We start from the raw sequence: 57,671 nt of genomic DNA, 5'->3' as shown, positions 1-57,671 counted from the left end.
TTCGAAATCATTACTTGCTAGGGGAGTTGGTTGATACGGTTTAGCTCCTAAAGGGATCGGTTTAGAAAATAGGTATCCCTGATACATTTCTATATTTAGATTTGTTAATAACTTAAAAACACTTTCGGTTTCTACACCTTCGGCAATAATAGGCAAGTTAAAATATTGTATTAACGTTACCATTGCTTGTAATGACTTTAATTTAGACAAATTAGTATCAATATCACGTACAAAAAGTCTATCAATTTTTACGTAATCAAATGGGTGATCAAATAGTCGGTCATTAACATTTTTATCGCAGCCAAAATCATCTAGAGCAATTTTTATACCTTTCACTTTTAAATAATGTAAGGTCATTCTAAAATTATCTATATTTTCTAGATCATCATTTTCTAATATTTCAATAACAACATTGATAGATTGATTTAATGTTACCAGTAAATGGATGACTGGTGTCGTTAAACTATGGCTATAGATATTTATAGAAATAAATAATCCATTGTTATTATGAGGCTTAAAGTGATCGATTAGCTGTAATAAAATGCTACTGGTTAAGTTTTCAGATAGTCGCTGGTCATCTTTTATTATCGGTATAAACTCTAAGGGTAAACGGATTTCGTGGTCTGATACAATCCAACGAGAAAGCGCTTCGAAACCAACTAAGTTTTTGTTTGTATTGACTATTGGCTGTATGAAAGGTTGTATTTTCCCTGTTGAAATGGCATCGGTTATTTGTGTTTTTGTAATTTCAATGCTGTCCATATTGTACCATTAAGATAAATGATTATTTTTGTGTTTTTTTATTAGTGACTCTAATATTTCTAGGTAGTGATTTTTTTCTGCTTCTGTTTTTCCTCTTAATAAAAAGGCAATATGATCTAACTTACTTAGGTTATGTTCATTATAGAAAAAAGTTATTTTTTTATTAGTAATCAAAGAAATATTAAAGAGTAAGTCAGCACGTGGAATTCGTGTTCCATTTTCAATGTCAATATATGATTGTCTTGATATATTTAATAAATTAGACATTTCTAGTTGTGATATTTTTAACTCGGAACGGGCTTTTTTTATTTTGTCATGCATAAATTTTAAATGTCACCACCAGTTTTTAAATTGATTATTATAGATAATTCATTAATTTTTAAATTGTATATTTCTAGGAATTGTTCGATATCCGATAAGTCATTGTTCAATATTTTCTGTTGTATGAAATTGCGCATTATTTTTATAGACATTAACGTCTTTTTATAATGTATTTCTATCATAAATCTCGCTAATGGTATCAAGTTCGATCTTGTTGATTAATAATAATAAAACATCATCAGCATTGAGGTTATTGTCAGTGATGATGGTTTCTATTTTTTTTATATACTTATCCTCAGAATGATAAAAATAACTAACTTCCATTTCTGACAATAGAGATAGTTTTTTTATAATGTCTGCTTTAGGTGAAATCTGGCCTCGTTCAATTCTAACTAACGTACTTCTTGATATTCCTAAAGCAAGGGCCATATCGTTCTGCGATAGTTTTAATGAATACCTAAGTCTAAGTATTTTTATATTCATTTAAATATGCTGGGTAGGCAGATTGTTTAGGCATTCTACAATATGGTTATGTTTTTTTTAAATGAAATAATCAAAAACTTATGCTTTTGTATTAAAAATACGACACGGGGAAAAAACATAATCCACGAAGAGTAATGCTATTTGGGTATATTTTATTTCTTGTAAGGGATAGTTATTTATATTAACTAATAAGAGCTTTTTTGATTAAACAGTCGTTTTTGCTGACTTTTTATGCTACTGGTTTTGTTTGTACTTTTTAAATTGCATCATATGATAATAAACTCTCATTCTTTATCTTTATAAATATGACAACACTGTTTCAAATGAAACATTTACTATTACTTATTTGCTCGTAATGAATGTGGAAAAATTTATAATCCGCATGTTTTTGATCTCGTCAGATCATATGTTTGGAGTTAATTATAAATGAAAAAGCTTGCACTTAAAGCCGTAGCAATTGCAGTATTAACCACTTCATTAACGGGTTGTATTGGTCAAATGGGTGCGTCAAAGGTGGTAACTAAAGCCAATTTGTCTGCTGTTGATAACCGTTATGGTCGTGCGGGATTATATGTATTGCTGAGTCCTGTGTACGGCATTGCAGCAACAGCCGATTTATTTATCTTCAATTCAATTGAATTTTGGACTGGTAAAAACCCTATTACGGGCAAATCACCAGCAGTTGCTGACATGAAATTGAATACATTTTTGAATATCAACAGTATGTTAGATCGTTCATTAACCACAGTGCCATTAGCAAGTGTACAAAACAGTGATATTGAAGCGGCTACATTTAAACAGCTTGATGATAAGACGTTAGAAATGCAAGTGTCTCACCGTAGTGGGGCAATAACGCTATTACGTGGAGAGAAAGCAGGCGATGCTGTGAATTTTTATCTCGACGGTGAGTTTATTACTGCAGTTACTGTTGTAGAACTTGGCCAGTATGCTGATCTGCAAGCGTAGTAATGGTTTTGCTTTTTAAAAAATAAATATGTAAATCCTGAATCAATATATTGAGTTTTAAACCGTATATCTCATAGAGGTGTGCGGTTTTTTCATTTTAAACAATGTGTTATGTATTATTTTACTTAGGTGGGAATTTCGTAAAACTTACATTGTCCGCTTTTGGTTATTAATTGTCGAAAGAGCTATATTATGCTAGTAAGATACTAGATATAGTAGATAGCAAGTCAAGGGAATGAAAGAAAAACGAACTACATCTTGATAACTATAATTTTTTTTGTTTTTTGATTAATTAATACTACTCTTGTCTGAGCGAGTATGCAGAATTAACTAGAATCGCAGAGGGACAATTTATGACTACATTTAACACACAACAACTAGAAAAAATGCGCACTCAGGAAGGTTTTATCGCTGCACTAGATCAAAGTGGTGGTAGTACTCCTAAGGCTTTAAAAGCTTATGGTATCGAAGAAAGTGCCTATAGCAATGATGAGCAAATGTTTGATTTAGTGCATGCCATGCGTTCTCGTATTATTACTAGCCCTGCGTTTAGTGGCGATAAAGTTATCGGCGCTATTTTATTTGAAAACACGCTAGATCGCGAAATTGAAGGTAAACCTTCTTCACTTTATCTTTGGGAAGATAAGGGGGTATTACCTTTCCTTAAAGTAGACCAAGGTCTTGAAGATAAGGTGAATGGCGTTCAACTAATGAAGCCTATTGTTGGTCTTGAAGCTCTAGTTGTTAAAGCTAAGAGCAAAGATGTATTTGGTACCAAGATGCGCTCTGTTATTTGGGATGCAAATGAAGCTGGTATCAAAGCAGTTGTGGCTCAGCAGATCGAAGTCGCTAAAATGATTATTGCAGGTGGCTTAGTACCAATTATTGAGCCAGAAGTTAGCATTGATAGTCCAGAAAAAGCACAAGCAGAAGTTATTCTACGTCGTGAGTTAATGGCACAACTTGATCAACTTAATGATGATCAATTGGTGATGCTAAAATTAACATTGCCAGAGCAAGCTAATTTATACAGTGATTTAATTGCACATAAGAATGTTGTTAAAGTCGTTGCGTTATCAGGTGGTTTCCCGTTAATGCAAGCATGTGAAAAATTAGCAGCTAATAACGGTATCATTGCTAGTTTCTCTCGTGTATTGACTGATGATTTATTTGCTGACCAAGCTCAAGCAGATTTTGATACAGCATTAGCAAAAACAATTGAGCCAATTTATCAAGCATCTCGCTCATAAGTTGCTATGTTATTTGATAATAATAATGCGTATTTACTCATTTAAATATTGTTGAATATAGTCAAACGTTACAAAATAAAATAAAAATTGATGTAGGATATAATGTACATATTTTATTAAGTATGTATATTATGTCCTGCATCTTTTTGTGCTATAAATATAATTTATGACCTAATCATTACGATATTGATTTACTATGAGATCGATGAAACAGAAATACTTCATTAAATAATGATATGCTATGAAAAGTGGTAAGAATATATAATAACAGTAGTTATAGGAGTTACTTTGAGGTTTTTAAAAAAGCTATTTTTGAGTAATTGGAGTACTGAATTTAGATGTGTTAGACCAGCAATTACTATTCAAAATGATCATTTAAAAGCTGTTTGGAATGATGAAAAAGAGAATACATTTGGTATTGAGCGGCTATTTAAATTATTTCTAGTATTATCCTCTTATGTATTTCCAGGGTTATACCTTCGTCATATATCTGGTAAATTTGGTTTGTTACCTCGTAAAATTTGTTCAGAGGTTTATGTTATATTTAAATTGATAACACCAATTATTATTTTTAGATGTAACTCAGAAGATTCAATTTTTGCAATTATTCTTATTAGTTATCTCTTGCTTGAAACATTATTGTATTTACTGGGTGTTATTTTTCTTTCTGATATATATAGTCCTCCGATATCAAAAAAACGATCTTATTTAATGCTTGTTATTAACTATATAGAAGTGTGTTTGGGATTTGCCGTACTTTATAAAGCAACAGGCGGAGTAAGTGAATTAGTTTCTAATTTTGATGCTGTTTATTTTAGTTTTATAACTGCGACAACGATTGGTTATGGTCATATGGCTCCAATAGGACATGATGCTAAAGCATTAGCTATTATTCACTCTATGTACAATTTTATCTTTATTGGACTTGTTTTAAGTAACTTTGCTTTTAATATTACTTATAAAGATGGTACTTATCGAGTAAAAGAAAACAAAAATAAATCAGAAACGGTAGATCAAAAAAAAGAATAAATATAGCCCTCAAATATGAGGGCTAATGTCGCTTAGATACTATAAAAATGGAGACAATGAAAACTAAGGTAATGTTATTTTTTCTTCAGTCGTAGTACGTGAACTACAGTCAAGAGAATCTTCCATTCTTGGACATTTACCACCAAAACGATGGTGGGTTGTCGTGATAGTCATAGTGTGGTCTGCTGAATTTATCTCTTTAATCACGTAACTAGTATCTGTACGCTCTTTAGTCAGCAGTACCTTATCATTATTGATGTTTTTTATGACTAATTTGCCATTATTAGAACCGCCACCAGGTTGCGGATAATTAGGTAATAACGGCGAATTTTCCAAATAAGCGACACGTGTATTATTAGCATAGAAATGTGCATTAGCGGGTGCTAGATAATGTTGTGTTGATGTCGCAAGTTGCTGCTTGTTATTTTGAATAATAATATCATAGCCATAATTAATGCTGCCACCACCAGCACCTGCTGGCTCCATCATTGCTTTTAATATTAGATTGTTACCATTGGGACTAAATTTATAAGGAACAAAAATAGCACCACTATTTCCTGTTCTACTTGTTGGCGCTAATGTGCCGATAATATAAGGGTGTTGATTATTAGCATCAGAGGCAACAAGTTTTAACTGCCATTTATTACAGCGGTTATTTTTGAGTATACTGCATCCTGCAAAAGTTCTTATAACAGTATTACATTGTGGGTTAACTAAAGATTTAACATAAACATACTGACTTGGAATCAGTTGCATTATATTTTTCGTTGGCTTAATGCTGATTGTAGGGCATTGCTTAATATTACTTTTTACTGTATTGGCATATTGTCGTAATGAACTATTTACGCGTCGCCATTTTTTACTGACAGTTGCTAACGCTGTAACTTCATTTTTAATATCATACAGTTGACGTTGTAAGCTAATACGGATACAACCTTTCATATATTCTAATGTGGTACATTGTTTTTTTATTTGTTCATGCCATTGATTTTGAGTATTTGTTATAACAACATTATCGACAAGACTATGGGCTTTTTTTAATTGTGTATATTGTTGCTCAACCTGCTGATTCATTTTTGTTAATTCAGGAGATGCGCAAATTGTTTTTTCGATAGCGGACGTTAACTGACTGCATTTTTGTGGCTCAGCATTTACATTAGTACTGACTATGGCTGAGGATAAAGCAATAACGACAGATAATAATTTCGAGCGAGAAGAGAATGGCATGATAATGTCCTTCATATTTTTATCAGTTATGTTATTGGCGTTATTTTTCCGTATTACTAAAAATAATCAGTTAAATATTAGAACTGATAACAGTATTTATGTGTCATCTTGTGCGTTACCGCCTGATAGTAGTACATCAACTTATAAAATAGCAACCCATTGTTTATTGGTTTTTTTTATCGATCAAAAAAAGCGCCTGTTATTATTAGAGGCGCTTAGTGGTTTAATAGCTTTGTGTAATAACGTTAATTAATGACTACGGCGAGGGCCTTTACTGACTAATTCTTTACCGTTCTCAAACACATCATCGCTAATCCAACGTCCGTAAATCAGCTGATGTTGGTTATTAAAAACAGCGACAAAGTGACGACCATCAGCATTGTTAGTTGCCATACCGATACCTTCAACCCCTTGTAGACCAAGGCCACCACTTTCAATTGAAAGTAGAAACGCTTCTAGTTCTTCAAGACTATCGATAACACTTAGTTCATTATTAATCATGTTGTACTCTTTGAGTGATTACTTGTTGCAATAGTTCATTTTAAGTAAATTCTTCTAATTAGACTAGCCTAATTATGATAACGCTATCTATAAGCGTGGCTGATTAGCTATTTACCAGTGTAGATAAAATCATAATTGTTTAGATAATATTAATGCAGCGACAATAAGGCCATCTTGCTGTTGATGACTTCCGCCAATATAGGCATCAGCAATTGAGCTAGTATTGGTAGATAACCATAGGGTGCCATCTGATTTAATAATCGCATTGGCAACGGTACCGTGGTTATCCTGTAGCCAAATTTGGTTGTTATTTTTAAGGATAGCAAAAGGAGGCTGACTACTAATTTCATTCACCCATATTTTATTATTTTGAATAACAATTACCCCTTGGTTATTGCTCAACGCTTGAGTGATTTTATTTTTATTCATTTGGTGAAATATAATGAAATTAGGTGCTTGAGTATGGTTATTTGATAACCATATTTGGTTGTTTTTGATGACGGCATTGGGGGTGATATTTTTATGATTGCTATTTAGCCAGATATTACCCTCGGCGAAGGCATTGCTAGAAAATAGTATTAGGGTCAATATTGCGATGTATATTCTTTTCATTGGGCTATTACCGTATTAGAGGTATAGATAATATACAGTATTAGTAACGAATTGTGATATGCGAATAAGAATAATCAATAACTTTTGGTTGCTAGTTTGATGGGGATATTCATGCTATACAATGAATATTCAATAACATATGGGTGACACATTGAGGGAGTAACATGTCTAGTAATAAAATAAATACTCAACTGATTACTGCTGGAAGATCAAAGAAATTTGGTCAAGGTGCGGTAAACAGTGTTATTCAACGAGCATCATCATTAGTGTTCGATTCAGTTGCAGATAAAAAGCGAGCTACAGCCAATCGTGCCAATGGTGAATTGTTTTATGGTCGTCGCGGTACATTAACGCATTTCTCATTACAGCAAGCGATGGTTGAAATAGAAGGTGGGGCAGGGTGCTACCTTTATCCTTGTGGTGCAGCCGCGGTTGCTAACTCTATTTTAGCGTTTGTGGGCGCTGGTGATCATCTCTTAATGACTGGGGCGGCTTATGAGCCAACGCAAGAATTTTGCAATGTAGTGTTAAAAGGACTCAATGTTGACACAACGTATTATGATCCGTTGATTGGTGCTGATATTGCTGACAAAGTGCAACCTAATACAAAAGTTGTATTTTTAGAATCACCAAGTTCGATCACGATGGAAGTACAAGATATTCCTTCTATTGTTAAAGCAGTCAGAGCAATAAATCCAGAAGTAGTGATCATTGTTGATAATACTTGGGCTGCTGGGGTGCTATTTAAAGCGTTAGATCATGATGTGGATATTTCGGTTCAAGCAGGCACAAAATATATTGTCGGTCATTCTGATGCAATGTTAGGGACTGCTGTTGCAAATAGTCGCTGTTGGAATCAGTTGCAAGAGCGATCATATTTAATGGGGCAGATGGTTGATGCCGATACCGCTTATGTTGCTGCTAGAGGTTTACGTACGATGGGAATACGTTTAAAGCAACATCATGAAAGTAGTATCAAAATTGCTGAATGGTTAGCACAACACCCTCAAGTTGAACGCGTCAATCACCCTGCTTTACCTAGCTGTAAGGGGCATGAATTCTTTATGCGAGATTTTAGTGGGAGCTGTGGGCTATTTTCTTTTGTACTCAAAAAGCGTTTAGATAGCCAACAAATAGCTAACTTTCTCGATAACTTTAAACATTTTAGTATGGCTTATTCATGGGGAGGCTATGAGTCTCTTATTTTAGCTAATCAACCTGAAGAACTTAATCGTATTCGTCCTGCTGGTAAGGTTGATTTTAGCGGTACCTTGGTACGGGTTCATATTGGTTTAGAAGATTGTGATGATTTGTTAGATGATCTTGAACAAGGTCTATCACGGATTGCTTAATTTTATAAACGTCTTAACATTGGTGTGTTAAGACGTTTTATTGATTGGTTTTGGCTATTGCAATAATAGTTGTAAATATTACGTTACACATTATGTTTCCTTCTCGATTTAAAATTAAAAATATCATTACAATACAATAGGTTAATTTTAACTGAAAAATCAAGATATAACTTATAGACCTCTTTTTGTCTTAATTTGGGTATTTTGTGGCTTATATTATTTTATCAGTCAGTATTGCTATGAAAACAGGAGAGTGATATCTTTATTGACATAGGCAATAATGATTATCAATAAGATTAAGGTGTTTAAGAAACACGCTAATGATGCAATGTTCTTATTGAAGTATATAAATTATTGATAGCTAAAATTATCATTTCATATTTATTTGAGTATTAATTCTCAGTCACTTTTTTATTGGAATGATTATGAATAAAACTATTATTAATAAATTTATATATTTTCCTGAAATTTATTAGCGCCGTTCTAAATATCAAAATATAATATAGAGGTTGCTATGAAAAATACTCGAATTGTTTTAATCCGTCATGGTCAAAGTCAATGGAATAAAGAAAATCGCTTTACCGGCTGGGCAAACGTACCATTAACTGAGCAAGGCGAAACTGAAGCACACTCTGCAGGTCAAAAACTAAAAGAAAATAATTTCAATTTTGACTTTTGTTATACATCAATGCTGAATCGCGCTATTAAAACGCTTGCAATTGTACTTGAAGAACTTGATTTACTTTGGTTACCTGTTGATCACTGCTGGCAGTTAAATGAACGTCATTATGGTAATTTACAAGGTTTGAATAAAGCAGAAACAGCAGAAAAATTTGGTGATGATCAAGTATTCATTTGGCGTAGAAGCTATGATACGCCACCACCAGCTGTTGATACTTCAAGCCCTTATTATCCAGGTAATGATAAACGTTATGCGAATCTAACTGTTGATGAGTTACCTGTTGGCGAATCATTAAAAGATACTTATGAGCGTGTTATTCCATTCTGGAACGAAGAAATTGTACCTAAAATCAATAGTGGTGCAGATATTCTGATTGCAGCGCATGGTAATAGCTTACGTGCATTAATGAAGCATCTTAGTGATATCGCTGATGATGAAATAACTCAGGTGGAAATTCCTACTGGAGTACCGCTAGTCTATGAATTAGACAGCAATTTGAAAGCAATAAAATATTATTATTTATAAGAGTACTTAAGTACTTAAGAGTTAATGTCAAAGATAAAGCCTCAGTTAATACTGAGGCTTTTTTATATGAGAAAGAGAGTCGTTATGATGAACAACTGATCTCAAGATGTTTACCCCAATTCGGTGGTAATTGAGCTAATACTTCAGCGTCTTTATGCTCATCAAAAGGGTGCGCTAGAATGGTAATTAACTGTTCAATCAGCTGAAAATCACCTTGTTCTGCTTCTTCAATTGCTTGCTGTGCAAGGTAATTACGCAGAATATATTTTGGATTATGCTGTAGCATTATAGTTAAGCGTTGGCTGGTGTTAGGTTCGAGCAGCAATCGTTGTTGGTAACCTATTAACCATGTTTTAAGCCTTGAGGTGCATGAGAATAGTGAGGTAAATAGGTGCTCACTGTGGGGCAGTTCATCCATGGCTATATAGGATAATGTTCTAAAGAATAACGTGTAATCAACGTGATGTTGTTTCAGTAATTGAAATAGATCTGAAAATAATACGGTATCAGTATCGTCTGCAATGGTTAATCCCAATTTTTGGCGCATATTATGGCTATATTGCTGCTGTAGTTCGGTTTGATAATGTTCTAAACCATGATCTATATCGGTTTTATCAAGTAATGGCGTAAGAGCGTAACCTAAAGCTGATAAGTTCCATAAGGCGATTGCAGGTTGTTGGTCAAAGGCATAACGTCCAGAGTAATCTGAATGATTACAAATATAACTCGGTTCATAATCGTCAATAAATCCAAACGGCCCATAATCAAATGTTAGCCCTAAGATCGACATGTTATCGGTATTCATGACGCCATGTGCAAACCCAACGGCTTGCCAAGCCGCTATCATTGTTGCTGTCCGCTGACATATTTGTTTAAACATCGCGGCGTAAGGGGCGGCTTCTGTCAGTAATGCAGGAAAATGATGTTCAATGACATAGTCAGCTAATTGCTGTAATTCATCATGTTGGCCAGTATAAAAAAGGTACTCAAAATGGCCAAAGCGGATATGGCTTTCAGCAACGCGAATTAGCGTGGCAGCGGTTTCTATTTTTTCTCGTACAACAGGTGTTTGGCTGCCAATGATCGCTAATGCATGAGTTGTCGCTATACCGAGACCTTCCATGGCAGCACTCGCAAGATATTCACGAATAGAGGAGCGTAATACCGCTCGTCCATCTCCCATTCTTGAATAAGGCGTTTTACCTGAGCCTTTTAAATGCAAGTCCCACTTTTTACCATTACTGGTAAGTACTTCTCCTAGTAGTAGCCCTCGGCCATCACCAAGATCTGGATTATATTGTCCAAATTGATGACCACAATATTTCATCGCTAATGGCGACAATCCAGCTAAGGTTGCATTACCACTAAAGATATTGATAAAGCTTGGGTCTAGCGCAGTAGTGGAATCTAGCTCAAGTTTTTCGGCAACAAGTGGATTAAAATGTATAAGAAAAGGGTTATCTAAAGGTTGGGCTGCAACCTGAGTACCTAATGATGTAGGAAGGTCACTATAGCTATTAGCAAACGTCAGTGTTGAAAGTGTTTTCATGGGCATACCTATAGCCTAAAAAAGGTGCTATTTAAGCTTATCGAGTTATGACAAATAAACAAGGGATGAAAAGTAAGGTTATTAGACAAAGTAATTATTAATCAAACTATTTTAAAAGATAAAAAATAAAGCAATAGCTACCAATAAATATAAAACAGCCGTTATTCATAAACTATTCATAGAGTATGTTTTATAAAGAAAGAAAAATATTCATCTCAATTAATATATAGGATGTTATTTAACCTAATTAGGTTTTATTTTATTTGTTATATTTTCTTTTTTGTAAATTTAGATTTAAAATATGCATGTAATAATTTGTTAAATCTTATTTTTCAACAATTAAAGTTGTCGCTGGCCTTATTTAAAGGCAATTTGTCATACTTATTGGTCATATAAGGAATGATAACGATGACAAATGAAACTTTTTTCCAAAACCTATTATCTCATGCTGATGTAATTATTAATGGCTCTCGACCTTGGGATCTGCAAGTTCATGACGAACGTTTATATGAACGAGTATTAAAAGACGGTTCATTAGGCTTTGGCGAAAGTTATATGGATGGCTGGTGGAGTTGTGATGCGATTGATGAAATGATTAATCGTATATTACATGCTCGTATTGATGAAAAACTTGATTTGTCCGCTAAACTGGCAGTTGGCTTGAAAATTGGTGCATCAAAAGTAAAACATCTTTTTAATCGTCAGAGTATCGATAGAGTTACTAAGGATGTACCTTTCCATTATGATCTAGGTAATGATTTATTTGAATCAATGCTTGATAAACGCATGACATATACTTGTGGGTATTGGAGAGATGCAAATGATTTGGATAGTGCTCAAGAAGCAAAGCTTGATTTAGTTTGTCGTAAAATGGGATTAAAACCTGGAATGCGATTGCTAGATATTGGTTGTGGCTGGGGTAGCTTTATGATTTATGCCGCAGAGAATTATGGTGTAATTTGTGATGGCTTAACGCTTTCAAAAGAGCAAGCAGCATTAGGGCAACAGCGAGCAGATGATCTAAACCTTCCAGTGAAATTCATTTTACAAGATTATCGCTTACATAAACCAGAACAACCTTATGATCGCGTTGTGTCTATCGGTATGATGGAACATGTGGGTCCTGAGAATTATGAAGATTACTTCAAAGCAGCACATCGTTACCTTGCTGATGATGGTATCTTCTTATTACACACCATTGGTAGTCCAAACTCTAAAACAGAAACCGATGCGTGGATTAATAAATATATATTCCCTAATGGTGTCGTGCCATCAATGACGCAGATTGGTTCTGCGACAGAAGATTATTTTAATATTGAAGATGTGCAAAATATCGGTCCTGATTATGATAAAACCTTAGTTGCATGGAACGATAAATTTGAACAAAATTGGCCAAAAATATCAGAACGTTACGGTGAGAAATTTTATCGTATGTGGCGTTATTATTTATTATCGTGTGCTGGTGCATTCCGTTGCCGTGATTTGAATGTATGGCAATTTGGTTTGACGAAAAAAGGTGCTGAATTACCTTTGTGTGTACGTTCTAACTAAATAGAGTGCCATTAATAAAAATGCCCTCGTAATGAGGGCATTTTTGTCTTTGTTATGAATTGGCGACGTCGAGCGCTTTTTTAGGCTTCGATTTTTTAGGTTCTGGCGTAGTAATAGCTTCAATATCAATGATTTTTGAACGACTCATGATGATTTTCCAGCGTTGAATTCTGACTGTTTTATCTTCATCTGTTTCCTGAGTGATCAAGTTAATTAAATGTCTTTTTTCAACAGATTCTTTAGTTACTTGGCCATCATTAAGTTGATATAACCGTTGTGAACCTTTTTCCATTAATGAAGCGACCGCTCGTAGATCAAGAATGATCGATTCGCGCGTTTGTTCATAACCACTTAAGAATTTAGTCGGTGACATTCTGGTGGTACTTTTATAATGCAAAATGGTCTCTTCACGGTGAGAGACATTGTGCTTACGAGTTTTACGAATAACATCCGCTAAACTGTCGTAATTAACAAACTCTAACCATTCAAGTTGTCGTCCAATGACGTGTCCAGTATTAGCATCGAAAAATTGTTTTCTCCAACGTGCTTTTCCTTTGCGCATCCATCGCCACAACATCGTTTTTAAGTCGTCTTTAAATACTTCACGTGCCGCATAAATAAAAGATAAAACCACAATAAACGAGGCGGTAATATCGCCTAACATGCCTCGCGCTTTGATCAGTATTAAAGTAACAAAAATCATCACAATACCGGCGGCTGCACCCGTGACAATTTTGCGAGTATTCTTACCTAACTCAACAGTTTTTTCATTCATAGTGACAGGGTATTCAATTAAGCGGCGTAATAATCGCATCTTATTCGACATTCGTGTCGGATCTTGCATTGCTTTGGTTGAGTTGTAATTGTTATCTATTCGGTGCTGGGCTTCTTTTTGGCACAGTTCTAATAATTGTGGTTTAATTTCATTGTACTCACCACCACGGGGTAAGTGGGCGATAAGTTGCAGAAAGCGTTGCTCTGTAAACCATGATAAATAGTTATCAATATTTTCATAATATTTAAGCAATTTTTTATCAGTTGGAATGTTACGGCGTAACCGCTTTAGAATGCGAGCGGCTAACTGCGCAGCTTCTTCAATCTCTTCTTGCTTAGATTCGCTACTATCACCTAACAATTGCTGCGTTGTTTTTTCCAAGGCTAACGCATATTGGTAGGCATAAAGGCTTAAACTTAAACGATACTGCTCGATAGAGAGTTTGCCACGACTTGCGAGACGGCTATGTACTAATGGCAGATGATTGATATCACTGAAATAAGTACGCTTGCCATGAATGGCATTATGATAAAACTCTTCTTCAGAGATGATATTGGCATTTAGCCCAAGTTCACCTGGGATAAATATGAACATATCAAGCTGTCGATTAGTTGTTTCATGAATCACATGAGATATTTTGAGTTTATGCCCATCTTTTTTATCGACAGTAATCACTTTTTATTTGCTCTCCAATGGCTAATGCTAAACGGCATAAAGTGGCTTTCCTTGAGATTATATTAGAATAATTTTTTGTCCATTATTTATAAATCACAATTATTGATGCTAATTGAGTCAAAAAACATCAAATAATTGCAGATAGGTTGGGCGAAGGTTAACAACATCACGTATAATACCGACATCATAAGCGCAACCCGCGCATTATAGCGCATTGCCTAGTCAGCGGTAGACATTAATAATCGCTGCTAATAAATTGATTGATAAAGATATTGAACCAACTGCACTGTAAGCGTGTTGTTGCCTATATAGAGAGTACCTGATACATGATTAAAATTGGACAATACAACACACTAGAAGTTATCAAATTGGTAGATTTTGGTGTGTTTCTTAATGGCGGTGATGATTTCGGTAATATTTTGTTACCAAAGAACACTGTGCCAGCAGGTACTAAGCTCGGCGACAAGCTTAAAGTTTTCATTTACTTCGATTCTGAAGATGAAGTGATTGCAACTACTGACGAACCATTGGTTGAAGTTGGTGGATTTGCAAAACTGCGTATTGTTGGTGCAACGACTATCGGCGCATTTGCTGATTGGGGCCTACGTAAAGACTTGCTAATTCCGTTTAGTGAGCAACGTCGTCGCTTAGAAGAAGGCGAAGAAGTCATGGTTCGTGTATATACGGATCGTGCATCAGGCCGTATTGTAGGCTCAACTAAGTTTAATCGCTTTCTTGATCAAACACCTGCAAACTATAAAGTGGGTCAAGAAGTACAAGTGATCATTGCTGAAACAACTGAGTTGGGTTACAAAGCGGTTATTAATGGTGAGCATTGGGGTTTATTCTTTAAAACAGAAGCGTTTGGTAAGCTGTTTATTGGTAAGCAACTAAAAGCTTACGTTCAAGAAATTCGTCCAGATGGTAAAATTAACCTATCACTACAAAAAGTAGGCTTAGGCAAAGTTGATGACTTAGCTGATAAGATTCTAACGTCGCTTGAAATTAAAGGTGGTTTTATTCCGGTAAGTGATAAATCAAGCCCTGATGAGATCTTCCGTGTATTCCGTACGAGTAAAGCAACGTTTAAGAAAACTATCGGTGGCCTTTATAAGAAAGGTTTAATTGTTATCGAGAAAGATGGTATTCGTCTTAACGACAACGATTAATCACTGCCTGTATTAGTGAAGATAATAAAAACCGACATTCAACTAGAAATAGTTAAAGGTGTCGGTTTTTTTATGAATCTATATTGTGAGTTATTCGTCTTTTTCGTGGAGTAGCTTTTCGAATTTAGTCATATTCCAGCCCATCAGCACACTATCCCCAATTTTTATAACGGGAACAGATCGCGCACCAGTACGACTTAACTCTTTTCTGCCTTGTGGTGTTGCGACGTCAACTAAACGAAAAGGGTAGCTCTTCATTTTCATATATTGCTGTGCATCTTTACAGTGAGCACAGTTTTTTTGAGTAAACAGAGTAATACGTTTCATAATAATTAATTCGTTTCTCTATTTGTCGCACACAGAACAGTTTGGTTGCTTCATCAATTTCATTTCGCGCCAACTCATGTTCATTGCGTCTAACATTAAGATCTTACCTGTTAATGGTGTACCGACATTGGCTGCAACTTTAATCGCTTCCATTGCTTGTACTGCACCAACGATACCGACAACTGGAGACATAATCCCGGCTTCAACACAAGTTAATGTTTGCTGACCAAAAAGGGCACTTAGACATTGATAGCAAGGTTCGCCATCGCGATAGCTATAGACACTTATTTGACCTTCCATGCGAATAGCGGCACCTGAAATAAGTGGTGTTTTAGCGGCAAAGCATAAGCGGTTAAGTTGGTTACGAGTATCAACGTTATCACAACAATCTAGCACTAAGCTGTGTTGTTGAATGAGTGGCAATAACTCGTCATCAGTTAATCGTTTAGCTATGGTTTCAACAGTTAAATAAGGGTTTATAGCGGTTAATGCGTGTTTAGCTGATTCAACCTTGAGCATCCCGATAGTGGCATCAGTATGTAAGACTTGGCGTTGTAAGTTAGAAACCTCAACCTTATCGTCATCAATAAGCGTAATTTTTCCCACACCAGCAGCAGCAAGGTATTGAGAGGAAGCACAGCCTAAACCTCCAGCACCTAAAATTAACATAGATGAGGCTTTTAATGCTTCTTGGCCTTCAAAGTCAAATTGGCGCAGAATAATCTGGCGGTTATAGCGCAGCATTTCGTCATCTGATAATTCAGCACTGGTATGTTGTTCTGTTGTCATAAGTGAAATTACCGTTGTTAGCTGTTTATTCGAGCGCAAGCGCAGTTGATAATGTATTAGCCGTTTATGGGTAGATTAATGATCGGCTAATATATTAATGACAAATTAGTACATGGTGTGGTTAAACATTTCAATGGTCACTAATTCACCAGCTTCAACGCGACCGCGATCTTGTTCTAGGACGACAAAGCAGTTGGCGTGGTGCATTGAACTAAATGCCCCAGAGCCTTGATTGCCTGTTGTAGTAACTTCAAATTGGCCGTCACTGTTAATACTATAAAGACCACGTTGGAAGTCAGTGCGCCCTGGACGTTTCTTAAACATCGATGTTGCTTTAGCTTGTAAACGTACTGGTGGTTGGTATTGGCTATGACCAGCTAGTTTTGCCAGCATAGGTTGTACTAATTGGTATAAGGTTAGCATTGCTGATACTGGGTTACCTGGAAGGCCGCAGAACCATGCATTATTAATGGTACCAAAGGCAAATGGTTTACCTGGTTTCATCGCTATTTTCCAAAAACCGATTTGACCTTCTTGATCTAAAATGTCTTTGGTGTAATCAGCTTCACCAACACTAACGCCACCAGATGTAACTACAACATCAGCTTCTGTTGATGCTGTAATAAATGCTTGGCGTAGTTTTTCAGGACAATCAGCAATAATACCTAGGTCAAGTACATCACAACCAAATTTTTCTAGTAATGCTTTCATGCCATAACGGTTGCTATCGTAAATTTGACCAGCAGCAAGTGCTTCACCAACTGGGCGTAATTCATCACCGGTTGAGAAAAAAGCCACCTTAGGGCGGCGATATACAGCAAAAGAAGCAATACCTAATGACGCTAGTAGTGGCATTTCACGAGCAGTTAAACGAGTACCTTTAACTAAAACAGTTTCACCATAATGGACATCATCACCAATAGGGCGAATATTATCGTTAGCTTTTGGCTTGACGTTAAATTGAATATTATCGCCATCGACTTGGGCTTCTTCCTGCATGATAACGACATCAGCACCAACGGGAATTTCAGCGCCAGTCATAATGCGTACACATTGACCTGCCTCGCAAGTACCAGTGAAAGGAATACCTGCAAATGACTTACCGATCATGGTTAATGTGTTGCTCTGTTCAAGATCTGCTACTCGAAGCGCGTAACCATCCATAGCTGAATTAGCAAAAGGAGGCACATTAATAGGAGAAAGAATATCTTCAGCAAGCACCATGCCCATTGCATCAGCTAATGCCACTGTGGTGATTGTTGTTAATGGTGAAACTTGAGTCATAATATTATCTAACGCAGTTTCAATCGTCATTAAACCTGGTACGTCGCAGCATCCCATAATCGTGTCCATTTATTTATTAGTAATAATGAAGGTGAGCAGGTCTGAAAAATTCTCAGTTTATATTTTTCTGAGTTTTTACTAAGTATTGTTCAGAACGCTAGTTTAGGTGTAGTTTACCCTTTATTGACTACCTCTGTAAGGGATTGAATATACTAAAATACACTTGAAGTGTATGACCATAGGAAATTTGGTGGTGAAATTATTCTCATTTGGAGGTATTCTGCTAGGGATTTTAGTGCTGGCAAGGTCAGAAGGGTATGTCTTTTTATTCTACCTAGGTCAGCTGGAGGAAGAGAATGACAGCATTAAGTGTATCTGCAATACAAGTACGTGACGCCTTAGCCGCCCGTGGTCTAGAAACCCCTATGACGGCTGATGTTGTAAGTCGTGAAGAAAAGAAAGAAAAAATTGAATACCATATGCGTGAAGTTTTATCGCTATTAGCGTTAGATCTTACCGATGATAGTTTGGTTGAAACACCACACCGTATTGCAAAAATGTATGTCGATGAAATTTTTTCAGGTTTGGATTACACCAATTTCCCTAAAATTACAGTGATTGAAAATAAAATGAACTGTGATGAAATGGTGCGAGTAAAAGATATTACGTTAACCAGTACTTGTGAACACCATTTAGTTACTATTGATGGTAAGGCAACGATTGCTTATATTCCACGCGGAAAAATCATTGGTTTATCTAAAATTAATCGTATAGTACGTTTCTTTTCTCAGCGCCCACAAGTGCAGGAACGTTTAACTCAGCAAGTTTTAGTAGCATTACAAACGTTACTTGAGAGTGAAGATGTTGCTGTTACTATTGATGCCACACATTATTGTGTTAAATCTCGTGGTGTGATGGATGCGACAAGTGTCACGACAACGACTGCGCTAGGGGGAATTTTTAAACGTAACCCTGCTACACGTGCCGAGTTTCTAAGTGGCATTCGTTAATCGTCGCGATAACTGATTGTGATATAAATGCCCGTCAATAGATTATTGGCTGGCATTTTTTATTTATATCCTAGGGATAAGAGATGGATCTGATTAAGCTTTCTCGTATTAGCATGAAGCACCTTATTACTCTGCATGTGATGTTAGATACTCTGAGTGTGACCGATTGCGCCCAACGATTGTGTGTTAGTCCTTCATCCGTTAGTAAAACATTGAGTCAGCTTCGAGATACACTGAATGATGAGTTGTTTTATCGTAATGGTAATCGCTTGGTTTCGACACCATTAGCACGTCGTCTAGGACCAACAGTGCATCAGATGATCAGTGATATGAATCAGATCATGACCCAAGAAGAATTTGATGTCGCCAATTATGCGGGCAGTTTTTCGTTGTCGATGCGAGAAAGTACATTTGAATTAATTGCGGCGCCATTGTGTGAGCATGTATTGAAACTAGCCCCTAATATTCGATTAGATATTTGGTCTAAAGATAATATCGGTGTCAGTGGATTAGCGAAAGGAGTGTTGGATTTTATAATCTTGCCTCATGATCTCAGTCAGCCACCGAACATCGATAATAACTTAGTCTGGGAAACGTTATTTACTGATGAAATGGTGTGTTTAATGTCACATCAGCATCCATTAGCGACTCAGTCTCTGACGATTGATGATTACTTGCAGTACGATCATATTGGTATTGTTGATAATGATCTCAGTGTGCCATTTTTTGAAATGCAGCTCGCACAGCAACACCGTAAACGTAAAGTGATGGTTAATGTTGCAGATTTTGGGGTTGCAGCAACGCTGTGCAAAAATACTGAGTTATTGTTTACTTGTTCAAAAAAATGGGCTGAAGTAGCGGCGCAGGCACAATCGTTAACCATGAAAGAACTGCCGTTTAATTATGGTCAAGTTGCTTATAGTTTAGTGTGGTATCAACCGAGTATGAATGATCCTGCGTTGCGATGGTTATACCAACAAATCACCACAGTAGGACAACAAATAGGGCTGGGTGAATAAATGATTAAGTAACAAGAGATATAACAATAAAAGTCAGTGATGATCAGATAATCACCACTGATAATGGGTTTTAGAGGGGGTTATACATACACACTTGGTAGTATCAGATTGGCGACACCACGGTCAGTCAGTAATGCTGCTAATGTTTCAATGTCGTCTTTTTTACATGTTGTCCAGTTGAGAGATTCACCGGTAACCCCATGGTGCTGAAAAGCATTGAGCTTAATTCTTACACTATCATCCAACGTCATTAAATAAGCAGCAATATCATCGATATATTGCTCATAATCTGTGATCCCGGGAATCTGCAATAAGCGTACTTCGTATAGTTTTTGGTGTTGACTTAACCAATCAATACTTGCTAATACTCGATCATTATCGCGAGCCGTTAACCAGCGATGGGTGGTGTTATTCCATGCCTTTAAATCAATCATTGCCCCATCAAGGTAGGGTAATACTGTTTGCCAGCCTGTAATACTTAAACTGCCATTACTGTCGATCATACAGCTTAAGTGCTGCAAGGTTGGATCGGACTTTATCGCTTTAAATAACGCAATAATATACGGTAATTGTAATGTCGCCTCACCACCCGTTATTGTAATACCATTGATAAAGAACAAATTATCTCTAATCAATATTAAGGTATCTGCGACAGTTAACTGCTGTGTTTTAGGTGTTGATTGTTTATTACATGCAGTAAGGCATGCATCACACTCAGTACATGTCGACATTTTCCATACAACAAACGGTTTATTGTTTTGTGTCGTAAGTTGTAATGATTGCGTTGGACAACTCGGAACGCAATCACCACATTGATTACACATATCAATTGTTTGTGGGTTATGACAATTTTTGCAGCGGTAGTTACACCCCTGCAAAAACAACACCATACGATTACCCGGGCCATCAACACATGAGTAGTTCAATATTTTGCTGACTGTGGCAGAAATCATAGTATGTGTACTTTAATTTATTTTGTTGGGTAAACAGGTGACATTTCACGGCTAACAACACGCGGTTGACGCTCTAGGATACGTGTATTTTCAGACGCTTCTGTACCTAACCATGTTGTATTTGTACGAGAACCTTCTTCTTTAAACTTCGAAATATCAGATAGTTTAACCATGTAACCAGTTATACGGACTAGGTCGTTACTGGCCACGTTAGCGGTAAACTCTCGAAAACCTAATGCAAGTGCACCTTTACATAACTGCATCAATGCCAGTGGGTTGTTCTTGATAGTTTCTTCGATTGTTAAGATTTCACTGATACCAGATACGTAGTATTTATGGTGTGCAGCAAGCGCCTTAATGTGAACAACTGGATCTGGTTCTGTACCGTAAGGAATACGAATCCCTGGTGTTACTTCGTGGTCGCAACTAATCCCACCTTGTGAATGTAATAGAGCTCGACCTTTTAAGCCATGTTTTACTGGCGTGGTAGTTACGATTTCATTTAATGCTTCACTGATTTGCAGTGCGATAGCATTTGCTTCTTCATTGTGACCGTATTTAGCTGTTGAACCTGATTTTTCCATCAATATGTTTACCGCTTCAGCCATGCCGAATATGCCAAACATTGGTGCAAAACGGTCTTCATTGATCAAACCTTCAGTGGTTAAGAAACCAGTAAAGAAGTTTGATTCTTCATGCAAGAAAGCTGAACGAGCTTCAATAAGTTCAAACATCAGGGCACTGTAATGTGGCAGAGTCATGGTTAGAAACTCTTCAATACTATTACAACGTAGTGCGACTTCTTTTAAATTCATACGTACGAGTGTATTAGCGCCACCTGCAACGGGCAGTGAGTTATAGCAACTTACAATACCAAAACCAGGTGCACCAAAAGCTTCTGAGAACATAGGGTAATTAGCAATGTGTGGCTTACTGCATTCACAAATATTGTCACACGCTTGCTGTAATAAGCTTTCAGGTGTGATTTGTGGGTCGTACATAAAGGTTAAGTTTGGTGCTACTTGCTTAAGCTCGGCATCAATTTTCAAAATCATACGACAAACAATGTTGTCTGTTGGACCAATGTTTACGTGCATGAAAGCATCAGGTAGCGTGCGGTCAAGCATGATCCAGAAATTTCTCAGCTTACGATATAAAACCTCTTCGCTAACATCAGCAACAAATGGTAGTAAGATTTCGTCAAGTTGGCCAAGATAAACTGGAATGTTTGTGACTGATGGTACGTGATGATAAATAATTGTTAGTAGGTTAATTGCTTCATCTAAATTCGTTGCGGGTTCAAGTTCTAGATATTCTGAACCTTGTTGTAAAAATTTAGCATAATCAGGAAGAACATAACGAGGCTTGAATGGAGCGTTGCCTTCAAACATATCACAAATTATGCCAGCATCTTTTGCTGCTAAAACGCCGGCAGAAATTGGCATATAGTCTACAATTGCTTCAGCTTCTAATGATAGGAACAATGTTTTTTGTTTCGCACTTAATGTTGCATCAGTAATGATATTTTTAATTTTAGTTTGTAGTGACATTGCTATGCTCTTCTTATATCCATAAGTTTTGTGCGGCTAATCTAACGTATGAAATATATTTCCAGAAGTGAAAAAGAAAGAATAAGGTTTTTCCAAAATGGAAATCCATAGCAGTAATCTCTATTAGAAAGGAATCAATAATGAAAAAGCAGTTAGTCGTGACCACGCTGGTGGTAAGTAGTTTGATTCTCATCGGATGTTCACAAGATGAAAAGCCTACGCCAGAGTCTGTAGGTAAGGCTAATCCAGCATCAGTATATTGTGCCGATCAGGGCGGCAAGGTGGTAATGAAACAAGAAGAGAAAGGGACGGTCGGTTATTGTCATTTAAGTAATGGTAAAGTGGTTGAAGAGTGGATTTTGTATCGAGAAAATAACAAATAAGCTTAATTTTTGAGCTGACATTATACGGAAAGGCGAAATTCGTATTTTTTTCACATTGATATTAATTTTTAATAAAAGAATGTTTTTTATAGTGCTATATTAAATTTAACGAATTAAAATTCTATGAAATCAAGTTGTTGTGCTTGTTATTTCTAATTTTTAAAGATAAAAAATCATGATAGGGCATAATTAATTTTTAAAGTTCCATTTTTTGAATTGTATCATTTGCCAAAATTTGTCTAAATATAGTGAGTTAGTTTTTTATAAACTATGGATTGCCGTCATTGCATATCAAGTAAGATAAGCTGTAATGCTAGGTATGGTGTATTTCATTCTATTACATAGGTAAGGATCGCTTTGACGATGTTAAATCCTCAACGTATTGTTGCTAAGCGTGTTAGCAAACTTTTAGTTTTGTCGCTGATGGTTCCAGGTAGTGTTTTTGCTGCTGAAGTGAGCCCTGCTGTTCCACAAAATGTTGCTGCCGTTGCACCGAATAATGTGCAGGTTGTTGGCTCAAGTACTGTACTACCTAAAATGCCTGTTGGTGTGCGAAAAGCGCCATTAACAACAGGTAGTGTTGATTGGTCTTCATTGAATAATCAACATTTAGTGAGTACAAAGATGTTGTGTGGTAACACGACTAGTAATGTGTGCTTTACAACACAAATAGAACAAGCTTATGCGCAAAATAAATTCTACCCACTTTGGCAAAACGCAGCGTTACGTAATGAATTTGAATTGCAGCTAAAAGCACTCGCAGATACTAATATGTTATCTGGTATTCGTCAGCGTCTTACTGAAATGCACCGATTAGAAAAAGAGGGTAATCAACAAGGTTATGATCTTTTAGCTACTGATACCTATTATGTTTATCGTGCATTCCTAAACTATATTGCTCATCACCGCGATGTATTGTTCTTATCTCAGCCTGTAAATATGAGCCAAGTAATGGTTCAATATGGCGGCGGTGAGGATGCTTACCCAATGACAATGGCGAAGCTTAAAACATATCGTCCTACCTATATTCCATTTGAATCAACCATGGAAATGATTGAGAAGTACCAACAATTGGCACCTCATCATTTAACCAGTGCAAGTTTTAAATCTGCCGTCTATCGTCCTGGAGATGTGTTACCTAATGGACATGAAGTGGTACAGGTTCTTTATCATTTAGGTGATTTAAGCCAAGCTGATCATGATACGTTATCGGTGCAACCAACAGTGGCTAATTCAGGGGCATTGTTAGCGAGTCTTAAATTATTCCAGCAACGTCATGGCTTAACACCTGATGGTATTGTAGGCCCAGCTACAATTAAACAATTGGTGGTGCCATACAGTGATATTGCGCGGTTATTAGCGTTAAATACTTTGCGTGTTTCAGCATTAAATCGTCATAACGATAAGCGCGCTCATATTTGGGTAAATATTCCTAACTATAAGTTAGAACTGTACGATAATGGTAAAAAAGTATTTGAATCAAAAGTGATTGTAGGACGTGATACGCGTCCAACGAATTTATTCTCATCAGCAATAACGACCATGGTAGTAAATCCATATTGGAATGTGCCTATTACTATTAAACAGCATGATGTTATTCCAAAAGTTAAGATTTCTCGTGATTATTTGAAAGAGCATAATATGCAGATTTTAAATAGCTGGAGTGATCGTACTGTTGTTCCACCAAGTAGTATTGATTGGGCAACAGTAAATCCAAAAACATTCCCACATGAATTCCAACAAGGCCCAGGTCCTCATAACTCATTGGGTAATGTAAAATTCTTGATGCCAAATGATTACGCTATCTTCTTGCATGATACGCCATCACATGGTTTGTTTAACCGTAATAAACGTGACTTGAGTTCTGGTTGTGTACGAGTTGAACGTGCAGATGATTTGGCAAATTATGTTATCGATTATCAAGAGCGTAGTAATATTGCGCCTTTTAAAACAATGTTGGATACAAAGCAGCATAAGGTTGTAAGTCTTTCAAAACGTATTGATGTTGATTTTGTTTACTTAACCGCATGGGTTGATCAGAATGGTCATCTACAAATGCGTAATGATATTTATGGTTATGACTCACCACGAGCAACGCCTATCAAAACAAAGTTCATTACTATGAAAGATTTTGTTAAACGCTAACTTATTGCTAATTATGTAATATATATTAAAGCCAGCACTTAGGTGTTGGCTTTTTTATGTGCTAAATGTATTTACTCAGGTAGAATTTAGCGATTATTTTGAAATCAATATTGTCAGGGTGTCGTGTGCGGCACAACGAGGAAGTAATGTTAAAAGCTATTTTTTTAGATATGGATGAAACATTATGCGCGACATCAATTGCAGATAAACAGGCATTAGCTACTTTAAAACATTATGTCCAATCACAATTTCCAACCTTGAATGCAGATGTTTTTTGTCAACGTTATATTGCTGGTGTTTATAAACAGCTTAACGATGAGTTTCCACAATTAGTGGCGTTATTAGATAATGAACTGTTGTTTAGGCAAACGTTAGTACAGACCTTATTTGCTCAACAACAATTAACAATTACCTTTGAGCAAGCTGTCGTTATTCAAGCTTCATTTGACGATGGTCGAATGGCAGGGTTTGATTTCTTTCCTGAAGTAAAAGCGATGCTAGCTTCTTTGCGTCAACATTATAAGTTGGTGGTGATTACTAATGGCCCTATCTTTTCGCAGCATCCTAAACTTGCCGCGACAGCGATGGATGAGCATGTCGATTATATTATTGTTGGCGGGGAAGAGCCTGCAGAAAAACCGGCGTTAAGTATTTTCCAAAAAGCATTAGATTTAGTGGGTTGTCAGCCAAATGAAGCGTTACATATGGGGGACTCATTAACGGCAGATATTGCTGGGGCAAATAATGCTGGTATTGCTAGCGTATGGGTTGATACAGGCAAAGTAAGTGATCACGATAAGCTTTCACAAATTACGCCAATGTATATTGTGACTAAACCTCAGCAACTATTAGATGTAATTACTCAACATTTTGCATAGTTAAATCGTATTGAATCGCAAATAAAAATGCCACTGCAGTTAGCAGTGGCATTTTTTGTTTAATCCGTTAATCGTGGTGATTATTGTTCGGTTGTTTCAAGTTTACGTGTTTTCCATAGCGATGCGCTGATAGCTATCGTGATGGAAAGAATGATCACGCAAAGTGAAATAAGTGTTGGAATCGCATATGGCGAACCGACAAGTAACATTTTGATACCGATGAAACTTAAAATGAAGGCTAAAGCAACACGTAAGTAACAGAAACGGGTTAGCATACCTTCTAATACGAAATACAATGAACGTAAGCCAAGTAGGGCAAACACGTTAGCAGTAAAGACGAGGAATGCTTCTTGCGTAACAGCAAAAATAGCAGGAATCGAATCTAGTGCAAACATCACATCGGTAAGTGCAATAACCGCGACTACCACTAATAATGGTGTTGCAAGCCAGCCTTTATCGTCTTTGATGAACATTTTATGATCATGGTAATCGTCAGCAACTCTAAAAAAGCGCTTTACGAGACGAACAGGGGCTGAATTCGAGAAATCTTCTTGTTCTTCCTCACCTTCACGCCAAAGCTTAAAGCCAGTGTAAAGTAAGAAAACAGCAAAGATATAAAGGATCCAGTGGTAATCTGCTAATAGCTTAGCGCCAACGCCAATCATGCCTGCACGTAAGATAAGAGCACCAACAATACCAAGCATTAGAATACGAGGACGTAAACGTTCTGGTACCGCAAATTGACCAAAAATTAGCGCAAAGACGAATAAGTTATCAACACTTAGAGATTTTTCTAATAAGTAGCCAGTAATAAATGATGTTGCTGCTTGTTTATTTGTATATGTGCTCTCTGGTGCCATTTGTGGCCAATATAGGTAAATAAAGCCCATAAAAATGAAGGCTAAAAATACCCAAAAAACACTCCAAAGTGCAGCTGTTTTAATCGATATTTTACCACCACGTGTTTGGTACAAATCGAGCGCAAGCATTAATATTGTTAATACAGCAAACCCTTCATAACTAAAAATACTCATAGAGTTCTCTCTTTATATAAATTTCTGGCATGATAATTTATTGCTATTAGTTTTGTTGTTTATTTGAATTTATAAAATAATAGAGTTAAACAAAAACAAATTTCATAACAATATGTTATTACGCAGAATAAAATACGAAAGGTATGCCATAGGCGAGCCTAAACAAAACCTTCCGCGCATTAAAAAAAACCCACGCAATTATATTGCATAGGTTCGATTACATTTTTATGTAAACGATAATGGCATTGGTCTCGTCAAAATGGTGCTAGCAGCGATGTCTATGGCTGACATCGGTACTGCAAGCAAATCCATTCACGGCTGCCGGAAGCTTATGGCTTCGAGATGACGACAGGCGAACAAATGTGACTACTCCCCAAACGGGGCAATTTTAGACTTGTACGCGGTAAGTTACCAGTCGTTTTTGAGGTTAATTTGGCACAATATCTAAAATTGCTTTAATTTGGTGCAATTGCGTGTGAATTTGATGAATAAAATATCGTTTAATTATTTAGTTGTGTGGAATCGGCAGCTTAGTTCGCTGACAATATGCTCAAAAATGAAGTTTATGTTGCACTGCAAGTACGGTCACTAATTCTTAATATGAGCACGATACGATAAATGCTGTTTTGGTCTATATCAATAAAGGGCTATTAATGGACTCTTCAAATCAACAAAAAACAGTTACACCGTACTGGTTTAGTGAAGCATTAGCACAAGAACCAAACAGTTATCCCATACCACTTGAGAATGATATCCAAACAGATATTTGCATTGTTGGTGGTGGCTATACGGGGTTATGGACTGCAATATTATTAAAGCAGCAACAGCCTGAGCTAGATATTGTCGTCATTGATAAAGGACTTTGTGGGAGTGGCGCATCTGGACGTAATGGCGGCTGTATGCTGACATGGTCTACAAAATATACTTCAATGAAAAAGCTCTATGGTGAACAAGAAGCGGTTCGGCTAGTGAAAGCATCAGAGGAGGCAGTGTATGCAATAGATGATTTTTGTCGTGAGTATAATATTGATGCCCAATTACGTTTAAATGGTACTTTATATACTGCGACTAACAGCGCACAACAAGGTGGTATGGATGCTGTTATGGCACAACTTGATAAGCATCAAATAAATAGTTGGCAACAATGGCAGCACGAGCATGTTCAGCAGGCAGCGGGATCAGTATTACATCGTGAGGGATTCTTTTCTCCTGCAGCCGCGAGTGTACAACCTGCGTTGCTTGCTCGTGGTTTAAAACGTGTAGCAGAGCAGTTAGGCGTAAAGATTTATGAAAATACGCCAATGGAAGCGATTAGCACTGATTCACCAGTGACAATTACGACCCCTAACGCTGATATTTTTGCGAATAAAGTCGTATTAGCATTAAATGCGTGGATGCTCGAGAAGTTTCCGCAGTTTAAGCGCAGCGTGGTATTAGTGTCTTCTGATATGGCGATCACTGAGCAGATCCCACAAAAACTATTTGAAACAGGTTTAAAAGACGGTAAAACAGTTATTGATTCACGCATTTTTGTGCATTATTACCGTAGTACGCCTGATGGTCGATTGATGTTAGGTAAAGGCGGAAATTATTTTGCTTTTGCAAATAAAATTTCAGCTGTTTTTGATCAGCCTAGCCGTTACACGTCGTTGTTACGTCAATCATTTAATCGTATTTTCCCCTCATTACAGCAACAACCTTTTGCTGCAACATGGACAGGGGCATCTGATCGTTCGACAACGGGATTGCCTTTTTTTGGTCATTTAAATAATCATAAAGATATCGTTTATGGGCTAGGTTACTCTGGTAATGGTGTTGCTCAAACATGGATTGGCGGGCAAATTCTGGCATCATTAGTGTTAGAGCAGCAAAATCAATGGAGTCAATGCGGACTTGTTTCTGGCCCGAAAGGTTATTTCCCACCTGAGCCGATACGTTGGATAGGGGCAATGCTAGTGCGTAATGCGATTCGACGTAAAGAAACTGCTGAAGATAATGAGCAACAGCCATTTTGGATTGATAAGCAATTGGCTAAATTTGCGAATGCAGCAGGGAAGGCGGATAAAAGTTAATTTGTTAGCTTTGTTAGTCAGAATTTAGATGAGCTAACATGTTAGCTCATTTTTTTTGCGTTGTTTTATGTAAGCATGCCGATGATAAAGTCGCAAGGGACTCAATACGAATAGCATCATGACGCCAATATTCTAAGTCACAATCGATTAAATTATCATATTGATCATAATTAAGCCGTTCAACAAACATTGCTGGACTTCCAGCCGTTGCACGTAATGCATTTGCAGTATTACCGTTAAGTGAGGTTGTACTGATGCGAAAGCGGGTTTTAGTGTAGATCCGCTGATAGTGCTCACGGTAGGTTACTGTTAATGAATGGGTAATATCGTGCTTAAGTAAGCCAGGGAAAAATTCAGGTAGAATATAATTGGTGACTACCACCACTGGGCGGTTATCGAGAGAGCGTAATCGTTCAATACGATAAACGCTGTCGTTAGTTGTAATATTGAGTAATGTAGCAATATACTGATTTGCATGAATTAATTGTGCAGATAATAACGTTGAATGCGGTTTTCTATCTTGAGCAATTGCCATTGCTGCAAATTCAGTGGTGTAATTAGGATCATAGATAAGTGCTGGTGGTGATACAAACCAACCGCGGCGATCCTCTCGGTAAATCTTACCCTCTGATTCTAATAATGCTAATGCCTCTCTTAAGGTAATTCGGGTGGTATTAAATGACTCTGCAAGTTTTCTTTCTGCGGGAAGTTTATGGCCGATTTGTAGTATGCCGGTGTTTATTTGTTGGTTGATGGCATCCTTAATTTTTAAATATTGCACCAGTATTCTCTTTATATAAGTACTCATATGAGCGAATGAAAAAATAAGCCATGATAACTTAAGTTACAATAACCTCAGTTATCATAACCATAGATTATCATGGCTAATAATTATACCCAGTAGTGGCTTTTTAGTTGTTGTTTTTAATTAAGATTAACGTTTACGCCATGCTTGAGTATGAGTTTCCAACCAATACCCAATTCCAATATGCCCAAGTTTTACCAAGGCGGCAGTGAGTAAAATCATGACAGCCATTGCTGCTGCAGGACCTGTTTGTCCTGCATCATCCATATTAAGCACAGAAACAGAAGCAGGCATCGTATCGGCACCGTATAGGAAAACGATAGCAGAAGTTGTTGTCATCGCATTAATAAACAGATACACCATGATTTCTAAAATCGCAGGGGCACATACAGGTACGGTGACCTTAAAAAATGTTTTATATTGCGGTAGGTTAATTGATGCGGAAATAGCCTCGACTTCTGCGGGGAGTTGTTTAAGAGCGGTAACCGCTGTCATATGTCCTACCGTATAGTAGTGAACTACAGTGTTAATCACTAAAATAGTTAAAGTGCCGTAAAGCATTGATAATGGATTATCACCAGTATTAAAAAAGAAAATATAACCTAAGCCTAATACCATGCCAGGTACAGCCATAGGTACAATTGCTAACATTTGCAATAGGTTACGTAGTGGCCCAAGACAACGGCCTTTTTCAATACAGTACGCGCCGATAAAGACAGTTACAGTGCCAATAATCGCGACTAATGTGCCTAACTTTAGTGAGTTAAAATAAGGTTGCCAGCCATCAGTGCTAAATTGTGAAAAATTATAATTATGCAGACTGATCGTTAAATTCCAAGGCCAAAATGTGACGAAAGATCCGTAGATTGCCATACCAATGATAGTGATAATTGCAATACTGATAACGGTACAAAATAATAAGCAGAGTGTGTCTCGAATGATATTTTTTTGAGGTATATAGGCTACTGATCGGGAATCGAATAATCCTTTTTGTTTTTTTTGTACCCAACGGTCAGCGCCAAAAGCAAATAAAGCAGGGATTAACAGTATTACGCTTGTTACCGCACCCATTGAAAAGTTCTGTTGTCCAACGACTTGCTTAAAAATATCGGTGGCTAAAATATTATAGCTGCCGCCAATGACTTTAGGTACACAGAAATCACATACAACCAATGTGAAAACAACAATAATAGCACTAATTAGGCCATATTTAGCGCCAGGGAGAGTGATAATAAAAAAGGTTTTTATTGGTGAAGTATTGAGAGCCTGTGCTGCTTCATAAAGGCGGGCGTCAGAAGTACGTAATGAGGTTTTTATTATCATTAAAGCATGTGGGAAACACCAAAAAGTTAAACCAATGGTGATACCTATAGGGCCGTATACTGAATGTCCCATTAAGATATCTTTTGCTATACCTTGATTACCTAACAAGTAAATAAGACTAATACCAGGTAATAATGATGGTGCTAAAATAGGTGCCGATCCCAATACATTGAATAGACTCTTAAATGGCATACCACTTCGAGTTAATGCATAAGCAAAGCCAAATGCTAACACGCTGACTAAACTCGTAACCATAATACCAATAAAGAGGGTATTACGTAATGACTGCCACATTGCTGATGACGAAAAGTAGTCTCTAAAATTGCTCAGACCGATAAATTGCCCACTGTTACTTTGGAGGCTTTTAAGTAGCATGGTAAAAAGTGGCGCAAGAATAAATACACTCATGCCAATAGTTAATAAAATTAAAATTGTCGCTAGAATAAGGTTATCGCGACTTAAACTATGACGGAAAAGGGTTAATTTAGTTGTCAGTGTTTTTTGAGGTAATACCGCGGTGGCATGAGTGGGTAATATTGAAGCCATGATGATAATTCCTATTGCCAACGATCAGCATTGAGCACTAAAAATATGAGTGTGCTTATGATTAAGATTTACGTTGAGGTAATGACCTTCCTCTAACGCTAAACGGCGTAATTCTCGAATAGGAACATCAACTTTGATGTTATTGTGGTTATGGATTCCTCGTATTTTACAATTGGCGCGCACATAAGTACCTTGGAATTCAAGATCTTCAATTTGGACAGGAAAAGAGGACGCAGAATGATGACCATTTTCCGTGAAGTGGAGATCCTCTGGGCGTAAACCCATCTCAAATCTATCACCACGTTTTAGGCTATTGCATGGTTTGGGTAAGAGTGTTTCACCTATTCGAATACAACTATCACTCACAACAGAACTGCTAATAAAGTTCATGTTACCAACAAATTCAGCTACGAAACGAGAGGCTGGTTGTTGGTATATTTGTTGGGGAGTACCAATTTGCTCGATGACACCATGATTCATGACCACGATTCGGTCAGCCATCGCCAGAGCTTCTTCTTGATCATGGGTGACCATAATTGTGGTAATTCCCAATTTACGCTGAAGCTGACAGATCTCATCACGTAAATGGGTTCGAACTTTAGCATCTAGTGCCGATAATGGTTCATCTAATAATAATAACCCTGGAGATAGAGCTAAAGCACGTGCGAGTGCAATACGTTGCTGTTGGCCGCCTGATAATTGATTGGGATATTTGATACCAGAATCAGGTAAGCCAATCAGATCTAACCAATATTGAACGACTTCATCGGTTTGTTTTATATTTTTACCTTGGTTTCTTAATCCGAGTCCAATATTTTCAGCTACGGTGAGATTAGGAAATAAAGCGTAAGATTGGAAAACAATCCCAAAATCACGTTTTTCAGGTGCGAGAAAAGTCGTTTCTATACCATTTTGCTCAATGTAACCAGAACTCGCTAAATCCATTCCAGCAATAGCCCTCAATAAGGTTGTTTTACCGCATCCAGAAGGGCCTAGAAAGCAGATGAATTCTCCTTTATAAATTTCTAATGAGATATTATTTAATGCAGTAAATTGACCAAAATGCTTACAAACATTGTTAACCTTAAGGTAAGTATCCATATTATTTAACTCTTTAAAATTGGTATATACCAAATCTAGAGGTAAAGCGTGACACTTCAATGACGTAAGTTTGACGTTAATAAGACAGCAGTAAATCAGTATATTTGTTTTAAATAACGCAAAAACCCACAGCAAGTGATCGCTATGGGTATTGTTATTCATTGGTATATATTATTAATTATGATTTGGGCTCTGATTTACTATCAAATTTTTGCAACCATAATTTAAGAATGGCAGTGCGGTTGGAGGCCATTTTAGAAAAATCCATATTAGCCATTGCTTGCTCTACATTGGGATAGTTAGCAATTGGGTGAGATTCGGATTTGATACCAACAACGGGATAAAATTGATTATAGAGTTTATTCGCATCAGCAGACACCGACCAATCAACTAGCCGTTTTGCAGCATCGGACTGAGTATTAACGAGACCGACAGCTTCAGCTTCCCAGCCAACACCTTCTTTAGGCATGATAATATCAATTGGAGCTCCTTGATTTTTTAAGGTCGCACCACGAATAGCCATTGAAATACCAATAGCAACTTCACCTTGAGCCGCTTGTACACAAGGCTTAGAACCTGAATGGGTATAATGATCGATATTTTTATCAAGTTCAGTCATATAAGCCCAGCCGGCCTTATCACCCATTGATTGTAGCCAAGCTGAAACTTGCATATAGCCAGTGCCTGATGAGGCTGGGTTTGGCATGGCAATATGACCTTGATATTGCGGTTTAAGTAAATCTTGCCATGATGTTGGCTTTTCTAGCCCTAATTGTTTAGCAACGACTTCGTTATAGCAAACGGCAATAAAAAAAGCATCATTACCAAACCATGCTTTATTGGGTTGAGGGTCGATAAGGTTAGGTCTTATCGACTCAATTCCTTTCGGTGTATAGGCTTTTAAAATGCCATTATCTTTAAGTAATGCCATTGATGAACCCGCTAACCCCCATACAACATCTGCACGTGGAGCGTCTTTTTCTGCGAGTAATTTAGCGGTCATTATTCCTGTCGAATCACGGACCCATTTAATTGTAATATCTGGGTTTGCTTGTTCAAAACCCTGCTTGAATTTAGCTAGCATATCCGTTTCAAAAGCACTATAGACTGTGAGTTGTTCCGCAGCAAAAGCATGCGGTGTCGATAGTGCGGCAATGGCAGCTAGTGGGGCAAGTATCCAGCGGTTTTTCATTAAACGATCTCCATGATATGAAATGTCACAATATTGACGTTAAATCGTATTGGTATGTACCAGTTTGAATGCTACTGATGCTAGAGCGGAGATATGACATTTCTATTATTAATAAATGGCACTTTTAATGCGGTTTTATTGGCTTTATATGACAGCATAAAAAGAGTTAATAGGGTTTGTGAATGTTTTATTAACTCTGATTCTGAGGGATTTACAGGATCAACAGGATGCCGTTATAGTTTTGTTATCTGGTATAGTCCAAATGGAATTTATGATGGAAAATACAACCAACCAATACTTGCTATTAACCCCCGGGCCATTAACAACAACGGCCACTGTTCGAGCTGCAATGCTTCAAGATTGGTGTACATGGGATGATGATTACAACCAAGATATTGTTGAAGTTATTCGTGCTGAACTGGTGCAATTAGCAACTAAACATCTAGGCTATACCTCAGTATTGATGCAGGGTAGTGGCAGTGCATCAGTAGAAGCCACTATCGGTTCAGTAATGGCTGATGATGATAAATTATTAGTGATAAGCAATGGTACTTATGGTGAACGAATGGGAGAAATTGCCCAATATTTAAAAATTAATCATCACGTTATTAGGCTGGCTGAAACTGAGTATCCAACAGCCACTCAAATTGCAGATATCTTAGATGCTGACAATACAATTACCCATGTTGCGATGGTACATTGTGAAACGACAACTGGAATGTTAAACCCTATTGCCGCTATTTGTGATGTCGTAAAAACACGTAATAAAATTATGATCCTTGATGCGATGTCGAGTTTTGGCGGTATTCCATTGGATATTGGTGAGTTAGGGATTGATTTTATGATCAGTTCAGCCAATAAATGTATTCAAGGTGTACCAGGATTTGCATTTGTTATCGCCAAACAATCACAACTTGAATTATGTGAAGGGCGTGCGCGGTCATTAGCTCTTGATCTATATGCACAATGGCAATGTATGCAACAGCATCAGGGGAAATGGCGTTTTACTTCTCCAACGCATACAGTACGTGCTTTTTATCAAGCGATAATTGAATTAAAGCAAGAAGGTGGAGTGAATGCTCGTCATCAACGTTATTTAACGAATCAATATTTATTAGTTAACGGAATGCAAAACTTAGGTTTTCGTTGTTTGCTTAGTGAAGATTTACATTCTCCAATTATCACATCATTTTTATCTCCACCACATCCTAGGTACGACTTTAAACTTTTTTATAATGAACTAAAAAATAAAGGCTTTGTGATATATCCCGGCAAGGTTTCAAATGCAGATTGTTTCCGTATTGGTAATATCGGTGATGTATATCCAGATGATATTAAGCGTTTAATTGCAGTCATTAAAACATCAATGTATTGGTGTGATGACAATTAATATTCATGATACTTAAGTTTTTATCTAATTAAATATATAAGGAAATAATAATGAAACAAGTTCAAGCTGTCATTTTCGATTTAGCGGGTACTGTCGTTGATTTTGGTTCATTCGCACCAACAACTATTTTTGTTGAGGCTTTTCGACGTGGATTTGACTTTGATATATCACTCACTGAAGCACGAGTGCCGATGGGGTTAGGTAAATGGGATCATATAAAAGCTGTTGGTGAATTACCTGAGGTTGCAGCACGCTGGCTGGCGCAGTTTAATCGTCCTATGACAGTTGCGGATATCGATACAATTTATGACACCTTTATGCCATTACAAATAGCTAAAGTTGGAGATCATGCTGAATTAATACCGTATACAGAACAAGTGGTGAGTCAATTACGATCACAAAATATTAAAATTGGTGCTTGTACGGGTTATCCAAGAGCAGTCTTAAATGCTTTGCTGCCAGCATTAAAGGATAATGGTTTTAATCCCGATTATGTTGTAGCAACTGATGATTTAATCGTTGGAGGACGACCTGCACCTTATATGGTATTAAAAAATATGATTGAATTGGGTGTCGATGATGTAAAAACATGTGTCAAAGTAGATGATTCGGCTCCTGGCATTATGGAAGGTAAAAATGCAGGCGTGTGGACAGTTGCATTACTATTGTCTGGTAATGAGGCTGGAATGACGTTAGCTGAGTATCAAGCTGCGGATTTGGCTACTTTAGCTCAGGCGCGCGATATTGCTCAAAAGGCTTTTAGTCACTCAAAACCTGATTATATGATTGATACAATAGCTGATTTACCAACCGTTATTCGCGAAATTAATGAGAAATTAGCATCTGGAGAAAGGCCTTCTTAAAACGAATGGCCGCTGGTGGTATTTATTAAAATTATTGCTATCAGCTATTTTTTTAGTAGTGAGGGATTTTGTATATTAGTTGCTTTTTTATAATATCTTGAATGTGTATTCATTGTTAAATAATTGTTTTTGCATGTATTTTTATTTATCTATCTGTGTTATTTACGTGATATTAGTCGCATATTTTAATTGTGATATGTTCAATTAAAATTGATATAGACGTATAGTAATTACATACGTTAGTCCTACTAACGATGTATAGATTATATGATAATGAATATTATGTTTCTGACTAAGGACAGCTATGGAAACAGTAATTGATAACGTTGTAGAAAATACGATTATTTTTGATTATACAGGTTTCCTGTCTAAATCATGTCAGCAACGTTTGTCATTTATAGATGTTCTAAAATATCTAATCCCTTCATTTGAAGTGGCAGTAAAAACAACGGAAAAAAATCCTTTATCTTGTGCTGAGCAATTAGAAAAAAAAGCATTAAAAGTGTTATCAACTAATGTTAGTGACACACATAATTTAACTCGATTATTATATTTAGCTAAGCAAGAGGGCATTAAGCAGCTTATTGTTTATCTTCCATACTCTCTTGAAGAACAACAAATAAAGGAATTAAATAATAGAATCAATGGCACTATTGAATTTGTTCAGGGTAATAGTGAGCAACTATTGTTTAATTTAGATTGAAGTTGTTAATAAAAAAAGGTGACGATTAACGTCACCTTTTTTATTAGGTCGTATTTTATTTTTACCAGAATAACCATGTAAATACAGTTAAAAAGATAATACAGACAATATTTAAATAAAATCCGACTCGCATCATCTCACTTTGTTTTATATAACCCGTACTAAATACAATTGCATTTGGTGGTGTAGCAACAGGTAACATAAATGCACAAGATGCACTAATTGCAATCAAGGCTGATAATATAACGGGTGATACCCCAAGCGCTTCAGCTACTGTTGCAAAAACAGGGACAAGTAAAGCGGCACTCGCAGTATTACTTGCAAACTCAGTAAGAAAGACGACAAAAATTGCTACACAGAGAATCGTTAGTAAAAGACCCGCTTGCTGTAACATATCACTTAGAGCTGTAGCAAGAAAGACGCTAGTTCCCGTAGCTTTAAGAATATTACTTAAGCAAATACCGCCTCCAAAGAGTAGTAATACGCCCCAGTCTGTTGAATTTTTTATGTCTTTCCACTCTACAACTCTTGATACGGCTAGCATTATAATTGCGCTTAAAGCCACTAAGGTATCAAACTTGGAATAGCCACCTAAAAAAGCATTAATAGGATTACTGAAAATCCACAAAGTTACCGTCACTAAAAAGATTGCCATAGTGATTAACTTACCGTTACTCCATTGAATTTGATTATGATTTAGCTCAAATTTATGGTTTAGATCTGGTTTTAATGTCACATACAGTAATGCGACAGTAAGAGGTAATAGAATAATTGTGACGGGTACACCAAATGCCATCCATTCTGTAAAGCTTAAACCAACTTCAGCAGCTGCAATGGCATTCGGTGGGCTACCGACAATCGTTGCTATACCACCAATGCTGGCACAATAAGCTGTGCCTAAAAGGACAAACACATATGTTTTGTGACCACTCTTAGTATTCACTTTACTTAGAACACCAAGTACAAGTGGTAACATCATCGCAGTCGTAGCTGTGTTGCTGATCCACATTGATAATCCAGCGGTAACACCAAATAGCATAAATACGGCAACTGACATTCTGCCTTTTGCCGCAATAAGAACTTTATCTGCGATAACTTGGTCAAGTTGCTGTTTATGCAAGGCCGCAGCAAGTGCAAATCCTCCTAGAAATAAGAAGATGATTGGATTAGAAAAACTGGCTAATGCTTTGGATGTATCAAAAACGCCAAATCCAACTGCAAATAGAGGTACGAGTAGAGCGGTAATACTGACATGAATAGCTTCAGTTAACCACATAACGGCAACGAAAAATAGAATGCTTAAACCAATAACAACATTACGTTCAAAAGGTAATGTATTGAGGAGAATAAGCATCATTAAGATATTGCCAATAAGGATTAAACTGTTTCTATTTAATAGCCAATGTTTGAGCGTAAGTGTAAGGGTTGTCATAGGTGAATCTTCCATATATTGAGGCTACATTATTTTTATAGTTAGCTTTAATTCGCGGAAGTGATAATACGTTGTGTTGCGGTGGTGTTAATGTGATGGGGTTATATTAATAAGGTTATAGTTGTTTGTTTTTTGTGGTTATTGTGATCTTGCTGTGATTTCTTATTTTATTTTTTATAGCATATTGTTGTTGTTGTAGTGCTTTTTAGTTCTATATAATTTTGTAAAATATAGTCAGTGCAGAGTATTTTGATCTATGCTAACATAACAAGTGCAACATGATGCTTATTTGGTTTTCATTATGGCTAGTGAACAATGAAAGAAAAAAAGTTGTGTTTAACTAAAAAAATTCACAAAGAGGCTCAAGAGCATATGCGACTTGTTCGTAATCGAGTCCTTGCACAAGTGAATAGTAAGAAACCTAGTTAGTATTTTCTGAATATAGGTAACGATAAGCCAGACGCATTTATAATGTGGCTGGCTTTTTTAATGTGCAGATATTGATGGTTATGGCGTAGTTGTTACTGCTGAAGAAGGGGGGATTATATCAACAGCGACCTTTTCAGTTGTAGGCAATGGGGCTTGTTTAAATGTCGCTTTTATTAATGGATCTATAATAGGTACTTTAGGGCCTAAGAATTTAGGTTGTACATGTAGGATAAATAAATCAATCATTGCTTTGACACGAGCAAATACTTCGCGTACTCGAATTTTAAAACTAGCAATACCACGGCGAGGTTCTTTAACTGCTAAGCAGGTAGCATTGATGTTGTAGTGATCAGCAATGAATAATGCGCGTTCACAATGGAACTGCTGAGTAATAATAACAAAATGGTTTGTATCAAAGACTTCTTTTGCTCGAACAATAGAATCAAGAGTACGAAAGCCAGCATAATCAAGCACAATCTCATCTTTAGCCACACCAGCTTTTAATAAGTCACGCTTCATTGTACGAGGTTCATTATATGAACGATGTGCATTGTCACCACTGACTAAAAAAACATCCACTTTGTGTTTTTTATATAAGTCGACAGCGGCAGACATACGGTAGGTATAGTAGGGATTAAGCGTTTTAGCGATATATTTACTGGTTCCCAGTACTAATCCTACGTTATAAGACGGTAGTTTAGCTGGATCGTGGTAAATTCGACTTTCTGTTTGTGCAGAAACCCAACGATCAAGTAACAACAATGTCGCAACAAAGATGATAAAGAGAACTGCAGTAATGCGAATGATGTTGAGCAGTTTCATAATTATCCAAACTCAAAATATAATGCTTTATTAATATCTTACCTCAATAAATTATATTTTTGTCTAAAAAAGCCAAAACAGTAGTGCTAATCGAGAGAGTTTGTGGATTTTGTGCGCAACCTCATGCCTTAAATCGCTTTTAACAAAAAATCCGAAGTGTTAAATAACACTTCGGATGTTAGCGATAAATTGATGTTGGGTTTAGAACGAAGTACGTTTGTAACGGCGATACTCTGACTTCCAGAAGTTCGCGTCAATTTTTTCGCGAATACGCTCATCAGAGTTTTTAGGTGCTTTATGTTGTTCAACCGCTTTTTTCGCGACAGCAAAAGCAATTTTACGTGACACTTTTTGAATGTCTTCCAGACCTGGTAATAATGGACCTTTACCATGAATGCCTAATGGTGAACATTCAGCTAAAGCTCGACTACTTTCCATTAACATTTCGTTCGTTACGCGACGGGCATTAACAGCGAGGACACCTAAACCAATTCCAGGGAAAATATAACTATTATTACACTGAACGATTGGGTAAGTTTTACCTTCATAAACGACGGGATCAAATGGTGATCCTGTTGCAACTAACGCATTACCTTCAGTCCAATGAATCAAGTCAAACGGCGTTGCTTCAACACGACTGGTTGGGTTCGATAGCGGGAAAATGATTGGACGTGGGCAATGTGCGTACATTTCACGGATCACTTCTTCACTGAATAATCCAGGTACGCCAGAAACACCGATTAACACTGTTGGTTTTGCATTACGCATCACATCTAACAATGAAATGTTACTATCGAGCAGTTCCCAATCTTGGATATTAGTGTTTTTCTGGATCAATGCTTGTTGGAAGTTAAGCAAGTTTGGCATGTTTTCAACTAATAAGCCCCAGCGATCGACCATAAACACTTGGCTACGAGCTTGCTCATCAGTAATACCATCAGCAACCATTTGTGCAATAATCGCTTCTGCAATACCGCAACCAGCAGAACCTGCACCTAAGAAGGTTACACGTTGATCTGATAGTTTACTGCCAGCAGCCTTACATGCAGCTAATAATGAACCAACAGTGACAGCTGCTGTACCTTGAATATCATCGTTAAAACAACAAACTTTATCTTTGTAACGTTCAAGTAATGGCATTGCATTTTTTTGAGCAAAATCTTCAAATTGAATTAATGCTTCAGGCCAACGGTGTTTAACTGCTTGAATAAAATCATCTACAAAGTTGTCATATTCTTTGCCAGTAATACGAGCATGACGCCAACCCATGTACATTGGATCAGATAAACGTTGTGGGTTATTAGTACCTACATCAAGTACTACTGGTAAGGTGTAAGCTGGACTAATGCCACCACAAGCCGTGTAAAGTGACAGTTTACCTATTGGGATTCCCATACCGCCAATACCCTGATCGCCAAGACCTAAAATACGCTCACCATCAGTAACAACAATTACTTTTACATTTTGACGAGAGGCATTGTTAAGCATGTCATCAATACGATCACGGTTCGGGTATGAAATAAATAAACCTCGACCACGACGATAAATATTTGAGAAATCTTCACATGCAGAGCCAACCGTCGGCGTGTAGATGATCGGCATCATTTCTGTGATGTGATTTTCTACAAGACGGTAAAAAAGTGTTTCATTAGTATCTTGGATATTGCGCAAGTAAATATGCTTATCCATATCATTATCGAATTTTTGATATTGCTGATAAGCACGATCAGTTTGCTCTTCGATTGATTCAATAGCTTCAGGAAGAAGACCTTCTAGATTGAAGAACATACGCTCTTCAACAGAGAATGCGCTGCCTTTATTTAACAATGGCGTCTCAAGAAGTATTGGGCCGGCGTAAGGAATGTATAGAGGTCTTTTATGGTTGTTCATACGATAAACTCTGTTGCTATTAGCCAGAAAAAGGACTGAGAATTTCAATGCTGCTAATGCTAGAACTTCATCGTTGATAATTCAAAGGGTAGAGTGATTTATTTCGAGAAAGCGGTCATATTTCTGATGTTTATTTTATTAGGACGTGAATTTTTGACTGGTTTTTGCAACAATCAATCGTTTTATAAAATAAAAGCCCTTAAGTAAGGGCTTTTATTTATGAGATACGTTCAATGGCGGCACCGCCATCGTAACGTGATCACCTTATTATTGTTTTGCTGTTATTGGGATCAATAATGCCAAGGGAACTTACTGAAATCTTGATCGCGTTTTTCAAGGAAAGCATCACGGCCTTCTTGAGCTTCTTCCGATGCGTAAGCTAATCGTGTTGCTTCACCGGCAAATAATTGCTGACCGACAAGGCCATCATCAGGTAAGTTAAAACCATATTTAAGCATGCGCATTGCTGTTGGGGATTTACTATTAATTTCTTTCGCCCAACGAAGTGCTTCTTCTTCAAGCTCAAAATGATCAACCACTTTGTTAACCATACCCATGTCATAGGCTTCTTGAGCGCTGTAGTTAAAGCCACAAAAGAAGATTTCACGAGCTCGTTTTTGACCAATCATTTTCGCTAAATATGCAGAGCCATAACCAGAATCAAATGATGCAACATCAGGATCGGTTTGCTTAAAGACTGCGTGCTCTTTAGAAGCTAGGGTTAAGTCACACACAACATGCAGACTATGACCACCACCAACAGCCCAACCAGGGACAACAGCAATTACAACTTTAGGCATAAAGCGAATAAGGCGTTGTACTTCAAGGATATGTAATCGACCCATACGAGCAACATCAGCAGTACCTTCTTCAGCGCCTTCGTATTTATAGCCATCTTTACCACGAATACGTTGATCACCACCTGATGAGAAAGACCACTGTCCTTTATGAGATGGGCCATTACCCGTAATTAACACACAGCCTACATCCGACCATTGACGAGCATGATCAAGCGCGGTGTAAAGTTCATCGACAGTTTTAGGACGAAAGGCATTTAAGCAATCAGGGCGATCAATGGCAATACGTACAGTGCCATGCGCTTTAGCACGATGGTAAGTGATATCTTCAAAGTTAAAGCCCGGAACGGCTTCCCATAATTCAGGGTTAAAAATGGTTTTGCTAGTCATACGGCGCAGCCTCCATAAGTTGATTCTGTAAGGCTAGGGAGTTACAGCAAAAAGTCAATTATTGTGGGGATAAACTGACATATTTACTGAAATTAACTACTGATTGTTTATGTAATCAGCAACTATGAAAGCTGTACAATGACAATACCATTGAATATTGTCACAATAAGGTAGTCAAAATCAGTAATAGATTGAATTATGTACTCTTCATTGCCTATCGATAGTATTAAGCCCGATTTTTTAGCGGCATTATCTCAACAGCATATAGTGGTTGAAGCTGAAACAGGATCTGGAAAATCAACCCGTTTACCATTATGGGCAGCAGAATTAGGCCGAGTGCTGGTGGTTGAGCCACGGCGAGTCGCTTGTACCTCATTAGCGGAATACCTAACCACCAAGACTGCAAATCCATCTCAGATTTCAGTAGGTTACGCAATCCGTTTTGAACAACATTTTGATGCAAATACACAGGTAGTGTTTGCAACACCCGGTGTCGCTTTACGTTGGTTAAGTGATGATCAGCTAGCGCATTTTGATACTGTGATTATTGATGAATTTCATGAACGTCGTTGGGATACTGATTTACTGCTTGCATTATTAAAGCAGCGTCAAAGTCATCGCTTGGTAGCGACATCGGCAACCATGGATAGCCAACGCCTTGTTGAGTATTTAGAGGCGACTCACTTACATGCAGCAGGGCGTAATTTCATGGTAGATGTTTATTACCATGCGAATGATAACCAAACCATGCCCAGTGGTGATCATCTAGAGCAACGAATCGTTAAATTAGTGAGTCAGCATTATGATGCTCATCAAGATATTTTAGTATTTTTACCTGGTAGAAAAGAAATTACTGCCGTAACTCAAGCACTAAGACGTTATTTTACTGATGCAGTTGCCGCTGATGAGATGGATGTTATTCCATTACATGCTTCTGTTACTGATGATGAACGGCAACGAGCATTAACGGCAAGCGAGAAGCAACGTATTATTTTAGCCACTAATGTTGCTGAAACATCACTAACGATTCCCGGTGTAACGTTGATCATTGATTCCGGATTAGAACGTCGTACCCACCAGCGTAATGGACGGACGGTATTATCATTACATGCAATTTCAAACGCGAGTGCTGAACAGCGTAAAGGGCGTGCTGGTCGTGTGAAAGATGGAGTTTGTTTACGTTTATATGGTAAAGCTGCACCGTTGGAACGATTAACACCAGCAGAATTACAACGTGAAGAATTGGTTGAACCTTATTTAGCTGCTTTGTGCTGTGATGCTCAATTTTCACAGCTATCATTTATTGATTCTTTACCTGAAAAAACATTAGCAAGTGCATTTCAAGCATTACAAGCAATGAATGCGGTAACTGCGGATGAAGTAGTCACTGATTATGGTCGTCGTTTGTATCAGTTACCAATTGATAGTTTATTTGCCCATTTAATAACAGCAATGCCAGATCGCCGTCATCAAGAAGCGATGGTTGATCTAGCGGCAGCATTATCTATTCCACAAAAATTATGGCAACCCCCTAAATCAGAGCAAGATCAACAAGCATTATGGTTATGGCTTGGGCAGCAATACTGTGATGCTACGGCATTAATTAAAATTGTGCGAGCAGATGCGGTGCCTGAATGGCTAACAGTTGATGACAATATGCGTGCAGAAGCGCGACTGTTAGCAGCTAAAATGCGAGAAGTGCTACAATTACCACAATTAGAAGTGGCTAGTGCATTTCGTCGTCAGCCATGGATTGAAGCTGTAATAGCCGCTGTTCCTGAGCTGGTGTATGTACGTCGTCAGCGGCGTAGACAAGCATTAGGCAATGGCTTTAATGAAGTAACACTAAGTCGTGATACCTTATTTGGTATAGAACATGATCAGTCTACTGACGCAGCGGTAGTTTTTGATCAATTTGCTTTACCTGGAAAAGGCATCAAGCAAAATATTGTGTTAGCCACTTGCGTTGCCCCAGTGACGTTGTCACAAATGGTGGCGCTTGATTTGGGTGATAAACAACAAGGACAAACCGTTGAAGCCAGTGCTGGCCACTTTCAAACAGCCATTGAACGAGTTTATGCAGGACGAGTCATTGATACTCAATGGCAAGACGTTAGTGGTGAGGCGGCTGGTGCTGCTATTGTTGATTTGATTTTAGCCAATGAAGTATTAGAAGGGTTAGCTGCGCGCTTAAGCATTGATATTAGACAATGGAATTTATATTTAGGTTTAGGGCGTTATCAAGCTGATATTTGTCAGCGAGAGCCAGAGGTGGTTGATCTAACGTTGTGGTTATCACAACAAATTGCAGATCTTGGGATTGAAACAATTGATGATATTGCTTTATTCAGTGCCGAGGATTTTATTTTTGAGGGGATTCCTAACTGGGAACGTGAAGAGTTTGATAATCAATACCCTCACAGTGTTAATTTGAATGATTTTGAGATGCGGATAGAGTATCAAATCAGTCGTAAAACCGTTATTGCTCATTATCAGCACGGTAATCGTAAGCAAGATCCTAAGCGGTGGGAGTTACCACGCTGGCAGGGGTGGCGGATTAAATATAAGAAAGCGAGTCGTACCATTGATATTCACTAATTTTCTTGTAAATAATAACCACGGTAGCAAATAACTACCGTGGTATTGCTTTGATTACGCATTATATTATGACGCTAATTTACCTGCATTGATTTTTGCGCGAATATATTCAGAGTGATCTAAGTAGATCAGATCAGAGACTTGTCTGATCACGGCTTCTTCAAGAGGATCAATAACACCATCGGCATAAGCTACTTGCCACATTGCTTCAATCAGTTGGTAACGTTGAGGTTGTGATAATTCACGTAATTTATTCGTGAATTCATACAAAGATACTGATTGTTGGCTCTGTTGTTGTGCTTGGCTAAGTAATATTGTTGCTTGCTCTTCTGTTGTATCAAGCAGCTTAATTAATAGTTGTGTTTTTGCTTGTTCTTCTCGTGGGTCACGATCATGATCTGCATTAGCTACTTCACATAAAAGTGAGGCCATCGCTAAATTCAGTGTCGGCGTATCGACTGCGCCAGCACTTGCACTTTCATTCATAACTTGTCTAAACAAAGTTCGTAATGTTGAAAACATTGTGGCCCTTATTTTGATGATAATTGCGTATAACTAACTTCTAAGTTTATATCGAGATGCTATAAAAATGAAAGTCGCTAAATATACGTTTGCAGTTTTATACGTTATATCCATTTGCGGCGATAAAATAATGCGAGCTGTAGAATTAAGACTCCGACTAATAATCCACAGAAGATTGAAAATGATAAATGATCTTCTGCCCCAGGAATTCCATCAAGGTTGACCCCAAATAAACCTGTTAGAAAACCGAGCGGTAAGAATACGGTGGTGATTAGAGAGAGAAAATATAAACGCTGATTTAAAGCTTCTGACTGCAGACTCATTAATTCTTCTTGAGTCACATTAGCACGTTCACGAATGGCATTAAGATCATCTAGCGCATGACTGATTTTTTCATTTACTTCATGGATTTTTTGGCGTTCAGATAAAGAAAGTAGTGGTGTTTCAATAGTGATCAATTTTGCTAATGCGTCGCGTTGAGGTGTAACAGAATGACGTAATTTAACGGTTTCGCGGCGTAAGACGGCGATATTATTACGTAGATTCATTCCACTATCTGTCATCACTTGGTCTTCGAGTTCAGTTAATTGCTCATCAAGCGTATCAATGACCTTCATTTTATGACTCGCGAGATGATCGCATAAACTTAAAATAAAGTTGCCAATAGAAGTTGGGCCAAACCCTCCTTCAATATGAGCTGCTATACGTGAGATAGCCACAACCGGTTGATTTGAAGTGGTAATAATGAGGCTTTTAGTAAAATAGCCACGGATAGAAAGCATTTTATCCGACGGCTTAGCTTGTGCATCTTTATCAATATCGACACCGCGTAACGCTAAAAAAAATCCGTCTTTAGTTTGATTAAGACGAGGGCGATCACGATCGTTAATGAGTGAGTCTTTTTCGATATCAGGCAGATGGCTTTGCTGTATCCACTGTTGTGCTTGTGGTTGGGTAAAATTAAGGTGTAACCACAACAAGCCATCATTTGCTTGCCAGTTATTAATTTTATCAAGGGTTAGTGCCTGTTTGGGATGATCGCTATTGAGTTGATAACAGTAAGCAAAGCAATTTGGCATGGTGGTTCCCTTTAATAGCATTCGTACTTAAATCTTATTTATTTTATGACTATAAGCTTAACCGATATAAGTCATCGATAGAAAATAAAATAAATAAAGCTTATTAATTCTAGAGTTTACTGCTCAAGATTTAGTCTGAAATCGAGTTCTAAATTGGCGTGGGCTAAAAGAACTCCAAACTTTAAACCGAGTGCTAAAATTAGTGGGATTAGGGTAACCGCAAAAATCACTGATATGTTGAATTGGCCATGAAGTCGTGGTTAATAACCCCGCAGCATGCTCCATACGTAGATGGGTTAAGCGTTCAATCGGTGCATGATTATAGTATTGCTGACATAAACGATGTAAATGCGGTTCGGAACAAGGGTACATTGCAGCGAGATCTTTTACTTGCCAAGGATGATGTAATTGCCGTTTAGCGTGTTGAAACACATGTTCTAATCGCTGTAGGGCTAACGGTGAATGGGGTGCGGTACGGTTGGCAACCAGTAAACAAAGTTGTTCGGTGATATTCGTTGAAAGCTGATCGGCTAACGGGTAACCCAAACAGAGAGCTTGTTGAAGACAACTGATAGTTTGAAACAATAATTCTCCTGATTGTGATTGATGGTAGGTTATTTCATGGGGTAAACGCTGATCCCAGTAGTTATGTTGTTCTAACATAACCCATGCCATATCCCAAATAAGATCATTGTTATCATCGGGATTGATATCAAAGCCGTTTTCATATCCAGGTGGAACATAGATAACATGACCGGGTTGTAAGTCCCATTGCTTATCTGTACTGCTTAGCATTCCACGTCCTTTTATGGTGAACAATAGCATGTGCATGTCAGGGTTACGTCGGTAAATAGTAAAGGCTTCTTTACCGTAATTAACGCCACATTGAATAATATGCTTTTGTTCTAATGCTAATGATTGTACTTGGTCAATAATGATTGATTGACACAGCGGTGAAATATTCAAATGTTCAAACCATGCCATTAAAAAGTCCTTATTTAATTAAAGTTGATAGTTTGGCAAACGTTTTTGATTACTTAGAATAACCGTAAATTCGTAACACTAGGTATGATCATTGTCACAACGAAACCGTAAATTGGGTATTTAATCATGACAACATGGCGTACATCTGCAGATAAAAACTTTTGGCAAAAAACATGGCGATTAGCATTACCTGTTTCGATGCAGTCAATGCTGTTTGCATTATTGGGTTTAGTCGATGTACTTATGGTTTCTAAATTAGGTGAATCTTCAGTTGCGGCTGTAGGTATTGGCAACCGTATCTTCTTTTTTAATTTGCTGCTGGTGGTCGGTGTTAGTGGTGCCGTTGGGGTGCTCGCTGCTCAATATTTTGGCGCTGGTAGAATGGACGGTGTAAGACGAACCCTATTGCAATCTTGGGTGTGTGCAATTGTGTTTACATTGCCTTTTGCGATTATCTACCGTTTATTTCCACAGCAAATTGTTGGTGTGATTAGTGATCAAGCCGATTTTGTTCTCCATGCTAGAGATTACCTCTACGTTTGCGGTTGGAGCATTATTTTTACCGCTATTGTGGTGCCATTAGAAGCGGCATTGCGTGCAGTAGGTGAAGCCAAAATGCCAACCTATGTTGGTTTAGTGGCAGTGTTATTAAACGCGACGCTAAATGCATTATTGATTTTTGGTTTATATGGCTTTCCTGAAATGGGTGTAGCTGGCGCTGCGTTAGGGACGACGATTTCGCGTGGTATTCAAACAGTTATTTTATTAGTCGTGACCTATTATCGTCATCGAGAAATCTTGCCTCAAGCGATTGATATTAATACAGCTAAAACGCCACATGCACGTAAACGTTATTTTGCTATTGCATTACCAATGATCATTCATGATGCAGGTTGGGCAATGGGAGTCTTAGTTTATAGTGTTATCTTTGCTCAGTTGGGAGTGACTGAACTGGCTATTATCAGCTTGTTATCACCGATAGAGGGGGTTCTTATCTCTGCCTTCATTGGTTTTGCTGTTGCGGCATCGACTATTTTAGGCCATGAATTAGGTGCAGAAAATTACCAACGTGCTTGGCATCAATCATGGTTTTTTATCGCGCTTAGCGTTTCAATGGCATTTGTGTTGGGTATTGCGATTTGGTTAGCAAGTGACACTGTGAGTTTATGGTTGCAACGGGCTGATACGCCGAACTTAGCAATGTCGCTAAATGTGACCATGGTGCTGGCGTTGGGATTATTCTTAAAAGTGTTTAACATGGTAGGTATTGGTGGCGTATTACGCAGTGGTGGTGATATTAAATACAGCATTTTCATTGATTTATTTGGTCAATGGGGAATAGGTATTCCACTGGCTATTTTTACTGGTGTGTTTTTGGGTTGGCCTTTGCACTGGGTATTAATGGCTATTTTGGCAGAAGAAGTCGTTAAAGTTGGTTTAACAGCTTATCGTATTCGAGGTCGTAAGTGGCTAGCGAATTTGGTTAATGATCACGACCAAGTATTAGTATCGGTATAGTTATTAGTAAAAGTGTTGTTTATAAGCAAGATATAGCCCATTTGTATGCAAGCAAATGGGCTTTTTTTATGATGGATTATGGTGTTGTGGGTAATTGTCTTTTTAGCACACTGCAATGGCCTGATTTTGTGATAGAATTAACAAAAAATTTTGTAGTATATCTATACTCAACACATGCTTAAAACTTGCAGGTTGAGTTTTACTTAGTCATTGAAAAGTCAGGAATAACATTGAGTCAGTCTAATCAAACTCAACCAGACGTTTTGAATAATGAAAAAACGTTAAAAGCCGCGATTAAAGATTGCATGATGCGCGATCGTTTTCGGTTGCACAAACGTGTGCAAGGTGCGGCACGAATTAAAAATGAAAAAGCCAAGCACGCGGTATTTGATGAAATTGCGTTAGATATTGCTAAATCGATGCAAATGGTAGATTTACGCCGTCATCATCGTCCTAAAATTATTTACCCAGCTCAATTGCCGGTTAGCCAGAAAAAAGACGATATAGCAGAGGCGATTAAACATAATCAAGTGGTTATTGTTGCTGGTGAAACTGGCTCGGGTAAAACGACTCAGTTACCGAAGATCTGTCTAGAGCTTGGTCGTGGTACTCACGGTATGATTGGTCATACTCAGCCGCGCCGTCTTGCTGCGCGCTCTGTTGCCACCCGTATTGCTGAGGAAATGGAATGTGAACTTGGTTCGCATGTCGGTTATAAAGTACGCTTTAACGATCAAGTTTCTGAGCGTAGTCACGTTAAGCTAATGACTGACGGTATTTTGCTGGCTGAAATTCAGCATGATCGTTTTTTAAGTCAATATGACACCATCATTATCGATGAAGCGCACGAACGTAGCCTTAATATCGACTTTATCATGGGTTACTTACGCGAATTATTGCCGAAACGTCCAGATTTAAAAGTCATTATTACGTCGGCGACTATCGATCCTGAGCGTTTTTCAAAGCACTTTAATAATGCGCCTATTATTGAAGTATCTGGCCGTACTTTCCCTGTAGAAGTGCGTTACCGTCCTGTGGTTGAAGATGGTGATGATACTGATCGCGATCAGCTGGATGCTATTTTTGATGCGGTTGATGAGCTGTGCGATGAAGGCATGGGCGATATTCTGATCTTCATGAACGGTGAGCGTGAAATTCGTGATACCGCTGATGCATTGGAAAAACGTAACATACGTCATACTGAGATTTTACCTTTGTATGCACGTTTATCAGCTAATGAACAAAATAGAGTGTTCCAGTCACACTCTGGTCGTCGTATTGTGCTATCGACCAACGTGGCGGAAACGTCACTAACAGTACCAGGAATCAAGTACGTTATCGATCCAGGTACTGCGCGTATTAGTCGTTATAGTTACCGTACTAAAGTACAGCGTCTACCGATCGAAGCGATCTCACAAGCGAGTGCTAATCAGCGAATGGGTCGTTGTGGCCGTGTGCAAGAAGGTATCTGTATTCGTTTATATTCTGAGGATGATTTCTTATCACGCCCAGAATTTACCGACCCAGAAATTCTACGTACTAACTTAGCATCCGTTATTCTGCAAATGACAGCGATTGGCTTGGGCGATATTCAAGCCTTCCCATTTGTTGAAGCGCCCGATAATCGTAATATCCAAGATGGTATTCGTCTGCTAGAAGAACTAGGGGCAATTAACCCTAAGGCGACTGATCCACGTAAGCGTTTATCAAATCTTGGTCGTCAGTTAGCCCGTTTACCGATTGATCCACGTTTGGCTCGAATGGTTTTAGAAGCACCTAAAACAGGCTCATTGCGTGAAGTGATGATCATTGCCTGTGCGCTATCTATTCAAGATCCGCGTGAGCGTCCATCAGATAAGAAGCAACAATCAGATGAAAAGCATCGTCGTTTTTACGATAAAGATTCTGATTTTGTTACTTTTGTAAACTTATGGAATTATATTCAAGAGCAGCAGAAAGAATTATCCAATAATCATTTTCGCCGTTTATGTAAAAAAGAGTTCTTAAACTATTTACGTATCCGTGAGTGGCAGGATATTTATTACCAAGTTAATCAAGTAGTCAAAGAACTTGAGTTAAAAATGAATGGTAATGAAGCTAGCTATGACGGCATCCATATTGCTCTGCTTAGTGGTTTGCTATCGCATATCGGTATGAAAGATCAAGAGAAGAATGAATATCAAGGTGCGCGTAATGCTCGCTTTAATATCTTCCCAGGATCGGGCATTTTTAAGAAGCAACCCAAATGGGTTATGGTTGCAGAGCTGGTTGAAACCTCACGTTTATGGGGACGGATTGGTGCAAAAATCCAGCCAGAATGGGTTGAGCCATTAGCCGAACATTTGATCAAACGTAGCTACAGTGAGCCACATTGGGAGAAAAAATCAGCCGCAGTACATGCGTTTGAAAAAGTTACCCTTTATGGTATTCCTGTCGTAGGTAAGCGTAAGGTTAACTACGGTAATATTGATCCTGCATTATCACGCGAAATATTCATTCGTTCAGCATTGGTTGAAGGGGATTGGGATACTAAGCATAAGTTCTATCAGCAAAACCGTAAATTATTGCGCGAAGTAGAAGAACTTGAGCATAAATCTCGTCGTCGTGACATTTTGATTGATGATGATGAGCTATTTGAGTTCTATGATCAACGTATTGATTTACAAGTAACTTCTGGGCGCCATTTTGATAGTTGGTGGAAAAAAGCCTCAAAAGAAAATCCAGAATTGCTTAACTTTGAACGTGAAATGCTCTTCCGTGGTGATGCCAGTCATGTAACAGATCTCGATTATCCTAACTTCTGGCACCAAGGTAACTTAAAACTAAAGTTAAGTTATCAATTTGAGCCTGGTGAAGATAACGATGGTGTTACTGTTCATGTACCGCTAGCGATTTTAAACCAAGTTAAACCTGATGGTTTTGATTGGCAGATCCCTGGTTTACGTCATGAACTTGTGGTTGCATTAATTAAATCATTGCCTAAGACGTTACGACGTAACTTTGTTCCAGCGCCTAACTATGCTGATGCTTTCCTTGCGCGTGTAAAGCCAATGGAAATGCCATTATTAGATGCGCTTGAGAAAGAACTTAAACGTATGACGGGTGTGACCTTAGTTCGCGAAGATTGGAAATTAGAGCAAATTCCTGATCACCTTAAAATTACCTATCGTGCTGTTGATCATCACAATCGTAAGTTACGTGAAAGCAAAGATATTTACGGCTTAAAAGATAACCTAAAAGAAAAAGTTCAAGAAACATTATCACAAGTAGCTGATGATGATATTGAACAAGAGGGTTTGAAAACGTGGAGTTTTGGTGCGTTACCTGAGCGTTATCAGCAAAAACGTGGTGGCTTTGAAGTTAAAGCTTTCCCTGCGCTAACGGATAATAAAGATTCAGTCGGTATCAAACTATTTGAAACCGAAGAAGAGCAGCATAACGCAATGCAAGCCGGTCAACGTCGTTTGATTTTATTAAACGTACCGTCACCGATTAAATACTTGCACTCAAACTTGCCAAACAAATCAAAGTTAGGCTTGTACTTTAACCCGTATGGTCGTGTGCTAGATCTTATTGATGACTGCATTGCGTGTGGTATCGATAAGCTGATTGAACAAAAAGGCGGTTTAGCTTGGCAGCCTGAAACGTTTGAAGCGCTGAAAGAGTACGTACGTGCTGAACTCGGTGATACGGTAGTTGAAATTGCTAAGCAAGTAGAAGAAATTCTAACAACGGCATTTAATATCAGTAAACGCTTGAAAGGACGCATTGATTTACGCATGGCGTTTGCAATGTCTGATATTAAAGCACAAATAGAAAGTTTAATATTTAAAGGCTTTGCAACTGAGTGTGGTTGGAAGCGTTTACCCGATATTTTACGTTATATGCGTGCAATTGAACGCCGTATGGAAAAACTACCGATTGATCCAAATAAAGATCGAGTACATGTTTTAAAAATTGAATCAGTAGTTAATGATTATAAAGAGTTATTGAATAAGATCCCGAAAGGGCAGCCTGTACCAGATAAAGTAAAAGAGATCCGTTGGATGTTAGAAGAACTCCGCGTTAGTTTCTTTGCTCAACAGTTAGGCACACCTTATCCAATTTCTGATAAACGTGTTCGTAATGCGATTAATGAGTGCTAGTTATTTAGTTAACGCATAATCAAAATAGTATAAATAAAAAGGCCGATGCGATAACCGCAGCGGCCTTTTTTTCAGGGGGAATATCTACAGCTAGTGTGTTTGCGTTGCTGTTTTAGTCTCTGTCAGAGGCTGTTTCTTAGCGGCTTTTTTCTCGAAACGAGAGATCCACAAGTAAGCGAGCCCTGCAAATACAGCTGTCATAAAGACATTAATAAAGAAAGCCTTAACAAGGTTTACACCTGGAGGGAATGCCGATGCCGTCATACTCACCATAAAGATAACAATCAGTACCGACACCATACCCATGCCAAACATACGTGATCCCATACGGAAATCGCGTGGAGTATCATCATGCTTTAAACGGAATACAAAGTAAGCGACCATGATAAAGATAGGTGGCAACATTGCAGTACCTGCGGTTAAGTTAATCGCTGTACTCATCATTTCTTGTACTGATTCAGAACCAAAGCCGTTCGCAATAAGCATGACTAATACAAAACCAAACTGCCACCATGCTGCGCGTACTGGTACACCATGCTTATTTAGCTGAGTAGTTTTTTCACCGTAAACACCTTTTGGAATTTCAGAGAAGTGAATTTTAACCGGTGCTGCAGTCCACATCATCATCGCACCAAACATTGCAATAAATAGTACGATACCAACAAAACGTCCGACTAATGCTGCTGAAAGGCCAAAGTAATGTGCCATGCCAGTAAAGATCTCAACCATACCACCAGAGTAAGTTAGATCGCCACGTGCTACAAATACGTTAACCAGTAGTGAGCCAATAGCGTACATGCTACCAATTATCACGCCTGCTGCGATAATTACTTTAATGAATGATTTCTGACCACCTTTAACATCGTTCAAATAAGCAGCTGCCGTTTCTGCACCACCAGCGGCTTGGAAAATCCAACACATAATACCCAATGTTGCCCAATTAATGGTTGGGGTCATTGCTTCAAGAGTAATAGGTTCTGCTGGTGGAGTATCGCCACTTAGCGCCATCAATGCACCAATAACGTAAATAGCAAACAGTGCAAATACACCATAGGCAACAATTTCAGAAATTTTACCTAGCCAAGATGCACCTTTGGTTGAAATATGCGTGGCAGCGGCAAAAAGAACAATTGAAATCATTGAGGTTACCATTGGCGAGAACGCATATTCATAACCCAGCATAGCATAGGATGCGTAGGCAATAACGTTAGGTAACAATGAGATAAACCAAAATAAATTTACAAACCAGTATAAGAATGACCCCATGTAAGCGGCTTTCGTTCCTAGAGGTTGTTTGATCCAGTCATACATACCTGATTCAGAGTTTTTATTCGCAGAAACAAATTCAGCAATAATGAAAACAAAAGGAATGAAATAAACTAGCGTGGCAAAGAGAAAAATGGGGGCTGAACTTAACCCTAATTCGATGTTGTTATTAACAATATTTCGGACATTGAATACTGCTGCAAATGTCATAGACAGTAGAGCAAATTTTCCAATCGTACCGCGCATAGATTCAGACATAATGTCCTCCGTTGAATCAACTTTATGATAATTCAGGTGAGAATTATCTAAAGATGCGAGAAAGAAACCACTAAACCAATAACATTAAAACTATCAATTTAGTTAACATGAAATGGATTTTAGTAAAACTTTTACTAAAATATAGGAGTGAAAACGTTTTCCTTTAACTAGGTCACAGTTTGTTGTTCATTGTGTGTCGACGATGTGATTCAGTTAAAAGTTGTTATCAGATCAGTAACAACAAAGAAAAATGTAGAAAAAATAAGGCTTAAATACAGAAAGAATAAAATAACCCTGATATATCAATTGATTATATTTCGTTGGCGAGAACTGCTGAATAGAGTTACATATTGTTGGTTAAAAGAGGGAAGATTAATACGAAAAGACATTAGGTTATTGAGATCAGATGTGCGACAACCTCTCATTTTTAAAGTTACATATAATTTATACGTTGAAAAAAATGCTATTAGGTTGATAAAATATCAAAAATATCAATGACTTTGGTTTAATGTATTTGTTTTTAAAATCTTATTCCAAATACTATTACGTGTAAGGGATTACGGGATTTTGAATAAAAGTAATATGTCTATTAAGCAATGTGGAGTAAATGACAGAAAACAGAATAATAGAATTATTTTAAATGTTTGCTGTCTTCTTCTATCTATATTCATGATGGGATGTCAATCAACAACTCGACCTGATTGGTATAGCAATATTGCAGGTAATGATATTGATTATATTTATGCGGTTGGAGATGGTCGAAGTTTATCTAGTGCAAAAAAATCTGCTCTAAGTCAAATTAATGAGCAGTTATGGACACAAGTAAGTTCATCATCAGCATATATTGAGCAATTTAAACAAGTCAATGATAACCAATTTAGTCATCAATCTGTAGATAATAGAATTAATACTCAATCAGCAGAAATGATATTTACAGGTATTGAGTTTCTCCAAATAGCACAAGATGATGCTGGTTTTTTTGTTCAGGCTCGTATTAAACGCGAGAATATAAAAAAACAACTTAAAGCCGATCTTGCTGCAATTGAAGTTAGAGCCAAAATGATCCTTCAGCAAAAAGCTCATCAAGATTTGCTTATTTGGTGGTTAGCTAATAGAACAGCAGTTCATTTATTTCGGCAGTATCAGGTGAAGGTAGGGGTTTTATCGGCATTAGATGTTACACCTGTGAATAAGATGACTTATTTACCTCAATTAGCGACTGAAATTGAAAAAGCAAGATCATCGTTATTAATTAGAATTGTTTCTGATCATCGTGATCGAATAAGCATTGGTATTTTACAAAAGCAATTGGCTTTAGAAGGTATTGCGACAATAGAGCAAACTAAGCCACAAATAACGCATACGATAATCATGAAATCTAATTATCGTCAGTCTATTGTTGGCGATGCATTTATTACTACAAAATTTACAGATCTAATAACGAATAATAAAAATGGCAAAACGTTATCAAAAAATGAAATTATTTCTAATGCTAATTCTTTAACGAATTATAAGGTTTCTAAAGATGGGGCAGAGCGCCATTTTTCTGAGCGTATGGTAGAAATGGGAATTTGGCAATCATTAGGGTTTTCTAATATCTAGTACACATGGAGTATAACGGTGTTTTTTAAAAAAGGACTGATAGCAGTCGCATTACTTTCGACAATTTCAGGATGTTCTTCGATGGATCCTGATCGCTTATGTTTGCCGTCAGAAAGAATTGAAATGAATAATGCGGAGGTACCTATTGTACCGAATAAGGATAGGAAAATTATTGTATTGCCAGTTGATATTCCTTTTCCCGAGTCTGCAGCTTATTCGTTAAAGGCTGTAATTCTCAATGAGTTAGAAGCGACTATTACAGGAATTGGTGGTCATGTCGTTGATAGAAAATTGGCCAGCAAATTAAAAAATGAAATTAAATTAGCGGAGCAAAGTGGTCGCTATAATACTAATGGCGTGCCGATTGCCGATATTGCTGTAATAACAGAAGTAACAGCAAGTAATCTGAGTTATTCATTTGAGAAAGAAAGGAAAAGAAAAACAAAAGATGGAGAAACAAAATATTATCCATCAAAATGTGAATTTGATGTTGATGTAAAAGCTATCACAAAAGTTATTTCTTTACCTGATATGTCGTTATTAGAACGTATTGAATTTTCTGGATCTGATTCAAGTTCAACAGAAACACGGGATTCGGATTGTCCTATTTCTCAAGCTAAATATGTTGGCATGGCTAATGAAGCTGCGACTAATGCAATAAAGCATAGTTTCGATTTACAAAAGATGCTTGCGCCTATTGCACCAGTTATTGAGCTTCGTCAGTGTAGCGCTGGCAGTATGGTAAAAATCGGTATGGGAAGTAATAGGAAAATACGACCTGGTTCAGATATTATCTTTTCTCAAATTTATAAAAATGAATTAGGTGAAATTGAAACATATACGATAGGAGAGGGAAATGTAGTCGATATTGAGAATGATGGCATTAAACCAACATTTTCATGGGTAGCGATTGAAGAGGATCTTTCTTTAAAATTACGTCGTGGTGATGCAGCTAAAATTGTACCAGGATGTAGTCCACTTATGGATAGTAATTGTACAGTAGGGATGTGGTTAGATTTATGATTAATAAAACAATATTATCAATATTTATCGTCGGTGTATTAAGTTCATGTGCAAGTACTTCTACCATTGTTGAGAATCAAAATTTTTCGACTTGTACTTATCCTGATGCTCCAAAAGATA

The 57,671-nt window shown here is 37.5% G+C and carries 48 protein-coding genes (2 of these 48 only partly in view); 22 read left to right on the top strand and 26 right to left on the bottom strand.

All coding sequences use genetic code 11. The features are described from left to right. The 3 genes from PPBDW_RS08665 to PPBDW_RS08655 all read right to left on the bottom strand — a co-directional run. On the bottom strand, positions 1-762 hold the 5' portion of the coding sequence (locus PPBDW_RS08665) for an EAL domain-containing protein (RefSeq protein WP_036794857.1). The gene continues 9 nt to the left of window position 1, outside the view; 762 of the gene's 771 nt are visible here — the first part of the coding sequence; the start codon lies at positions 760-762; its stop codon lies off the left edge, out of view. Positions 763-771: 9 nt separating this feature from the next. Next, a complete protein-coding gene (locus PPBDW_RS08660; protein WP_036794855.1) occupies positions 772-1,083 on the bottom strand; it encodes a helix-turn-helix transcriptional regulator in 312 nt (103 codons plus the stop codon). A 162-nt stretch (positions 1,084-1,245) separates the two neighbouring features. Continuing rightward, the gene (locus PPBDW_RS08655; protein ID WP_036794852.1) at positions 1,246-1,566 is read right to left on the bottom strand and encodes a helix-turn-helix domain-containing protein; all 321 of its coding nucleotides are present in this window, start codon (positions 1,564-1,566) and stop codon (positions 1,246-1,248) included. A 426-nt stretch (positions 1,567-1,992) separates the two neighbouring features. On the opposite strand from PPBDW_RS08655, the gene PPBDW_RS08650 reads away from it, so the two are divergent. The 3 genes from PPBDW_RS08650 to PPBDW_RS08640 all read left to right on the top strand — a co-directional run bounded on the left by PPBDW_RS08650 (position 1,993) and on the right by PPBDW_RS08640 (position 4,811). After that, positions 1,993-2,532, top strand: a complete 540-nt coding sequence (locus PPBDW_RS08650; protein WP_036794849.1) for a DUF3332 domain-containing protein — start codon at positions 1,993-1,995, stop codon at positions 2,530-2,532. Between the two features lie 353 nt (positions 2,533-2,885). Beyond that, positions 2,886-3,782 carry a fructose bisphosphate aldolase gene (locus tag PPBDW_RS08645; protein ID WP_036794846.1) on the top strand — a complete coding sequence of 299 codons (897 nt, stop codon included), beginning with the start codon at positions 2,886-2,888 and terminating at the stop codon, positions 3,780-3,782. 288 nt (positions 3,783-4,070) lie between these two features. Next, a complete protein-coding gene (locus tag PPBDW_RS08640) occupies positions 4,071-4,811 on the top strand; it encodes a potassium channel family protein (protein WP_036794844.1) in 741 nt (246 codons plus the stop codon). Positions 4,812-4,874: 63 nt separating this feature from the next. Here the strand turns inward: PPBDW_RS08640 and PPBDW_RS08635 are convergent, their stop codons facing one another. The 3 genes from PPBDW_RS08635 to PPBDW_RS08625 form a co-directional block, all read right to left on the bottom strand. Continuing rightward, positions 4,875-6,038 carry a lysozyme inhibitor LprI family protein gene (locus tag PPBDW_RS08635; RefSeq protein ID WP_036794842.1) on the bottom strand — a complete coding sequence of 388 codons (1,164 nt, stop codon included), beginning with the start codon at positions 6,036-6,038 and terminating at the stop codon, positions 4,875-4,877. A gap of 249 nt (positions 6,039-6,287) precedes the next feature. After that, positions 6,288-6,536 (bottom strand): hypothetical protein, encoded by a 249-nt coding sequence (locus tag PPBDW_RS08630; RefSeq protein WP_036796391.1) that lies wholly within the window; start codon positions 6,534-6,536, stop codon positions 6,288-6,290. Between the two features lie 132 nt (positions 6,537-6,668). Continuing rightward, on the bottom strand, positions 6,669-7,151 hold the full coding sequence (locus tag PPBDW_RS08625) for a hypothetical protein (protein WP_156312888.1): 483 nt from the start codon (positions 7,149-7,151) through the stop codon (positions 6,669-6,671). A 164-nt stretch (positions 7,152-7,315) separates the two neighbouring features. Here PPBDW_RS08625 and metC point away from each other — a divergent pair, with 164 nt between their 5' ends. Both metC and gpmA read left to right on the top strand, forming a co-directional pair. Next, positions 7,316-8,503, top strand: coding sequence for a cystathionine beta-lyase (gene metC, locus PPBDW_RS08620; protein WP_036794835.1), 1,188 nt, complete (start codon positions 7,316-7,318; stop codon positions 8,501-8,503). Positions 8,504-9,017: 514 nt separating this feature from the next. Beyond that, complete coding sequence (gpmA, locus tag PPBDW_RS08615) at positions 9,018-9,710, top strand: 2,3-diphosphoglycerate-dependent phosphoglycerate mutase (protein WP_036794833.1); 693 nt, start codon at positions 9,018-9,020, stop codon at positions 9,708-9,710. An 82-nt stretch (positions 9,711-9,792) separates the two neighbouring features. On the opposite strand, the gene PPBDW_RS08610 is transcribed toward gpmA, so the two are convergent. Further along, positions 9,793-11,259, bottom strand: a complete 1,467-nt coding sequence (locus PPBDW_RS08610) for a protein adenylyltransferase SelO (RefSeq protein ID WP_036794831.1) — start codon at positions 11,257-11,259, stop codon at positions 9,793-9,795. 408 nt (positions 11,260-11,667) lie between these two features. Between PPBDW_RS08610 and cfa the strand changes: the two genes are divergently transcribed. After that, positions 11,668-12,810, top strand: coding sequence for a cyclopropane fatty acyl phospholipid synthase (cfa, locus tag PPBDW_RS08605; RefSeq protein ID WP_036794830.1), 1,143 nt, complete (start codon positions 11,668-11,670; stop codon positions 12,808-12,810). Positions 12,811-12,862: 52 nt separating this feature from the next. Here cfa and PPBDW_RS08600 read toward each other — a convergent pair whose 3' ends face one another. Further along, positions 12,863-14,260, bottom strand: a complete 1,398-nt coding sequence (locus PPBDW_RS08600) for a hypothetical protein (RefSeq protein ID WP_036794829.1) — start codon at positions 14,258-14,260, stop codon at positions 12,863-12,865. 326 nt (positions 14,261-14,586) lie between these two features. Here PPBDW_RS08600 and PPBDW_RS08595 point away from each other — a divergent pair, with 326 nt between their 5' ends. After that, the gene (locus PPBDW_RS08595) at positions 14,587-15,429 is read left to right on the top strand and encodes a CvfB family protein (protein WP_036794827.1); all 843 of its coding nucleotides are present in this window, start codon (positions 14,587-14,589) and stop codon (positions 15,427-15,429) included. Between the two features lie 90 nt (positions 15,430-15,519). Here PPBDW_RS08595 and PPBDW_RS08590 read toward each other — a convergent pair whose 3' ends face one another. The 3 genes from PPBDW_RS08590 to moeA all read right to left on the bottom strand — a co-directional run bounded on the left by PPBDW_RS08590 (position 15,520) and on the right by moeA (position 17,886). Further along, entirely contained in the window at positions 15,520-15,756 is a 237-nt protein-coding gene (locus PPBDW_RS08590) for a glutaredoxin family protein (protein WP_036794826.1), read from the bottom strand. 18 nt (positions 15,757-15,774) lie between these two features. Further along, on the bottom strand, positions 15,775-16,545 hold the full coding sequence (gene moeB / locus PPBDW_RS08585; protein WP_036794825.1) for a molybdopterin-synthase adenylyltransferase MoeB: 771 nt from the start codon (positions 16,543-16,545) through the stop codon (positions 15,775-15,777). A gap of 105 nt (positions 16,546-16,650) precedes the next feature. Beyond that, a complete protein-coding gene (gene moeA / locus PPBDW_RS08580) occupies positions 16,651-17,886 on the bottom strand; it encodes a molybdopterin molybdotransferase MoeA (RefSeq protein WP_036794823.1) in 1,236 nt (411 codons plus the stop codon). Between the two features lie 299 nt (positions 17,887-18,185). Here moeA and folE point away from each other — a divergent pair, with 299 nt between their 5' ends. Beyond that, entirely contained in the window at positions 18,186-18,839 is a 654-nt protein-coding gene (folE, locus tag PPBDW_RS08575) for a GTP cyclohydrolase I FolE (RefSeq protein ID WP_036794821.1), read from the top strand. A gap of 83 nt (positions 18,840-18,922) precedes the next feature. Continuing rightward, complete coding sequence (locus PPBDW_RS08570; protein WP_036794818.1) at positions 18,923-19,858, top strand: LysR family transcriptional regulator; 936 nt, start codon at positions 18,923-18,925, stop codon at positions 19,856-19,858. A gap of 80 nt (positions 19,859-19,938) precedes the next feature. Here PPBDW_RS08570 and PPBDW_RS08565 read toward each other — a convergent pair whose 3' ends face one another. Both PPBDW_RS08565 and PPBDW_RS08560 read right to left on the bottom strand, forming a co-directional pair. Then, complete coding sequence (locus PPBDW_RS08565) at positions 19,939-20,811, bottom strand: YjjW family glycine radical enzyme activase (RefSeq protein WP_036794816.1); 873 nt, start codon at positions 20,809-20,811, stop codon at positions 19,939-19,941. A gap of 17 nt (positions 20,812-20,828) precedes the next feature. Further along, on the bottom strand, positions 20,829-22,361 hold the full coding sequence (locus PPBDW_RS08560; protein ID WP_036794814.1) for a YjjI family glycine radical enzyme: 1,533 nt from the start codon (positions 22,359-22,361) through the stop codon (positions 20,829-20,831). A 140-nt stretch (positions 22,362-22,501) separates the two neighbouring features. On the opposite strand from PPBDW_RS08560, the gene PPBDW_RS08555 reads away from it, so the two are divergent. The 3 genes from PPBDW_RS08555 (at position 22,502) to PPBDW_RS08545 (ending at position 25,767) form a co-directional block, all read left to right on the top strand. Continuing rightward, positions 22,502-22,744, top strand: a complete 243-nt coding sequence (locus PPBDW_RS08555) for a putative hemolysin (protein ID WP_036794812.1) — start codon at positions 22,502-22,504, stop codon at positions 22,742-22,744. Positions 22,745-23,107: 363 nt separating this feature from the next. Further along, positions 23,108-24,889 carry a L,D-transpeptidase family protein gene (locus PPBDW_RS08550; RefSeq protein WP_036794810.1) on the top strand — a complete coding sequence of 594 codons (1,782 nt, stop codon included), beginning with the start codon at positions 23,108-23,110 and terminating at the stop codon, positions 24,887-24,889. 146 nt (positions 24,890-25,035) lie between these two features. After that, entirely contained in the window at positions 25,036-25,767 is a 732-nt protein-coding gene (locus tag PPBDW_RS08545; RefSeq protein ID WP_036794808.1) for an HAD family hydrolase, read from the top strand. An 80-nt stretch (positions 25,768-25,847) separates the two neighbouring features. On the opposite strand, the gene PPBDW_RS08540 is transcribed toward PPBDW_RS08545, so the two are convergent. Then, on the bottom strand, positions 25,848-26,801 hold the full coding sequence (locus tag PPBDW_RS08540; RefSeq protein WP_036794807.1) for a TerC family protein: 954 nt from the start codon (positions 26,799-26,801) through the stop codon (positions 25,848-25,850). 653 nt (positions 26,802-27,454) lie between these two features. Here PPBDW_RS08540 and PPBDW_RS08535 point away from each other — a divergent pair. Beyond that, the gene (locus PPBDW_RS08535) at positions 27,455-28,873 is read left to right on the top strand and encodes an FAD-dependent oxidoreductase (RefSeq protein WP_036794806.1); all 1,419 of its coding nucleotides are present in this window, start codon (positions 27,455-27,457) and stop codon (positions 28,871-28,873) included. 46 nt (positions 28,874-28,919) lie between these two features. Here the strand turns inward: PPBDW_RS08535 and phnR are convergent, their stop codons facing one another. From phnR to PPBDW_RS08515, 4 genes are all read right to left on the bottom strand, one after another. After that, a complete protein-coding gene (gene phnR, locus PPBDW_RS08530) occupies positions 28,920-29,654 on the bottom strand; it encodes a phosphonate utilization transcriptional regulator PhnR (protein ID WP_036794805.1) in 735 nt (244 codons plus the stop codon). Between the two features lie 153 nt (positions 29,655-29,807). Continuing rightward, positions 29,808-31,547 (bottom strand): putative 2-aminoethylphosphonate ABC transporter permease subunit, encoded by a 1,740-nt coding sequence (locus PPBDW_RS08525; RefSeq protein ID WP_054262032.1) that lies wholly within the window; start codon positions 31,545-31,547, stop codon positions 29,808-29,810. Between the two features lie 24 nt (positions 31,548-31,571). Next, complete coding sequence (locus tag PPBDW_RS08520) at positions 31,572-32,648, bottom strand: putative 2-aminoethylphosphonate ABC transporter ATP-binding protein (protein WP_036794804.1); 1,077 nt, start codon at positions 32,646-32,648, stop codon at positions 31,572-31,574. A 178-nt stretch (positions 32,649-32,826) separates the two neighbouring features. After that, positions 32,827-33,840 carry a putative 2-aminoethylphosphonate ABC transporter substrate-binding protein gene (locus tag PPBDW_RS08515; protein WP_036794802.1) on the bottom strand — a complete coding sequence of 338 codons (1,014 nt, stop codon included), beginning with the start codon at positions 33,838-33,840 and terminating at the stop codon, positions 32,827-32,829. A 274-nt stretch (positions 33,841-34,114) separates the two neighbouring features. On the opposite strand from PPBDW_RS08515, the gene phnW reads away from it, so the two are divergent. The 3 genes from phnW (at position 34,115) to PPBDW_RS08500 (ending at position 36,796) form a co-directional block, all read left to right on the top strand. Then, entirely contained in the window at positions 34,115-35,230 is a 1,116-nt protein-coding gene (phnW, locus tag PPBDW_RS08510; protein WP_412457827.1) for a 2-aminoethylphosphonate--pyruvate transaminase, read from the top strand. Positions 35,231-35,280: 50 nt separating this feature from the next. Then, complete coding sequence (gene phnX, locus PPBDW_RS08505; RefSeq protein WP_036794798.1) at positions 35,281-36,093, top strand: phosphonoacetaldehyde hydrolase; 813 nt, start codon at positions 35,281-35,283, stop codon at positions 36,091-36,093. Between the two features lie 304 nt (positions 36,094-36,397). After that, positions 36,398-36,796 carry a hypothetical protein gene (locus PPBDW_RS08500; protein WP_036794796.1) on the top strand — a complete coding sequence of 133 codons (399 nt, stop codon included), beginning with the start codon at positions 36,398-36,400 and terminating at the stop codon, positions 36,794-36,796. Positions 36,797-36,857: 61 nt separating this feature from the next. Here the strand turns inward: PPBDW_RS08500 and PPBDW_RS08495 are convergent, their stop codons facing one another. From PPBDW_RS08495 to PPBDW_RS08480, 4 genes are all read right to left on the bottom strand, one after another. Continuing rightward, the gene (locus tag PPBDW_RS08495) at positions 36,858-38,228 is read right to left on the bottom strand and encodes an SLC13 family permease (protein WP_036794793.1); all 1,371 of its coding nucleotides are present in this window, start codon (positions 38,226-38,228) and stop codon (positions 36,858-36,860) included. Between the two features lie 507 nt (positions 38,229-38,735). After that, positions 38,736-39,479, bottom strand: coding sequence for a SanA/YdcF family protein (locus tag PPBDW_RS08490; RefSeq protein WP_036794790.1), 744 nt, complete (start codon positions 39,477-39,479; stop codon positions 38,736-38,738). A 201-nt stretch (positions 39,480-39,680) separates the two neighbouring features. Next, positions 39,681-41,369: an NAD-dependent malic enzyme gene (locus PPBDW_RS08485; RefSeq protein WP_036794789.1), complete on the bottom strand. Its 1,689-nt coding sequence runs from the start codon at positions 41,367-41,369 to the stop codon at positions 39,681-39,683. A 290-nt stretch (positions 41,370-41,659) separates the two neighbouring features. Then, entirely contained in the window at positions 41,660-42,556 is an 897-nt protein-coding gene (locus tag PPBDW_RS08480; protein ID WP_036794788.1) for a 1,4-dihydroxy-2-naphthoyl-CoA synthase, read from the bottom strand. A 198-nt stretch (positions 42,557-42,754) separates the two neighbouring features. On the opposite strand from PPBDW_RS08480, the gene PPBDW_RS08475 reads away from it, so the two are divergent. Then, positions 42,755-45,154: a helicase-related protein gene (locus tag PPBDW_RS08475; RefSeq protein WP_036794787.1), complete on the top strand. Its 2,400-nt coding sequence runs from the start codon at positions 42,755-42,757 to the stop codon at positions 45,152-45,154. A gap of 66 nt (positions 45,155-45,220) precedes the next feature. Here the strand turns inward: PPBDW_RS08475 and PPBDW_RS08470 are convergent, their stop codons facing one another. From PPBDW_RS08470 to PPBDW_RS08460, 3 genes are all read right to left on the bottom strand, one after another. After that, positions 45,221-45,676, bottom strand: a complete 456-nt coding sequence (locus tag PPBDW_RS08470; RefSeq protein WP_036794785.1) for a tellurite resistance TerB family protein — start codon at positions 45,674-45,676, stop codon at positions 45,221-45,223. Positions 45,677-45,780: 104 nt separating this feature from the next. Further along, entirely contained in the window at positions 45,781-46,755 is a 975-nt protein-coding gene (locus tag PPBDW_RS08465) for a zinc transporter ZntB (protein WP_036794783.1), read from the bottom strand. 123 nt (positions 46,756-46,878) lie between these two features. After that, positions 46,879-47,739 carry an AraC family transcriptional regulator gene (locus PPBDW_RS08460; protein ID WP_036794781.1) on the bottom strand — a complete coding sequence of 287 codons (861 nt, stop codon included), beginning with the start codon at positions 47,737-47,739 and terminating at the stop codon, positions 46,879-46,881. Positions 47,740-47,865: 126 nt separating this feature from the next. Here PPBDW_RS08460 and PPBDW_RS08455 point away from each other — a divergent pair, with 126 nt between their 5' ends. Both PPBDW_RS08455 and hrpA read left to right on the top strand, forming a co-directional pair. Then, positions 47,866-49,257, top strand: coding sequence for an MATE family efflux transporter (locus tag PPBDW_RS08455; RefSeq protein WP_036794779.1), 1,392 nt, complete (start codon positions 47,866-47,868; stop codon positions 49,255-49,257). 263 nt (positions 49,258-49,520) lie between these two features. Then, positions 49,521-53,402 (top strand): ATP-dependent RNA helicase HrpA, encoded by a 3,882-nt coding sequence (gene hrpA / locus PPBDW_RS08450; RefSeq protein WP_412457828.1) that lies wholly within the window; start codon positions 49,521-49,523, stop codon positions 53,400-53,402. Positions 53,403-53,492: 90 nt separating this feature from the next. Here the strand turns inward: hrpA and PPBDW_RS08445 are convergent, their stop codons facing one another. Further along, positions 53,493-54,926 (bottom strand): amino acid permease, encoded by a 1,434-nt coding sequence (locus tag PPBDW_RS08445; RefSeq protein ID WP_036794777.1) that lies wholly within the window; start codon positions 54,924-54,926, stop codon positions 53,493-53,495. A gap of 567 nt (positions 54,927-55,493) precedes the next feature. On the opposite strand from PPBDW_RS08445, the gene PPBDW_RS08440 reads away from it, so the two are divergent. The 3 genes from PPBDW_RS08440 to PPBDW_RS08430 form a co-directional block, all read left to right on the top strand. After that, complete coding sequence (locus tag PPBDW_RS08440) at positions 55,494-56,528, top strand: LPP20 family lipoprotein (RefSeq protein WP_156312887.1); 1,035 nt, start codon at positions 55,494-55,496, stop codon at positions 56,526-56,528. A gap of 81 nt (positions 56,529-56,609) precedes the next feature. Beyond that, a complete protein-coding gene (locus tag PPBDW_RS08435; protein ID WP_054262030.1) occupies positions 56,610-57,551 on the top strand; it encodes a hypothetical protein in 942 nt (313 codons plus the stop codon). Beyond that, positions 57,551-57,671: the beginning of an LPP20 family lipoprotein gene (locus tag PPBDW_RS08430; RefSeq protein ID WP_181950650.1), read on the top strand. It continues 488 nt past the right edge of the window; only the first 121 of its 609 coding nucleotides appear in the window; it begins with the start codon at positions 57,551-57,553; its stop codon lies off the right edge, out of view. Before PPBDW_RS08435 ends, PPBDW_RS08430 begins: the two co-directional genes overlap by 1 nt.

The sequence above is a fragment of the Photobacterium kishitanii genome (assembly GCF_000613045.3).
Lineage (GTDB): Bacteria > Pseudomonadota > Gammaproteobacteria > Enterobacterales > Vibrionaceae > Photobacterium > Photobacterium kishitanii.
This window is presented reverse-complemented; position numbering and strand designations above follow the sequence as displayed.

Coding starts and splice junctions, on each gene's coding strand:
- PPBDW_RS08635 (WP_036794842.1), bottom strand. CDS start 6,038: ATGCCATTCTCTTCTCGCTCGAAATTATTATCTGTCGTTATTGCTTTA.
- PPBDW_RS08500 (WP_036794796.1), top strand. CDS start 36,398: ATGGAAACAGTAATTGATAACGTTGTAGAAAATACGATTATTTTTGAT.
- PPBDW_RS08515 (WP_036794802.1), bottom strand. CDS start 33,840: ATGAAAAACCGCTGGATACTTGCCCCACTAGCTGCCATTGCCGCACTA.
- PPBDW_RS08625 (WP_156312888.1), bottom strand. CDS start 7,151: ATGAAAAGAATATACATCGCAATATTGACCCTAATACTATTTTCTAGC.
- cfa (WP_036794830.1), top strand. CDS start 11,668: ATGACAAATGAAACTTTTTTCCAAAACCTATTATCTCATGCTGATGTA.
- PPBDW_RS08470 (WP_036794785.1), bottom strand. CDS start 45,676: ATGTTTTCAACATTACGAACTTTGTTTAGACAAGTTATGAATGAAAGT.
- PPBDW_RS08520 (WP_036794804.1), bottom strand. CDS start 32,648: ATGGATACTTACCTTAAGGTTAACAATGTTTGTAAGCATTTTGGTCAA.
- PPBDW_RS08460 (WP_036794781.1), bottom strand. CDS start 47,739: ATGGCATGGTTTGAACATTTGAATATTTCACCGCTGTGTCAATCAATC.
- PPBDW_RS08550 (WP_036794810.1), top strand. CDS start 23,108: ATGTTAAATCCTCAACGTATTGTTGCTAAGCGTGTTAGCAAACTTTTA.
- PPBDW_RS08595 (WP_036794827.1), top strand. CDS start 14,587: ATGATTAAAATTGGACAATACAACACACTAGAAGTTATCAAATTGGTA.
- PPBDW_RS08435 (WP_054262030.1), top strand. CDS start 56,610: ATGGATCCTGATCGCTTATGTTTGCCGTCAGAAAGAATTGAAATGAAT.
- PPBDW_RS08610 (WP_036794831.1), bottom strand. CDS start 11,259: ATGAAAACACTTTCAACACTGACGTTTGCTAATAGCTATAGTGACCTT.
- moeA (WP_036794823.1), bottom strand. CDS start 17,886: ATGGGATGCTGCGACGTACCAGGTTTAATGACGATTGAAACTGCGTTA.
- folE (WP_036794821.1), top strand. CDS start 18,186: ATGACAGCATTAAGTGTATCTGCAATACAAGTACGTGACGCCTTAGCC.
- PPBDW_RS08565 (WP_036794816.1), bottom strand. CDS start 20,811: ATGATTTCTGCCACAGTCAGCAAAATATTGAACTACTCATGTGTTGAT.
- PPBDW_RS08445 (WP_036794777.1), bottom strand. CDS start 54,926: ATGTCTGAATCTATGCGCGGTACGATTGGAAAATTTGCTCTACTGTCT.
- PPBDW_RS08590 (WP_036794826.1), bottom strand. CDS start 15,756: ATGAAACGTATTACTCTGTTTACTCAAAAAAACTGTGCTCACTGTAAA.
- PPBDW_RS08485 (WP_036794789.1), bottom strand. CDS start 41,369: ATGAACAACCATAAAAGACCTCTATACATTCCTTACGCCGGCCCAATA.
- PPBDW_RS08495 (WP_036794793.1), bottom strand. CDS start 38,228: ATGACAACCCTTACACTTACGCTCAAACATTGGCTATTAAATAGAAAC.
- PPBDW_RS08465 (WP_036794783.1), bottom strand. CDS start 46,755: ATGCCAAATTGCTTTGCTTACTGTTATCAACTCAATAGCGATCATCCC.
- PPBDW_RS08555 (WP_036794812.1), top strand. CDS start 22,502: ATGAAAAAGCAGTTAGTCGTGACCACGCTGGTGGTAAGTAGTTTGATT.
- moeB (WP_036794825.1), bottom strand. CDS start 16,545: ATGACAACAGAACAACATACCAGTGCTGAATTATCAGATGACGAAATG.
- PPBDW_RS08490 (WP_036794790.1), bottom strand. CDS start 39,479: ATGAAACTGCTCAACATCATTCGCATTACTGCAGTTCTCTTTATCATC.
- PPBDW_RS08540 (WP_036794807.1), bottom strand. CDS start 26,801: ATGAGTATTTTTAGTTATGAAGGGTTTGCTGTATTAACAATATTAATG.
- PPBDW_RS08650 (WP_036794849.1), top strand. CDS start 1,993: ATGAAAAAGCTTGCACTTAAAGCCGTAGCAATTGCAGTATTAACCACT.
- PPBDW_RS08655 (WP_036794852.1), bottom strand. CDS start 1,566: ATGAATATAAAAATACTTAGACTTAGGTATTCATTAAAACTATCGCAG.
- PPBDW_RS08660 (WP_036794855.1), bottom strand. CDS start 1,083: ATGCATGACAAAATAAAAAAAGCCCGTTCCGAGTTAAAAATATCACAA.
- PPBDW_RS08570 (WP_036794818.1), top strand. CDS start 18,923: ATGGATCTGATTAAGCTTTCTCGTATTAGCATGAAGCACCTTATTACT.
- PPBDW_RS08545 (WP_036794808.1), top strand. CDS start 25,036: ATGTTAAAAGCTATTTTTTTAGATATGGATGAAACATTATGCGCGACA.
- PPBDW_RS08455 (WP_036794779.1), top strand. CDS start 47,866: ATGACAACATGGCGTACATCTGCAGATAAAAACTTTTGGCAAAAAACA.
- metC (WP_036794835.1), top strand. CDS start 7,316: ATGTCTAGTAATAAAATAAATACTCAACTGATTACTGCTGGAAGATCA.
- phnW (WP_412457827.1), top strand. CDS start 34,115: ATGGAAAATACAACCAACCAATACTTGCTATTAACCCCCGGGCCATTA.
- PPBDW_RS08480 (WP_036794788.1), bottom strand. CDS start 42,556: ATGACTAGCAAAACCATTTTTAACCCTGAATTATGGGAAGCCGTTCCG.
- PPBDW_RS08475 (WP_036794787.1), top strand. CDS start 42,755: ATGTACTCTTCATTGCCTATCGATAGTATTAAGCCCGATTTTTTAGCG.
- PPBDW_RS08535 (WP_036794806.1), top strand. CDS start 27,455: ATGGACTCTTCAAATCAACAAAAAACAGTTACACCGTACTGGTTTAGT.
- gpmA (WP_036794833.1), top strand. CDS start 9,018: ATGAAAAATACTCGAATTGTTTTAATCCGTCATGGTCAAAGTCAATGG.
- PPBDW_RS08645 (WP_036794846.1), top strand. CDS start 2,886: ATGACTACATTTAACACACAACAACTAGAAAAAATGCGCACTCAGGAA.
- phnX (WP_036794798.1), top strand. CDS start 35,281: ATGAAACAAGTTCAAGCTGTCATTTTCGATTTAGCGGGTACTGTCGTT.
- PPBDW_RS08525 (WP_054262032.1), bottom strand. CDS start 31,547: ATGGCTTCAATATTACCCACTCATGCCACCGCGGTATTACCTCAAAAA.
- PPBDW_RS08560 (WP_036794814.1), bottom strand. CDS start 22,361: ATGTCACTACAAACTAAAATTAAAAATATCATTACTGATGCAACATTA.